The organism is Acinetobacter sp. 1207_04 (genome assembly GCF_052850415.1).
Map to the genome: position 1 here is coordinate 1 of NZ_VXCQ01000009.1, position 57,671 is coordinate 57,671.

At 36.3% G+C, this 57,671-nt stretch carries 49 protein-coding genes, 1 pseudogene and 1 riboswitch (1 of these 51 running past the window's edge); of the genes and pseudogenes, 27 read left to right on the forward strand and 23 right to left on the reverse strand.

Annotated features, from left to right (window positions below; genetic code table 11):
* The first annotated feature begins 87 nt into the window (after window positions 1–87).
* Entirely contained in the window at window positions 88–465 is a 378-nt protein-coding gene (locus tag FW754_RS09455) for a hypothetical protein (RefSeq protein ID WP_446324495.1), read from the forward strand.
* Between the two features lie 59 nt (window positions 466–524).
* On the opposite strand, the gene FW754_RS09460 is transcribed toward FW754_RS09455, so the two are convergent.
* The 3 genes from FW754_RS09460 to FW754_RS09470 form a co-directional block, all read right to left on the reverse strand.
* On the reverse strand, window positions 525–1,070 hold the full coding sequence (locus tag FW754_RS09460) for a lytic transglycosylase domain-containing protein (protein ID WP_446324496.1): 546 nt from the start codon (window positions 1,068–1,070) through the stop codon (window positions 525–527).
* 233 nt (window positions 1,071–1,303) lie between these two features.
* The gene (locus FW754_RS09465) at window positions 1,304–2,248 is read right to left on the reverse strand and encodes a phosphatidate cytidylyltransferase (RefSeq protein ID WP_409512955.1); all 945 of its coding nucleotides are present in this window, start codon (window positions 2,246–2,248) and stop codon (window positions 1,304–1,306) included.
* Window positions 2,245–2,943 carry a lysophospholipid acyltransferase family protein gene (locus FW754_RS09470; RefSeq protein WP_446324497.1) on the reverse strand — a complete coding sequence of 233 codons (699 nt, stop codon included), beginning with the start codon at window positions 2,941–2,943 and terminating at the stop codon, window positions 2,245–2,247. Before FW754_RS09470 ends, FW754_RS09465 begins: the two co-directional genes overlap by 4 nt.
* Window positions 2,944–3,173: 230 nt before the next feature.
* On the opposite strand from FW754_RS09470, the gene ybaK reads away from it, so the two are divergent.
* Window positions 3,174–3,641, forward strand: coding sequence for a Cys-tRNA(Pro) deacylase (gene ybaK, locus FW754_RS09475; protein WP_446324498.1), 468 nt, complete (start codon window positions 3,174–3,176; stop codon window positions 3,639–3,641).
* Between the two features lie 98 nt (window positions 3,642–3,739).
* Here ybaK and FW754_RS09480 read toward each other — a convergent pair whose 3' ends face one another.
* Window positions 3,740–3,931: a hypothetical protein gene (locus FW754_RS09480; protein ID WP_446324596.1), complete on the reverse strand. Its 192-nt coding sequence runs from the start codon at window positions 3,929–3,931 to the stop codon at window positions 3,740–3,742.
* Between the two features lie 157 nt (window positions 3,932–4,088).
* Here FW754_RS09480 and FW754_RS09485 point away from each other — a divergent pair, with 157 nt between their 5' ends.
* The 5 genes and pseudogenes from FW754_RS09485 to FW754_RS09505 all read left to right on the forward strand — a co-directional run bounded on the left by FW754_RS09485 (window position 4,089) and on the right by FW754_RS09505 (window position 7,910).
* On the forward strand, window positions 4,089–4,292 hold the full coding sequence (locus FW754_RS09485) for a hypothetical protein (protein ID WP_446324499.1): 204 nt from the start codon (window positions 4,089–4,091) through the stop codon (window positions 4,290–4,292).
* A 12-nt stretch (window positions 4,293–4,304) separates the two neighbouring features.
* Entirely contained in the window at window positions 4,305–4,562 is a 258-nt protein-coding gene (locus FW754_RS09490) for a hypothetical protein (RefSeq protein WP_446324500.1), read from the forward strand.
* A 105-nt stretch (window positions 4,563–4,667) separates the two neighbouring features.
* A pseudogene (locus FW754_RS09495) lies at window positions 4,668–5,549 on the forward strand (IS982 family transposase).
* A 640-nt stretch (window positions 5,550–6,189) separates the two neighbouring features.
* The gene (locus FW754_RS09500; RefSeq protein ID WP_446324501.1) at window positions 6,190–7,203 is read left to right on the forward strand and encodes a 3-oxoacyl-[acyl-carrier-protein] synthase III C-terminal domain-containing protein; all 1,014 of its coding nucleotides are present in this window, start codon (window positions 6,190–6,192) and stop codon (window positions 7,201–7,203) included.
* A gap of 326 nt (window positions 7,204–7,529) precedes the next feature.
* Window positions 7,530–7,910: a hypothetical protein gene (locus tag FW754_RS09505; RefSeq protein WP_446324502.1), complete on the forward strand. Its 381-nt coding sequence runs from the start codon at window positions 7,530–7,532 to the stop codon at window positions 7,908–7,910.
* 757 nt (window positions 7,911–8,667) lie between these two features.
* Here FW754_RS09505 and FW754_RS09510 read toward each other — a convergent pair.
* On the reverse strand, window positions 8,668–9,066 hold the full coding sequence (locus FW754_RS09510) for a hypothetical protein (protein ID WP_446324503.1): 399 nt from the start codon (window positions 9,064–9,066) through the stop codon (window positions 8,668–8,670).
* 175 nt (window positions 9,067–9,241) lie between these two features.
* Between FW754_RS09510 and blaMCA the strand changes: the two genes are divergently transcribed.
* Window positions 9,242–10,414 carry an MCA family class C beta-lactamase gene (blaMCA, locus tag FW754_RS09515; RefSeq protein ID WP_446324504.1) on the forward strand — a complete coding sequence of 391 codons (1,173 nt, stop codon included), beginning with the start codon at window positions 9,242–9,244 and terminating at the stop codon, window positions 10,412–10,414.
* Window positions 10,415–10,701: 287 nt separating this feature from the next.
* Here the strand turns inward: blaMCA and arsC are convergent, their stop codons facing one another.
* Both arsC and exaC read right to left on the reverse strand, forming a co-directional pair.
* A complete protein-coding gene (arsC, locus tag FW754_RS09520) occupies window positions 10,702–11,130 on the reverse strand; it encodes an arsenate reductase (glutaredoxin) (protein WP_446324505.1) in 429 nt (142 codons plus the stop codon).
* Window positions 11,131–11,350: 220 nt separating this feature from the next.
* Window positions 11,351–12,862, reverse strand: coding sequence for an acetaldehyde dehydrogenase ExaC (gene exaC, locus FW754_RS09525; protein WP_409510201.1), 1,512 nt, complete (start codon window positions 12,860–12,862; stop codon window positions 11,351–11,353).
* 401 nt (window positions 12,863–13,263) lie between these two features.
* Here exaC and FW754_RS09530 point away from each other — a divergent pair, with 401 nt between their 5' ends.
* A complete protein-coding gene (locus FW754_RS09530) occupies window positions 13,264–14,445 on the forward strand; it encodes a transcriptional regulator (protein WP_409510200.1) in 1,182 nt (393 codons plus the stop codon).
* Window positions 14,446–14,575: 130 nt separating this feature from the next.
* Here FW754_RS09530 and FW754_RS09535 read toward each other — a convergent pair whose 3' ends face one another.
* A complete protein-coding gene (locus FW754_RS09535; protein WP_409510199.1) occupies window positions 14,576–15,529 on the reverse strand; it encodes an alpha/beta hydrolase in 954 nt (317 codons plus the stop codon).
* A gap of 261 nt (window positions 15,530–15,790) precedes the next feature.
* The gene (locus FW754_RS09540) at window positions 15,791–16,621 is read right to left on the reverse strand and encodes an SDR family NAD(P)-dependent oxidoreductase (protein WP_446324506.1); all 831 of its coding nucleotides are present in this window, start codon (window positions 16,619–16,621) and stop codon (window positions 15,791–15,793) included.
* A 541-nt stretch (window positions 16,622–17,162) separates the two neighbouring features.
* Here FW754_RS09540 and FW754_RS09545 point away from each other — a divergent pair.
* Window positions 17,163–17,612 (forward strand): M48 family metalloprotease, encoded by a 450-nt coding sequence (locus tag FW754_RS09545; protein ID WP_446324507.1) that lies wholly within the window; start codon window positions 17,163–17,165, stop codon window positions 17,610–17,612.
* A gap of 128 nt (window positions 17,613–17,740) precedes the next feature.
* Here the strand turns inward: FW754_RS09545 and mdh are convergent, their stop codons facing one another.
* Window positions 17,741–18,913 carry an iron-dependent methanol dehydrogenase gene (gene mdh / locus FW754_RS09550; RefSeq protein ID WP_409510196.1) on the reverse strand — a complete coding sequence of 391 codons (1,173 nt, stop codon included), beginning with the start codon at window positions 18,911–18,913 and terminating at the stop codon, window positions 17,741–17,743.
* Window positions 18,914–19,223: 310 nt separating this feature from the next.
* Here mdh and FW754_RS09555 point away from each other — a divergent pair, with 310 nt between their 5' ends.
* The 3 genes from FW754_RS09555 to FW754_RS09565 all read left to right on the forward strand — a co-directional run bounded on the left by FW754_RS09555 (window position 19,224) and on the right by FW754_RS09565 (window position 23,594).
* Window positions 19,224–21,290: a hypothetical protein gene (locus FW754_RS09555; protein WP_446324508.1), complete on the forward strand. Its 2,067-nt coding sequence runs from the start codon at window positions 19,224–19,226 to the stop codon at window positions 21,288–21,290.
* A 129-nt stretch (window positions 21,291–21,419) separates the two neighbouring features.
* A complete protein-coding gene (locus tag FW754_RS09560) occupies window positions 21,420–23,138 on the forward strand; it encodes an AAA family ATPase (protein WP_409510194.1) in 1,719 nt (572 codons plus the stop codon).
* A 75-nt stretch (window positions 23,139–23,213) separates the two neighbouring features.
* Entirely contained in the window at window positions 23,214–23,594 is a 381-nt protein-coding gene (locus FW754_RS09565) for a 5-carboxymethyl-2-hydroxymuconate Delta-isomerase (protein ID WP_446324509.1), read from the forward strand.
* 48 nt (window positions 23,595–23,642) lie between these two features.
* On the opposite strand, the gene thiM is transcribed toward FW754_RS09565, so the two are convergent.
* The 3 genes from thiM to pepN all read right to left on the reverse strand — a co-directional run bounded on the left by thiM (window position 23,643) and on the right by pepN (window position 28,948).
* On the reverse strand, window positions 23,643–24,494 hold the full coding sequence (gene thiM, locus FW754_RS09570; protein ID WP_446324510.1) for a hydroxyethylthiazole kinase: 852 nt from the start codon (window positions 24,492–24,494) through the stop codon (window positions 23,643–23,645).
* A gap of 82 nt (window positions 24,495–24,576) precedes the next feature.
* Window positions 24,577–25,737 (reverse strand): hypothetical protein, encoded by a 1,161-nt coding sequence (locus FW754_RS09575; RefSeq protein WP_409510191.1) that lies wholly within the window; start codon window positions 25,735–25,737, stop codon window positions 24,577–24,579.
* Between the two features lie 601 nt (window positions 25,738–26,338).
* Window positions 26,339–28,948 carry an aminopeptidase N gene (gene pepN / locus FW754_RS09580; protein WP_446324511.1) on the reverse strand — a complete coding sequence of 870 codons (2,610 nt, stop codon included), beginning with the start codon at window positions 28,946–28,948 and terminating at the stop codon, window positions 26,339–26,341.
* 285 nt (window positions 28,949–29,233) lie between these two features.
* Between pepN and FW754_RS09585 the strand changes: the two genes are divergently transcribed.
* Window positions 29,234–29,578, forward strand: a complete 345-nt coding sequence (locus FW754_RS09585) for an SMR family transporter (protein ID WP_419349015.1) — start codon at window positions 29,234–29,236, stop codon at window positions 29,576–29,578.
* 49 nt (window positions 29,579–29,627) lie between these two features.
* On the forward strand, window positions 29,628–30,203 hold the full coding sequence (locus FW754_RS09590; RefSeq protein ID WP_409510188.1) for a TetR/AcrR family transcriptional regulator: 576 nt from the start codon (window positions 29,628–29,630) through the stop codon (window positions 30,201–30,203).
* A gap of 113 nt (window positions 30,204–30,316) precedes the next feature.
* On the opposite strand, the gene putA is transcribed toward FW754_RS09590, so the two are convergent.
* A complete protein-coding gene (putA, locus tag FW754_RS09595; protein ID WP_446324512.1) occupies window positions 30,317–34,075 on the reverse strand; it encodes a trifunctional transcriptional regulator/proline dehydrogenase/L-glutamate gamma-semialdehyde dehydrogenase in 3,759 nt (1,252 codons plus the stop codon).
* A gap of 123 nt (window positions 34,076–34,198) precedes the next feature.
* Here putA and FW754_RS09600 point away from each other — a divergent pair, with 123 nt between their 5' ends.
* On the forward strand, window positions 34,199–34,702 hold the full coding sequence (locus FW754_RS09600; RefSeq protein WP_446324513.1) for an Lrp/AsnC ligand binding domain-containing protein: 504 nt from the start codon (window positions 34,199–34,201) through the stop codon (window positions 34,700–34,702).
* Between the two features lie 58 nt (window positions 34,703–34,760).
* Here FW754_RS09600 and putP read toward each other — a convergent pair whose 3' ends face one another.
* From putP to FW754_RS09620, 4 genes are all read right to left on the reverse strand, one after another.
* The gene (gene putP / locus FW754_RS09605) at window positions 34,761–36,266 is read right to left on the reverse strand and encodes a sodium/proline symporter PutP (RefSeq protein WP_419349003.1); all 1,506 of its coding nucleotides are present in this window, start codon (window positions 36,264–36,266) and stop codon (window positions 34,761–34,763) included.
* A 505-nt stretch (window positions 36,267–36,771) separates the two neighbouring features.
* The gene (locus FW754_RS09610; RefSeq protein ID WP_446324514.1) at window positions 36,772–38,079 is read right to left on the reverse strand and encodes an MFS transporter; all 1,308 of its coding nucleotides are present in this window, start codon (window positions 38,077–38,079) and stop codon (window positions 36,772–36,774) included.
* A gap of 305 nt (window positions 38,080–38,384) precedes the next feature.
* Window positions 38,385–39,296, reverse strand: a complete 912-nt coding sequence (locus tag FW754_RS09615; RefSeq protein WP_446324515.1) for an alpha/beta fold hydrolase — start codon at window positions 39,294–39,296, stop codon at window positions 38,385–38,387.
* Between the two features lie 140 nt (window positions 39,297–39,436).
* The gene (locus FW754_RS09620; RefSeq protein WP_409510182.1) at window positions 39,437–39,985 is read right to left on the reverse strand and encodes a PadR family transcriptional regulator; all 549 of its coding nucleotides are present in this window, start codon (window positions 39,983–39,985) and stop codon (window positions 39,437–39,439) included.
* A gap of 172 nt (window positions 39,986–40,157) precedes the next feature.
* On the opposite strand from FW754_RS09620, the gene FW754_RS09625 reads away from it, so the two are divergent.
* From FW754_RS09625 to FW754_RS09635, 3 genes are all read left to right on the forward strand, one after another.
* The gene (locus FW754_RS09625; protein WP_419348997.1) at window positions 40,158–42,182 is read left to right on the forward strand and encodes an FAD-dependent oxidoreductase; all 2,025 of its coding nucleotides are present in this window, start codon (window positions 40,158–40,160) and stop codon (window positions 42,180–42,182) included.
* 189 nt (window positions 42,183–42,371) lie between these two features.
* Entirely contained in the window at window positions 42,372–42,779 is a 408-nt protein-coding gene (locus tag FW754_RS09630) for a nuclear transport factor 2 family protein (RefSeq protein WP_409510180.1), read from the forward strand.
* A 106-nt stretch (window positions 42,780–42,885) separates the two neighbouring features.
* Entirely contained in the window at window positions 42,886–43,998 is a 1,113-nt protein-coding gene (locus FW754_RS09635) for a YheT family hydrolase (RefSeq protein ID WP_446324516.1), read from the forward strand.
* A 27-nt stretch (window positions 43,999–44,025) separates the two neighbouring features.
* Here FW754_RS09635 and FW754_RS09640 read toward each other — a convergent pair whose 3' ends face one another.
* Window positions 44,026–44,385, reverse strand: coding sequence for a hypothetical protein (locus FW754_RS09640; protein WP_409510178.1), 360 nt, complete (start codon window positions 44,383–44,385; stop codon window positions 44,026–44,028).
* Window positions 44,386–44,459: 74 nt separating this feature from the next.
* Entirely contained in the window at window positions 44,460–44,939 is a 480-nt protein-coding gene (locus tag FW754_RS09645) for an internalin (RefSeq protein WP_446324517.1), read from the reverse strand.
* A gap of 227 nt (window positions 44,940–45,166) precedes the next feature.
* On the opposite strand from FW754_RS09645, the gene FW754_RS09650 reads away from it, so the two are divergent.
* The 8 genes from FW754_RS09650 to FW754_RS09685 all read left to right on the forward strand — a co-directional run bounded on the left by FW754_RS09650 (window position 45,167) and on the right by FW754_RS09685 (window position 55,016).
* Window positions 45,167–46,807: a CTP synthase gene (locus FW754_RS09650; RefSeq protein ID WP_419348985.1), complete on the forward strand. Its 1,641-nt coding sequence runs from the start codon at window positions 45,167–45,169 to the stop codon at window positions 46,805–46,807.
* Between the two features lie 29 nt (window positions 46,808–46,836).
* The gene (kdsA, locus tag FW754_RS09655; RefSeq protein ID WP_409510175.1) at window positions 46,837–47,694 is read left to right on the forward strand and encodes a 3-deoxy-8-phosphooctulonate synthase; all 858 of its coding nucleotides are present in this window, start codon (window positions 46,837–46,839) and stop codon (window positions 47,692–47,694) included.
* A gap of 67 nt (window positions 47,695–47,761) precedes the next feature.
* Entirely contained in the window at window positions 47,762–49,051 is a 1,290-nt protein-coding gene (gene eno, locus FW754_RS09660) for a phosphopyruvate hydratase (RefSeq protein WP_409510174.1), read from the forward strand.
* A gap of 517 nt (window positions 49,052–49,568) precedes the next feature.
* Entirely contained in the window at window positions 49,569–49,952 is a 384-nt protein-coding gene (locus FW754_RS09665) for a septum formation initiator family protein (RefSeq protein ID WP_409510173.1), read from the forward strand.
* Window positions 49,921–50,646: a 2-C-methyl-D-erythritol 4-phosphate cytidylyltransferase gene (ispD, locus tag FW754_RS09670; RefSeq protein ID WP_446324518.1), complete on the forward strand. Its 726-nt coding sequence runs from the start codon at window positions 49,921–49,923 to the stop codon at window positions 50,644–50,646. Before FW754_RS09665 ends, ispD begins: the two co-directional genes overlap by 32 nt.
* Window positions 50,647–50,724: 78 nt before the next feature.
* Entirely contained in the window at window positions 50,725–51,861 is a 1,137-nt protein-coding gene (rodA, locus tag FW754_RS09675) for a rod shape-determining protein RodA (RefSeq protein ID WP_409510171.1), read from the forward strand.
* Window positions 51,862–52,138: 277 nt separating this feature from the next.
* Window positions 52,139–53,407 (forward strand): D-amino acid dehydrogenase, encoded by a 1,269-nt coding sequence (locus FW754_RS09680; RefSeq protein ID WP_409510170.1) that lies wholly within the window; start codon window positions 52,139–52,141, stop codon window positions 53,405–53,407.
* A gap of 104 nt (window positions 53,408–53,511) precedes the next feature.
* Window positions 53,512–53,598, forward strand: a riboswitch (glycine riboswitch).
* 164 nt (window positions 53,599–53,762) lie between these two features.
* Complete coding sequence (locus FW754_RS09685; RefSeq protein ID WP_419348974.1) at window positions 53,763–55,016, forward strand: D-amino acid dehydrogenase; 1,254 nt, start codon at window positions 53,763–53,765, stop codon at window positions 55,014–55,016.
* 175 nt (window positions 55,017–55,191) lie between these two features.
* On the opposite strand, the gene FW754_RS09690 is transcribed toward FW754_RS09685, so the two are convergent.
* The 3 genes from FW754_RS09690 to FW754_RS09700 form a co-directional block, all read right to left on the reverse strand.
* Window positions 55,192–56,250, reverse strand: a complete 1,059-nt coding sequence (locus FW754_RS09690) for a hypothetical protein (protein ID WP_446324519.1) — start codon at window positions 56,248–56,250, stop codon at window positions 55,192–55,194.
* Window positions 56,251–56,440: 190 nt separating this feature from the next.
* On the reverse strand, window positions 56,441–57,094 hold the full coding sequence (gene nfsB / locus FW754_RS09695; RefSeq protein ID WP_409510167.1) for an oxygen-insensitive NAD(P)H nitroreductase: 654 nt from the start codon (window positions 57,092–57,094) through the stop codon (window positions 56,441–56,443).
* Window positions 57,095–57,627: 533 nt separating this feature from the next.
* Window positions 57,628–57,671, reverse strand: the final stretch of a protein-coding gene (locus FW754_RS09700) for a hypothetical protein (protein WP_446324520.1). Its footprint extends 394 nt past the window's final position; only the last 44 of its 438 coding nucleotides appear in the window; the start codon falls outside the window, past its right edge; it ends in the stop codon at window positions 57,628–57,630.

A 57,671-nucleotide genomic window follows, 5' to 3' on the forward strand; every position in this document is an offset into this window, starting at 1 on the left:
GTTATATATGGATTGAAAAATTACGTATTGTTAAAAAAGCAATTATCAATTAAAATTTTTATGAAAAAATAAAGATCAAATACTGATATGAAAAAATATGCACTAAGGCGCTTATATAGTTATTTTGAAACGACAACCGAAGACATAGATGAAAATAAGTTTGATGAGAGATTAGAACAATTAGATGAAGAGTTAAAAGTTCTATTGGAAAAATATGGATTAAATTATATTTCTCAAGATATGAGATATATCAATTTGCAAAAAATGTCAGTAGGTCAATGTAATCAATGTAAAAATCTTATGCTTAATAGAGATAAAAATCCTGCTCGGTTTAATAAAGAAGATTTATGGATAGATTTAGATTGTGATTATAATTGTGTAATTTGGGAAGGTGGAACACATAATGGAAAAGATCTTTGTATGGAATGCTTACCCAAAGAGCATAGATGGGGGTATTTTTCATAATTATAAGAAGATTGAATTGATAGTCCATAACATAAAGATCCTTTTAAATCTGCATTTATTTATAATGCGCGCTTTAGCATCTTTTCATGTTGCTTAACTTGTTTAGCATATCGTTTACCTTGCCGTTTCATTTTTCGATTATTTTCATAATTTGTCGGTCCGACATTATAGTAAGCTAATGCTTTTTTCCAACTACCTGCTGATTGTTCATATTTGGCTAGTATATGTGTACCACATTGAATATTAATGGATTCATCATATAGATTTCCAGGACAGGATTGTTGCCAATAGCGAGGAATAACTTGTGTCAGTCCTACTGCACCTGCTGATGAAGTTACATTGCTACGATATGAGGATTCTTGTCTAATTGTTGCTGCAATGAGTAAGGGATCGACATTATAACGATCTGCATTTTGCACAATAATGGGAGCGATTCGGTCTGCTGTACTTGGAGTAACGCGATACGCTTGTTGAATACCCGCAGATAATTTAGTTGCTCGTTTTTGTACAGAGCCACCACCTAATGATGAACATGCAGTAATGAATAAGACTGAACTGATGAGGGATATTTTGAAAAAATGATTAAATAAAAACGGGGTATTCATAAAAATTTATTTTTCACTTCACAAGGTTGAATGTAAAAGTTGAGATCAAAATAGAGTCTAGCATTTATTATTTTTATAAAAGTATCTATCCTGTTAATTTATTGTGAGTTAAAGCAAAAACTTAGCTTTGCTTTAACTTGATCAAAAATAAATTGCTAACCGTTGTATAAAGGATAAATTGAATGGCTGACTAAAGGGCCAAAGGTGAGTTTATTCATGATGTATTGAAAAATTTAGCTCCACCAATATCTTAAAATATGAAAAAAAATAGGCGCCGAAAAGCAAATAGAATCAATACGATCAAGCATTCCACCATGTCCTTGAATGAGTTGCCCCCAATCTTTTACACCACGGTCACGTTTAATGGCTGACATCACTAAGCCACCAAAGAAGCCAAAAATACAAACAATAAAACCAATCACAGTCGCTTGTAGATAACTAAAGGGTGTTAACCATGCCATTGAAACTCCTAAAGCTGTTGCAAGAATAACACCACCAATCAGACCTTCAAGTGTTTTTGATGGTGATAATATAGGTGCAACTTTATGTTTTCCAAATAATTTTCCACAAACATACTGTAAAACATCCGAGGCTTGAACCACCATAATGAGCCAAATAGCGAGCCAAATTTTTTCGCCTTCAAATCCTGGTAATTTTAAATTCATGAGTGCAGGAACGTGAGATATGCAAAAAACACTCACCATCAATCCCCATTGAATTTTAGAACTGCGCTCTAGGAAATGAGTAGTATCTTCTTGTTTTAAGCTTGCAATTGGAATCAGTAAAAAGACGTATAATGGAATAAAAATAGAGTACAGCCCATACCAATCGATATAAACGAGATAATATTGGTAGGGAATTACGAAGTAAAATGCAATGAGTAATGGAAAATAATCACCTCGTCTTGTCGGTAAAAGGCTGATAAATTCACGTAATGCAAAAAGAGAAATGAATCCAAATAGAATAATAAAAGCAGTATTGCCGAGTGCAATGGCAGACCCAATGACGATGAGCATGACCCACCACGCATTAATACGTGCATTTAAGTTTTCAATAACAGCAGAAGGTTGTTCACCCGATCTTTTTTTTAGAATAAGTCCAACAGATGAGGCAAAAATAAGAATAGTTGTAAATATTGCGAATAGTAAATAGGTTTTATCTAGATTATTTAAGATCATTGATATTCAACCTCTTTTAATTTTAATAATTCTTGTTGTGCATAGTCTAAAAAATCTTTTTTATCCATTTCCATGTGCTGTTCTAATGGCGACCCAAAAATGATGGTTGAAAGTAAAGGCAGGGGAACAAGTGCACCTTTAGGCATGACACGTTTTAAATTTGAAATCCAAACAGGAATAATATCAATGTCAGGGAACTCACGATGTAAATTGTATAAACCACTTTTAAAAGGGAGAAGTTCGACATCATCTTCTAAATTTCGTGTACCTTCAGGGAAAAAGATAATCGAATAACCTTGTTTTAATACATCTTTAATGGGTTGTAAGGGATCTTCATCATTTTCACGATTACGTTTTATTGTAACTCCATTGAATGTATCTTGAATTAAAAATCGACGGAATCCATCTTTTGTCCAATAATCAGAAGCTGCAACAGGACGTGTACGTCTGCGCATATCTTTGGGGAGTGATGACCAAAGTAGAATAAAATCGATATGACTATTGTGATTGGCAAAATAAATACGTTGTTTTAATTCGGGTTCACAACCGACCCATAAACTGCGAGCACCTGTAAGTAAACGTGCACCACGTCGAGTTAAGAAAGCAATAAAACGTGCAACAGAATGGCTCGCAATGTTGGATTGTGGTAGGTCTGAATCTTTAATTTGTTGCTGATTTAACGTGTTTTTAGTCATGATCAGAACCGAAATTTATATATAAAAATTATTTGAAATTTACTTATTAAAGCAAAAAATCGCATGGTAGGTAAAGTGAATTGTAGTTTAAATCATGGATTTAAAATTAAAAACTAAATAAATTGAGTTAAGATGTTTTTGAGTCACAATCATTTGAAAAAGTAATTTAGGCTTAACAGAGCGAGTTTTGCGACTTATAATAGTCATCTATTTTTACTGCGGTAATATTGATGACACCTGCATGCAAAACATTGAAATCAAAAAAGATTGATTTTTCTATTCATGAATATGAGCATGATGTAAATGCAAAGAGTTTTGGCTTAGAAGCAGCTGAAAAATTAGGCTTAGAGGTTGAAGAAGTCTTTAAAACTTTAATGGTCACGGACGATAAAAATTATTTTGTGGCTATTTTACCGGTGAATCATCAGTTGAGTTTAAAGAAAGTCGCAGGGGCTTTTGGCTGTAAAAAACTGCATATGGCAGATCCAAAAGTTGCTGAGCGTTTAACAGGGTATTTGGTCGGTGGAATTAGTCCAATTGGTCAGAAAAAACGTTTAACAACAGTGATTGATGCCTCTGCAAAAGCATTAAATAAAATGTATGTGAGTGGAGGGAAACGGGGTTTAGATGTTGGGTTAAAACCACAAGATTTATCTGAAGTATTATCTGCTGAGTTCGTTGATATTTTGGATGAATAACCTGTATTTTTACTCGTTAAATTTAGTTGAAAAAATAATGTTACTCAAAAAAGCGTTTATCATAAAAAAACCACCTAGATGGTGGTTTTGTCGCTAAATTAAATATCTATAACTACAGATTGAACATAAGAATTGAGCCAATAACTCTTTTTACCATCCTGATGTTGTTTTGTATAATGACAATCTCTAATTCTAGCATCCAAGGTTTCTAGTTCAATATTTAATAATTTTGCAAACTCAGCACGACCTATACGTCTTTTTATTTTGCTGTATGAAAGTTTTTTTAAAATTTACATTTCATTAAATATAGCCTGAAGTAAGTCGCGATCTTTTTATGTAAGCATATCCATCATGCTACTCCCTCAAACAGTTCATAAGTCATAGTAGTGTTGCATAGCTAAGTCACCATAATTAAGTGATGAGGCACATGGTACAGGAGAGAAACCTTTGGACTATCAAGATCGCTTGGGTGCTATTGCAAGCATGGAAGCTCAGTTAGCAAAGTCGATTACATCTTTAATTATCTATGGTGAACATGCCAAGAGTGACTATGAATTTTTACGAAATCATTTGGCTATAATTATGATGAATGAGGCATATCAAGATAAGAGGCGTGAGCCTAAGTATATCTCTATTTATCACTTGTTCTGATTGGTGGCAGGAATGGTAATTGATTTTGCAGTTAATCCAGATCTCGAAGGTAATTTTACTCCACAAAGGCGTTTCTATTATACAGGTATAAAATTATATCAAATGTCAGTAAATGCTTATCTTCAAATATGGAAGCAATATGAAAATTTGATGGTTATTGTTTTAGAGACATCCATTAAATGTGCTTCAGAAGCTGTAGAAAAATATCGTAAAGAAACCCACAAAGAAGTAAAAATTAAAGTTAGCAATATTCTGCTGATAGATAAATAGGTATATATATATTTGTATTGTTGACGCGAATCTCAACTTTTTAAATCATTGAAATATAAAGGACATAACCCAATTTAATTTTCGCCCAAGAAAACAAACTAAGTTATGTCCATTCACGAATTTATCATTTCTATTTACTTAATCATAGAGGAAATATATCTCCTCATTGTCACAAAACCCTTAAGAACTAGAGGTTTTCCACCCGCTTTAAGTGATATTGAAATTATCACCATGCAAATTGTGGGGGAGTTTCTTAGCCTAGATTCAGATAAAAATATTTGGATGTATTTCAAACATCATTGGATTGAGTGGTTTCCTCAGTTAGGTTTTTACCCTAATTTCTGCAAGCACTGTGCAAATTTATGGAATATTAATCAATAAATTACAGCAAAACTAAGTGCTCGTTTTGGTGCTGATAATATTCATTTTATTGACGGTTTTCCTATTCCTGTCTGTCGCTATGCTAGAGCAAAAAAGCATAGAAACTTTAAAGTATCAGCAGGCTTTAGTTATTGTGCGGCAAAACAAGAAAAATATTATGGGTTTAGAGGGCATGTCGTGATTAATTTATCAGGAATGATTACGGGCTATACTTTTGCTCTAGCAAATTGTGATGAAAGAGATGTTGCACCTGAAATTACACAAAACATTGATGGTTTATTGGGAGCGGATAAAGGGTATATAAGACCTGAATTAAAACAATATTTTAGGTGTCAGTATTTAGACTTACAAACACCTTATAGACGAAATATGGTTGATCTCAGACCGAAAGTATCAATGAAAATATTGATGAATGCTCGCAGGAAAATTGAAACTGTTATCGGCCAGTTGACCGATCGCTTCAATATTCAAAAAGTAAGAGCAAGAGATCTGTGGCATTTAACACATCGAATTGTTCGTAAGATTCTGTCACATACTATTTCAGTTATTCTGAATATGAAATTAGGGAACCCTCCTTTACAGCTTGAAACCCTAATTAAAAGTTGAGATTGACGTATTGTTGATGATCTGAATGTCAGATTGTTGAGAAGGATGGTTTCCAATTCAAAGTAGATCCAGAGAATGTTAAAAGCCCAGTTTACTGTAGACAGTCTGTAGTCTTAGATAGCTAAGTTTACAGATTTGGGTTTTTAAGTACAGTGACGTTTCATGATGCTACAAGCAATGCTGGGAATATTGTAAGGTAAAAAGCTAAAAGTTAGAGTTGTATATTGAAAGGCACTTAGACGTTTTTTATGACGGGGCTTTATTTAACGTACTTGTTACATACTTAAGAAGGTTGTAAAGGCAAACAACATGAATAAATGATGATTAAAGTGCTTCAGTAGCAGTTAGAAGACACTTACAAATTTATAAAATTCTATGTGTTTAGTTTTATCAGGAAATAAGCTACATTTTTATATGTTTGTCGTATTTCATTTTTGACCAAATGTTAAATTATTCCTGAAAATTGGGCTGTTAAATGACTCAACCAAATGTATTTATGACATGCGTAAGCAATATCTCAACTATTATTCTACATCCGAAGAAGACATTAAAAAGGCAATAAAAGTAATTTCAACTAATTATTGAAATTACCTTTTTTATTTTAAATCTAAACTTATTTATAGAAGTAGTAAAATCCATAATGAATAATACATATAAAACTAACGAGCAAAGAAAAGACGCCTTAAAAATTGCTGCTGTTGATATATATCATCCTAAAACAGTTCGTGATAATGACTATTTTCTAAGACGATTTCAAAGCAATGATAAAGTTAAGGGAATCTTGGAAAAAGTAGGGCGTGACAAGAGATATGTTATTGTTGAAAATGAAGAAAATGCTTTAACTATGGCAATTAACGCTTCAAAAAAAGTATTAGAAAATCATAATATTATTGATGGCGATATTGATATTATTATTTTTGCATCAACGACATTAGAATACCTATCTCCCACTAATGCACTGTGGCTACATTCAGCTCTAAAATTAAAAAAAGAATGTGTTTGTTTTGATATAAATGCAAATTGTCTAGGTATGTTTTTAGCATTAGAACAAGCATCAGTTTTGTTGAAATCTAAAGAGTCGTACAAGCGAGCTTTAGTTATAGGTGCTGATCACCTAAGTAAGATAGGTAGTGAAGATGAGCCAATACCATCAATTATTGTTGGAGATGCGGCGGCTGCAATTATAATTGAAAAGGTTTGGGATGATTCAGAGTCTGGAATGATTGATCGTGCTTACCAGACAGATAGTAGCTTTGCACATACAATTGTTTTACCTCCAAAAGGTTTTTCTTATTCTGAGAGTGTAAATGAAAAAATTCATTGGGCTGCATTTAGTGGTATTGAAAGCGTTGATTTTGCAGCAGTTGCACTTGATGAATTGTTAGAAAAAAATAACTTAAAATTAGAAGATATCTCATGTTTTTTACTTTCACAATTTACGAAAATGAATATTGATATTCTTCAAGAAAAAAAGAATATTCCTTGGGAAAAAATTGAATATATTGGGGATGTATATGGATATACAGGAGCAAATAGCTTATTCATTGCGTATGCAAGTAGGCTTAAAAAAGGGTTGATAAAATCAGGTGATATTATTGTATTGTGGACTTTGGGAGCAGGATATCAGACTGGGTTGATGCTTTGGAGGTTATAGAATATTAGATAATAGTATTTTACTATAGCTATTTAAAAACAGAAATCCACCTTCGGGTGGTATTTTTTATGCTAAATAAATTACTGCACATAAAATACGCTCTCCTCTTAGGTGTTTAGCTTTTCCTTTTTTAATATAATACGAGTTATTATTAGTTAGCATAGCACTATTGATATTTAAGTAATTACTTATAATATATGGTTATCTGAATTATCTTCAAAAATAAATATAAATACCTATAATAAATATACAATTAAACAAGGAAGAATAAATCATGAAATCTATATTACTTCTAATAACTTTAATGGGTGTTGTGACATTATAGGTTGCAGTGCAAATCAATCCAGTCAGGGCACTGTATCCCTGTTCCACCCACTGTAGGGACTGTTCCATCCATTAATAGTACTGACATTATATCTCGTAAATTTACATTTAGTGAAGCTGATTTAAGACCCGTGATGAATATTCCTACTACTCACCCAACCATTGAATATCGTTTACAATCCAAACAATCCAAACAATCCAAACAATCCAAACAATCCAAACAATCCAAACAATCCAAACAATCCAAACAATCCAAACAATCCAAACAATCCAAACAATCCAAAATGGATGTTCATCTTAAAGTCGATTCTGTATCGAATGACAAATATGATGGGATTAAATATACCCTTAAATATCTGATTAAAAATATTGAAAAACCATAGTGGTGGCAAGGCTCGTTCGCTCGAGAGTGGCTTATGCACTGTTCGGGAATTAAAGGAGAGAACGTTGTTACTATGTCTCGAGTTCTGACCCTGCAAACGAATCTAGCTATGTTTAGTGTGAATGGGATGGTATTAAAGAGAATTTAGATAACTAAAGTATAGTGTTTGAGATGAAATATTATGTGGGTACATCATCAACCGATCAGAAAGTCGCTTTGCAAATATGGGAAAAGTTGATGGGTAGTCTAAAACGTCACGGGCAAAGTTAAAATAAAGATAGACTTTTATGAAAAATAGAAATCCCCAATGATTAAAACTCCTGACATTATCGGAACTAATGTGTGTTGAGATTATAGGGAATTTTCATTTGGTAAATTTTTAGAGTTTTATTTCATTTTTATTAGAAATTCTAAAATTAATATAATACAACGTATACATAATACTTAAAATGTTATTTATAAATAACGTATATAAAACCATGATGAGGTTCAATGAACCATCATGGTTCCTTTGTAATGCATGTCAGCTTATCAAGCCACTTTGAATACGCCTCAGTTTGCTGTGGAACGATGATAGGGTGATGCAGGAGCTTGTGAATCGTCGTGTTGTAGAGCGAAAGCTATTTGAGAAAGCCCTCTAGAGGGCTTTTTCGCATAACCGCCATTATGTAAAATAGGCGCTTGAATTTACTACTTTTAAATTTAGTCAATTTGAGGGAGTATTGCCGTGAGTATTGTAATAAAGCCCTTAAATAATATCAATTCTCAACTTTACATTTTAAAACGTGGTTCTCATTCACTGCTTCTAAGAGTTGCTTCCTTTTTTTAAATATATATTGAACACTACTCACCCCTAATTCTGTATCTGATATTGGAAAAATAGTATATTCAACAGCATCAGAGTTAAGATATTGTTTTTTATATTTTATATAAATATTTACTTTTTGGGCATTTCCATATTTTCTTGAATTGAGAACAGGACCCTCAAATTTTTCACCAAAACCTGTAATTACTTCAGCTTTATTCTTTTGATCATCCCATGAGATTAGTTGAGCATTAAATGGATTTTGATCAGCAGTAGTACACTTAGTGATCGCTGCATAACTTACGACAGGTAGAGTACTAACAATTAAGAAAACTTTTTTTAAAAGATGCATCATATAGCTTTAATGTGACATTAAATCATGATTATAAACAAGTTAACGATTATTATGTAGATGGCTGTTGGATTATATGGTTTTTATACAATGAAGTTATTTAAAAAATTCATACATATATCATATTTAGGATATGAGATTATATTTACCATCCTTTTTTAAGAAATTTAACTTAATGGTTTTTAATCAAAAATATTTTTTTCAAGTAAGCTTCATTACCATGGTTATGGGTTTTGGTATGAATTTATATGCAAGTGACGTCAGTCAAAATGAGGAGAAAATTGAAAAAATTGTTACCCAATCATTTAAGCCACTTATGGATGAGTACGGTGTAGCTGGTATGGCTGTAGGTGTAATTTATAATGGTAAAAATTATGAAAAATATTATGGTGTCCGATCTAAAGATACAAATGAAAGCGTAAATAGTCAGACAATTTTTGAGTTAGGTTCTTTAAGCAAGACTTTTACAGCTATTTCAGGTACATATGCTAAGAACCAAGGTAAAATATCGTTCGATGACCAGCCTGGTAAATACGTACCTGCTCTAAAAAATTCAGAAATTAATAAGGTGAATTTATTAGAATTATTAACCTTTACAAGTGGTAATTTACCATTACAATTTCCCGATAATATCAAAACTGATAAGCAAATATTAGAGTATTTCAAAAAATGGAAAGTTAAGAATCCTCCTGGCACTTATCGTGAATACTCAAACCCAAGTATAGGTCTATTTGGGTACTTAACTGCAAAATCGATGGATGTACCTTTCTCTTCATTATTAGAGGAAATTATTTTTCCTCAACTTAATTTGAAACATACATACGTTAATGTTCCAGAAGCGCAAAAAACGAACTATGCTTTGGGCTATGATGAAAATAATAAGCCAGTTCGAGTTAATCCTGGCCCATTGTCGGACGAGGCATATGGCGTTAAATCAACACTGCCAGATATGCTTAAGTTTGTAAATTCAAATCTTAATATAGATAAAAATAGTCCTGCTATGAAAAAATCTATACTAGATACACATAAAGGATATTTTAAAGTTGCTGATAGCGGAATGACACAAGCACTAGGATGGGAAATGTTTTCTTATCCTACTACTTCCGAAATTCTGCAGGCTAGTAATTCCAAACAAATCTTAATGGGCTCAAATCCTGTTGTAAAAGTGTTATCGCAACCAAAATCTAAAGTTTTTCATAAAACAGGATCTACTAATGGCTTTGGTGCGTATGTTTTATTTATTCCAGAAGAAGGCTTTGGATTGGTTATGTTAATGAATAAAAAGATACCAAATGTAGATCGTATTAAAGCAGCATATAATGTTTTTGAAACATTGAAAAATAATTAACTTTTCTAAAATTAACATAATACGTCTTATGCGAAATGCTTGAGGTTTACCCTTAAGCATCAATATCTTATATAAAACCATGATAGGGTTCAGCGTACTATCATGGTTTCTTTAATTTAAAACTTATATCTGTGAGCAGATGTATATATTGGTTCCCTATGAAAATAGATGTTTACCGTCAGTGGCTATGAATTATAAGATCAGGATCGTGATTGGCTTTGCACAAATATTGGCATGGAGTCTATATTCTATTTACCAGTAGTACTTACTTCATTCGTTTTAAGCCATTATTTTATTCGTTTTAAATTCTCATCAATAATAACTTCACCATTTTCTTTTACAAAAGGTTTTAACCCTAGTGTAGAAAGTAGGTCTAAAACTATTTCCGATGGACGACAAAGTTTTACTCCCAGTTCGGTTACAACAAATGGACGATTAATTAAGATTGGATATTCAAGCATGAAATTTACTAACTGATCATCACTCCAATCGGATTGCCCCAATTTTAAATTTTCATACGGCTCTACATTTTTACGTATAGCATCCCTGACTGATAAATTTGATTTTTCAATTAAATCAATTAATTCAGCCTTGCTTGGTGGATCTGTAAGGTATTCGATGACTTCAGGTTCTTGCCCTGTATTACGAATTAAAGCCAAGGTATTTCTAGAGGTTTCACAAGCAGGGTTGTGGTAAATTTTAATTTTTTGTGACATGAGAGTGATTCAATAGAAAGGAATATTGCGTGCTATTTTAAAACCATACTCATTATATTTCACTCAAATTTTAAATATCAAAAGTATTGAAAATATACTGAATTTAACTACGACTTTTTATTGGCAGATTCAACGAGTACACAATTTAAACCACCATTTATTGATTAGCCAAAAGCGGACAGGAGTCCGCTTTTGGCTTTTTACACTTGGGAAAGTTAGATTAGAAGAAGCCCATAGCCTTTGTTGAATAGCTGACCAATAAATTTTTAGTTTGTTGATAGTGATCAAGCATCATTTTGTGATTTTCACGACCAATTCCTGATTTTTTATAACCACCAAATGCTGCATGTGCAGGATATATATGATAACAGTTTGTCCATACACGACCAGCTTCAATCGCACGACCTGCACGGTATGAAGTATGTGCTGAACGTGACCATACACCTGCACCTAAGCCATACATGGTGTCATTGGCAATTTTGATTGCATCGTCATAATCTTTAAATGTAGTGACTGCCAATACAGGGCCGAAAATCTCCTCTTGGAAAATTTTCATGCTGTTATTTCCTTGGAAAATGGTTGGTTCAATATAAAAACCATTGCCAACTTCTTGACGATCATGACCACCTGTTAAGATTTGAGCACCTTCTTCACGACCTGTAGCAATACAACCTAAAATTTTATTTTGCTGTTCTAATGAAGCTTGAGCACCAATCATGGTATCGGTATCTAGTGGATGACCAGTCTTGATGCGTTTTACACGAGCTACAGCCATTTCAAGGAATTTATCAGCAATACTTTCTTGTACTAAAGCACGAGATGGGCACGTGCAGACTTCACCTTGATTGAGTGCAAACATAGCAAAACCTTCAAGGGCTTTATCTAAATAGTCATCATCTTGATCCATAACATCTTCAAAGAAAATATTAGGAGATTTGCCACCTAACTCAAGTGTCACAGGAATGATGTTTTCAGTTGCATATTGCATGATCTTTTGACCAACAGCGGTAGAACCCGTAAATGCAATTTTGGCAATACGTGGATTGGTCGCAAGAGGACGACCGACTTCAACACCGTAGCCATTGACAATATTGAGTACGCCGGGCGGTAAAATATCTTGAATGAGTTCAGCTAAGACTAAAATGCTTGAAGGCGTTTGTTCAGCAGGTTTTAAAACAATACAGTTACCTGCAGCAAGTGCAGGAGCAAGTTTCCATGCCGCCATTAAAATAGGGAAGTTCCATGGAATGATTTGTCCCACAACACCTAAAGGCTCATGGAAATGATAGGCAATAGTATCTTCATCAATTTCAGAAATACTTCCTTCTTGTGCACGTAAACAGCCAGCAAAATAACGGAAGTGATCAATACATAGCGGAATATCTGCTGCTAAGGTTTCACGAATAGGTTTGCCATTTTCCCAAGTTTCAGCAACGGCAAGAAGCTCTAAATTTGCTTCTAAACGATCTGCAATTTTAAGCAATATATTTGATCGAGTCGTTGGAGATGATTTACCCCAAGCCGCTTTGGCTTTGTGTGCTGCATCAAGAGCAAGTTCAATATCTTCAGCAGAAGAGCGTGGAACTTTCGTAAAAGCTTTACCATCTACAGGAGAAATATTATCAAAATATTCACCTTTAATTGGTGCAACCCATTTTCCATCAATAAAGTTTTCATATTGAGCTTTAAACTGAACTTTTGATTCGGGCTGGTTAGGATCGATGTAGCGCATAAGAATTTCCCTTTACTTATTTTAACTGTTTGGTGGTGCGACACAGTGGTGAACTATTGTCGTTGTGCATTGAGCATATAAAGCCGAAGGTAGGAGAAAGGTTGGCTGAAAAAGCAGACTGAAATGGTCTATATTCTAATTTTTGCTAGTGTTTTTTTATTGAGGTATATAATAGGCATTTTTCTATATTGAATAGGCTGTAAATAATCACTATATACAAATAGATTTGAAGCAGATACAAATACTAACGCTTTGGTCTTAGGTCTGTTGACTGAGTATAAGGAGAATGTGTTAGTGTTAAACTGAAAGCGATGAATCATGCCATATAGAACAGTGCCACATGTGACAAAAAGAAAAAAGACGGTGGATAAACATCAGCAGAATACATAGGAATGTAGCAAATGTTGAGTCAACAATCGTTATTACAGAAACGGGATCAGATTGAATTACTACGTCAACGTAGTAGTTTATCATTAAAGCATGCCGATCAACTTGGGCAAAGTATTGCCAGTTCTTGGCAACGTTCGCATTCAGCAGCGATCCCTAAAGATCGTGATGCTGCACCACTGATTCATTTGAAACAAGACAGGAAAAGCTTACTGGAAAGAGCACTTGAATTGTGTGGTGATGAACTTCAACACATTGCAGAGCAATCATCAATGGTCGCTGCGGTGGGTGATGTGGGCAGTACGATTGTATGGACAGCAGCGAGTGGACAAATGCGTCGTGCTGCAGAAAAAGTTCATTTTGTTGAAGGTGGACAATGGCGTGAAGAGTTGGTGGGAACTAATGCACTTGCATTATCGCTAAAAACGCAACAATCAAGTTGTGTATTTTCAAATGAACATTATATGAGTTCAATCCATGATTGGGTCTGTTATGCTGCACCCATTATCGACCCATTCTCCAAGCAAGTTTTGGGCGTGATTGATTTATCCACCACGTGGGATCATCACAATAGTTTAGGTGTGCTTGCCGCAGAGCGTTGTGCTGCGATTATTCAATCGGCATTGCAGGGTGATCAGCAACAACAATTGTTTATACGTGCTTTTTCAGTGCCGCAAGTGATGTTTAATGGCAAAATTATTGTTATGACACCACGACAAATTGAAATTTTGACCATTTTGGCACTTTGCCCGCAAGGAATGAATTTAGAAAGTTTGCATCAGGCTTTATATGGTGAGCGTAAAGTCAGTATGGGGACACTCAAAGCTGAAATGTCACAATTGCGTGAAATTTTAGGTGGCTTATTGGGTTCACGACCTTATCGCTTATTGGCTCATGTAGAAGCAGACTTTTTACAAATGGAAAATGCACTCGATTCAGGCTATACCGAATCTGCAATGAAGTTATGTCAGGGCGTATTTTTGTCGAAAACAGAAAGCCCATTTTTAACGGCTTGGCGAGATTGCTTAGAATCTAGACTCAGTGACGCAATTTTTAAAGCCAGTGAGCCTGATCACTTACTGAAACATTTAGCGCATTCGCCGGAAGCGATTGATGCTGTTGAGCGTTTAATTGAGCTTACACCTGTCGGACATCCTGCACATAAGCTTTTATTAAAATATAAAGATGAGCGTTAAGATGTCATCCTTACTTTTTCTAAACTACTTTGAGTGCAAGTCAGTTTAGAAAAAAGGGTACTTATTAAGATTGAGCATGAATGACTATTTAGAAGAATGCGTAGATTTCATCAAAAGCGTATAAGTAAAATCACGTATTGGTTTCTAACCAATGAAATAATTTCTCGTACACTTCTGCACGTACAGGTGGGGAAGAAAGTACTAAGTCATGTAAACCATTTTGTATTGTAATAACGGTAACGGGACCTTGTATCTTATTTGCATATTTCAAAATATCTTTGACGTCTAAAATTACATCTGAAGTTTGTGCATCAATATTGAACTTTTTCGGGTTCTTGGTTTGGTGTGAGCGCATCACTAATGTTGGTACAGATACTTTTACGCCTTGATGAATTTCTTTTTGCGCTTCAAAAATGGCATGTACAAAACTGATATAGACCAATGGATAGTTGGGCTTTTTCCATTCTAAATTGAAATCCCATTCACCTTCGAAATCTTTATGTATGCTGATGCCATAATATTTACTGAGTTCACTAGGAAAGCGTAAGTTTGGAAATCTTTTACCTAAAGCACTTAAACGAGGTAATGCCAATTTTTTCTTCCATAATGGCATATTGAAGTCATAAAAAGGGCTGTTACACCATAAAGCTTTAATTAAAGGATGATTTGGATGATGTGCTACATAAAGTGTTGAGGTTAAGCCACCTGTAGAATGTCCTGCAAGTAAGACATGATCGTGACCTTCATTACCAATAATCTCTAATGCCTCGGTCATTTCGGCATAATATTCTTGAATATTGCGAAGATTATAAAATTTTTGATGAGGTAAGTGTGAGCGTCCATATTTACGTAAATCGAGTGCGTAAAAGTCGTAACCCTGTTGATTGAATTTTTCAGCCATTTCGGTTTGAAAAAAATAATCGAGAAAACCATGAATATAAAGTACAGCTTTCTGCGTACTTTTTTCTGCTTTTTTACGGACTAAGGTTGCAACAACTTTACCTTCAAAATCGTCAGGGTAATGTAGGGTAAGTTGCTCATAGCCTGCGCCAAGAATATCGCTTTGATAGGTTTTGTTGTGCATCTTTTATACTCATCATTATTACAATGGTTGTGTGGATGATTCATTTGAGAATAAGGCATCCATGCGCTTATAACAGCTTATCGTGTGAGAGAGATGCTGTCTTTGTAATCTATCTCTTTGACTTTAACCTGATTATTATAAAGTTCAAGGACTATTTTCTGGAGTGATAGCATTTATTCGATATCGATTGTTGATAGATCATAAATAAAAAAAGCCTGCATCGAAGAGTAAATGCAGGCTTTTAATGTTTTAGAGTGCTTTTTATAAATATTGATGCACCAATTGTAGTGTTTGATCAAATAGGTATTGACCAAGTTCACGATCTTTGGCTTTACGAGATTTCAAAGCAGGTGTTTGTAGACTTGCATAATCGCCATTGCGCTGAGACCATTCTGTAGAAAATGCCATTTTTTTAATCAGCTCGGCAGGTTTCGATGTCGGAATTAAAAATAATTTCAAAGCATTGTATTGGTATTTTGGTAATTCTCGATAAATTTCTGAATCCACACCGCCTGGGTGTAGTGCATTGCTGGTCACTGAACTACCTTGTAATTGTTGTGCGAGGGTATTGCTAAATAGTAAGTTGGCAAGTTTACTATTGGCATAGCTTCGTACGCCATTGTATTTTTTGACCTGATCAGCCTTGAAATGATCGACATCAATCTGCCCAAGTAAATGCATCATAGACGCAAGATGAATAATTCGCCCTTGTTCTGCTTTTTTAATTAAAGGCAGAAGCTTCATGGTTAATAGAAAGGGACCGATATAGTTCACACCAATCTGTTTTTCAAAACCATCTGCTGTGCTTTCAAGCTGTGGGGTCATCATACCTGCATTGTTGACAAGGACATCAATTTTTTCGAATTGACTGATTAATGTATCTGCTGTTTGTGCAATTTGAGCTAAGTCATTTAAGTCGAGTGTAACAGTGTCAACTTTTCCCGTACCAATTGCATCCAATTGTTTTTTTGCTTGACTCGCTTTGTCTAGATTTCGACAAGCCAAGATAACGTGATGCCCATCTTTTACAAAAGTCTCGGCTGTTGCGAGTCCAATGCCTGTATTTGCACCTGTAATCAGAATTGTTTTCATAAGCTGTTCTTAAAATTGTGGGTGAGTGGATAGATCATAATTATACTTAAAATTTAAAACAATCGTTTTCACGTGAACTGAATTTTTAGGGTGTTGAAAACAAATAATTTAAAAAATAAGTGACTAGGAACGTGATAAGCGTCATAAAAATTTAAGCATTGATATATTAGACTTAATAATAAATTAGTTTAATTTAAATATTATTTGATTGATTTAATTTGGTCATGTTTATTGATTTTATATGTGATTTTTTTTATTAATTTTATATGAGATACTTTCTATAATATTGTACGGTCGGATTAACCAGTCCTATTTAAAATAATCATTTAGAATTTAAATAATGTTGGTTTGGTATTATAAAATATTAATGTTAACTAGTAAGTGCGTTTCTTATTTTTTGTACCTTGATTTAATATCCTTTGTTTTTTGGTTATGTAAATCTTAATGTTGATTGAGTTTTAATCTTTGTCAAAGCTGAATAATTTTTAATACTGGTGTGGATTTTGAACATAAATAAGTATCTGTTTCACGATACTCAATTTTGGATCGTTTGGTTGTTGCAACTAAAACCTATCAGTTACCTGATCGTAAATATGGTGGACAACTTGCATCTAGCGTACCGACAAGTCGTATTATGGAAACTGAAGCCAATTTAATCGGTCTAGATTTGATGGCACGTGCAGGTTATAAACCTCAAGCAACGATTAGCTTTTGGGATAAAACAGAAGCACGTATGAAAAAGCGTAATATCGAAACGTCAAAACGTTCTGATTTTTTATTGAGCCACCCCGATATTGCAGGTCGTAAAGAAACTTTACAAGCCAATATGACATCTGCTCAACAACAGTATTTACTTGCGACTCAACATCAAAAAACTGCTCATCAACATGTAGATGAAAATGTAACGACTACCGTTATGACATTTAATGAAAATGACATGACGGATGCTACTGGATATAGTGATGAAAGCTTTGTGGCATTAGTAAAATAAGTACGATCTGAAACCGTCTTGTTTGATGAGGTTTAAGCTTGAGTGATTAAAAAAGGAATAGTTAGAAACTATTCCTTTTTTTTATTATTTAAATATTATTTAAATTTTTTTAGCAGAGTGTCATTGAATTACATTGCTGCTTCAAAAATGGCAATCACTTGAGCATCAGTGGCTTTACGTGGGTTAGTCAACATACACGCATCTTTTTGTGCATTAGAAGTCATCACTGCATGATCTTCTGCTTTTACACCAAGTTCAGCTAACCCTGCTGGAATACCAATTGATGCTGATAATTCACGAATAGCATCAATTGCAGCAAAAGCAGCTTCAGTAACAGTTAAACCATGCGTATTTACACCCATGAGCTGTGCAATTTTGGCATAGCGGTCAGGGCAAGCAATAAGGTTAAATTCGCAAACATGCGGGAGCAAAATGGCATTACAAACACCGTGAGGTAGGTTATAAAAACCGCCTAACTGGTGTGCCATCGCATGAACATAACCCAATGATGCATTATTAAATGCCATACCTGCCAAATACTGTGCATAAGCCATCGCATCACGTGCTTCTAAGTTTTCACCATTAGCAACAGCAGGGCTGAGCCATTCGCTGATCATGGTAATAGCTTTCTCAGCACACGCATCGGTAATTGGATTTGCAGCAGTCGATACATACGCTTCAACTGCATGAGTTAATGCATCCATACCTGTCGCAGCCGTAAGTGCAGCAGGTTTTGCAATCATGAGTTTAGGGTCATCAATTGCAACAAGTGGTGTACAGCGCCAGTCGACAATCGCCATTTTGACATGCGTATCTGTATTGGTAATGATACAAAAACGAGTCATTTCCGAAGCTGTACCTGCGGTGGTATTGATTGCCACAAGTGGAGTCATAGGAACTTTACTTTGATCAATCCCTTCATAGTCACGAATATGACCGCCACCCGCAGTAACAAGTCCAATGCCTTTTGCACAGTCGTGTGATGAACCACCACCAAGTGAAACGATGAAATCACAACCATTATCGTTATATGCGGTCACGCCATTATGCACGTTAATGTCTGTTGGGTTTGGTTCTGCACCTGCGAAAATATGACTCGCCACACCTGCTTCTGTGAGATAACCCGCGATTAAATCGGCTACGCCAAATTTATATAAACCTGCATCGGTAACAATCAGTGCTTTTTTCGCACCTAAATTTTGTGCTTTAGCACCAACTTCTTTGGCACAACCTGGACCAAAAAGTGAAACACATGGGATGTAAAAGCCGTTTGTTTGATCTGCAATATTTTTAAAAGCCATGGTGCGATTCCTTCTACCATTGTTATTTCGTCCAACGGGTGATTTTCACCCTTAAACCGAGTATCAGGATTTAGACGGTAAATATGCACCTACTTAATACCTACCAATATTTTTATATTGATTTTGAGCTTTTTCACGATTTGAAATATAAATGATCAGCAGTTTTCGAGTCAGCACCGTATACTGTGCTGACTGTAAGTATGTTGGTTGGATTTATAAACTTTAAATTTATAATTTAATTGAATTTTTTATACGTACTATCTTACAGCAGATTATTTGAGAACGATTGATACTTTGAGCAGGAACATGCATGCAACCCAGCATTTATGAAAACATCTATCATCCACATCAGAAAACAGCACGTGCATTGTTGCAAGTGTCTGATGTGCTGAATCAGATTTATCTTGATCAATGGCGTTATCTCGAACATGTCACTGCACAAAATATGCTGGAAAAAGACACCAATTTACATACTTTATCGTTTGCAAATGGCTTGTTGAAATTGCATTTTTCGACTGAAGATGTCTTATTACGCATTGAATATGCTTATCCTGAATATAATTACGATAAATTGACACAATTTTTATTGATTGAAATGCCTTTTTTTACAGGTAATCAAGCGACACAACATCCAACAACGGTGCGTTCTCGAGTACAAGTTTTACGTCAAACTTTAATCGAGCAAGTTTTTGAGTGGATACATGGTGAAGATCGAATTGAGCAGTTTATTTACAATATTTCTGAGCAAGATGCGACTGCTATTGATGAACTGCTGATGGGTGAAAACTACTATCATGAGCCGCATTTGACTCGTTTTGCTCGTTCAGGGCTTCAGATTCCGCTTGAAGTTGAGTTGAATCTAAAACACCTTTGTTTAGTTAATTCAATACAGGGCGAATTTTTCATTCAGGTCAATGCTTTAGTACAACACTATGATCGAATGTGCTATGCCGCAAACCGTTTTATGCCTCATGCATTGTATCGGATTATGGAAACGACATTTAGCGAACAGTTCCATTTGACGAGCTTACTTGAACAGCAAAATGAATTGAAAATTTTAATTCCGCATGCGATTGAGCATCCAAATTTACTTGGTTTTGCCCGATTAATGCATCGTGGCTATTGGCAACAGCAAGATTTATTTGCAAGGAAATCTTTTTTACTTGATCAATCTCAATATTGGGATGATTTATTGATGCGACATTTCCCTGTGTTTAATTATTCACGAACAGTCAATTTATTGTTCAAACAAGATGCATTGGTGAATGATTGGCTAAGTCAACAGATTAATCATCCAAGCGTACGTATTGGTATGACTGCGCTTAGTTTGGTGGACTGTTCATCTATTCATCCTCAAGTCATGTTGTTAACTTTACGCTATTTTAAAGGGATTGCAGCACGTTTATTTTTACGTGAATGCCATGATTATGCGATCCGTCATGATTGGTTTAATCCTGCCAATAATTCAGTGAGTGTTATGGTTAAGCATGAAGATGGAGAAACAACCTATATTGCTCCGCCAGTAAAAGTGCCCATTACTCACTCAATGCTCTACATTGAAGAGTATTTGAAACTCTTATCTTATAAATCAATAGATAAACCGCAGGTGCTGAAGCAGGTTTATGTGCGCTTGAGTCGGGTCATGCAAGCCTATATGCGTTTTTTACAGCAGATTACCACACAAATTCCGCATGATTTAATTGCATATATTGATCCTGAAAGTCAGCAAAGACCTGAATTTTTTTATTTATTAAAAGAACACAAATTAAAAGTAGAAGATTTTAGAGCATTATTTCGACATCCAACTGTTCCTTTAGTCGGTAGCATCAGTGTATTTTCGAGTGATGTATCGGACTATTTACTAGAACATTTTCAGCAACGCCGTGAAATGAGTAAGAATGTCACATGGCAAGGCTTATTTACTCAGGCATGTCGATGGCATATGCATTTAAGACGACAGAAAACCTATGATCAACTACGTATGCGTATACAAGTTGAATCATGGGAGCCGATTAGCCCAATGACCACTATGTATTTTAATGGTTGGCGTTATAGTGAGTTAAATAGCATTGATGATTTAGTTGAAGAGTCGATCTATTTTAAGCATTGTTTAGCGATTAGTTATACTGAACGTATTGTCGATCATGAATATGTGGCTTTTCATATGCAACATTTACAAGAAACGCATTTGAACTTGACGCTCGGTTGTCATTATCAATATGGCCGATTGGTCTATGATCAAGTGCGTTTGCAAAACAATCTTATCCCTGATGCGACTATTATTGTTTCAGCACAATCCTTTGTCGATGAGTTTAATGACTATTTACGCCTAGAAAGCTATAATCCTGAAGCATTGAGCCTTGATCGGTTTAAATAAGCGATTCCTGTCTATATAGAACTATATAGAGATAGGTAAATCATCAGCTATTGAATATTCACCTTAACATTTCACTTAAAAGTCGTTAGGCTATAGGCGTTCAATTCCGTATAGGCACCATAGGTTGTTATGAAACAAGAAACTGCACTGAAACTCATGAAAGCAGGCGAGAGTGTCTTTTTGACAGGTTCCGCAGGTGCAGGAAAAACCTATACGCTAAATCAGTACATTAACTATTTGAAAGCACGCAAAGTTCCTGTTGCTATTACGGCATCGACAGGAATTGCTGCCACGCATATGAATGGCATGACCATTCATACATGGGCAGGCATTGGCATTAAAGATGTATTGTCTGAAGAAGATTTAAAGCGCATGAAAGAGCGCAAATATTTAAAAGAGCATTTAGAAAATGCCCAAGTGTTAATTATTGACGAAATTTCAATGTTGCATGCCAAACAATTGAATTTGGTGAATCAAGTTTTAAAATATTTTAAAGAAAGTGATGAGGCATTTGGCGGTATTCAAGTCATTGCCGCAGGTGATTTTTTTCAGTTACCGCCTGTGGGACGTAATGATGAAAAAAACCGTGATAAATTCTGTTTTATGTCCAATGCTTGGGTCGAAGCCAAATTTCGTGTGTGCTATTTGACTGAGCAACATCGTCAGGATGATTCAGCGTTAAATGATATTTTAAATGCCATTCGTGCCCAAGAAATTCGTCCTGAACATATTCGTGCATTACAACAAACCAAACAGCAAGATATTGGTGAGACCTTTACCCGTTTATATACTCATAATATGGATGTCGATAATATTAATTATCAACATTTAAATGAAATTAAAGGGGATGGTCACCAATTTGTTGCAGTGACGGGTGGCAATGACAAACTAATTGAAACCTTAAAATCTTCTGTACGTGCGCCTGAAGAATTGACTTTGAAACTGCATGCTAAAGTGATGTTTGTTAAGAATAACTTCGACATGGGCTATATCAATGGCAGCATGGGTGAAGTGATTGGTTTTGAAGAAGATGGCAATATTGGTGGCATGTTGCCTAAAGTTAAACTGACTGATGGCACAGTACTTGTCGTTGAGCCTGAAACATGGTCTGTCGACAACGAGGCTGGTAAAACCATTGCAAGTTTAGAGCAAGTGCCACTGCGTTTGGCTTGGGCAATTACCATTCATAAATCTCAAGGTATGACACTAGAGGCTGCGGAAATTAATCTCAGCCATACCTTTGAAAAAGGGCAAGGCTATGTTGCACTTTCCCGATTAAAATCGATTAATGGCTTACGTTTATTGGGTTTTAATGATCAGGCATTAGAGTTGGATAGTTTGGCAATTAAAGCGGATCGCCGTTTTCAAGAATTATCGACAGAGGCCGAAGTTCATTATGCCGATATTGATTTAACACAACAACATCATGCCTTTATTCGTCACTGTGGTGGGACACTCAATACCACTGAAATTGAGCGCAATGAGAAAAAAATAGCTAAATCGGGTGCTAAAGCCAATTATGCCAATGCCACACTTGATGAAACACGTGAACTTTTTGTTAATGGTTATGAAATTCAGGATATTGCGGTAGAGCGTAGCTTAACACCTGCAACGATTATTAATCATTTGGCAAAATTGCAACGAGAACAAGGTTTAGATATTTCCGTTGCCAATCCAGGTGAAGAAGTTGTTGAGCAAGTGCGTAAGATTTATAAAAAATTACTCAAACGTCAAGATGCTCAAAATTTCAGTGAAGATGGTAATATTAAATTGCGTCCCATTGTTGAAATGACGAGCCCGAAGATGGGATATGATCAAGTACGTTTAGCGCTTTTATTTATTGAATAAGCGTTATTGAATAGTTTTTACGTTGTATCGCGCAACTTTTTTGATTTTTCTGAAGTGTAAAATGTAGGTAAAGCTATGCCACAAATGTTCATTGATTATTCTGATAATATCAAGAATTTAGACAAAAAAAAGCTGATGCTTGGTTTAAATCATGCTTTATTTGATACAGGTTTGGTTGCTGAATCCAAAGATATTAAAACCCGCATTCATGCTGTTACTGACTATATGGTCGGTTTTGGTGAAGAAAATGATGATGATCAACAAGCCTTTATTTTTATACGATTACAAGGTTTAAGCGGTCGTACAGAAACGCAGAAAAACTTAATGACGGATAGCTTATCTAAATATTTACAGTCATTTCAAGATTATACTGCTTTAGGTTTGGAGATGCAGTTATGCGTTGAATTTGCTGAAATGCCAAGAGATATTTATCGTAAAGTTTTAATTCAAAAATAATTGTTGTGTAAGGTCGTTCAATGAACGACCTTTTTGAAGTTGGTTACATTAAAATTTTAAAACTTCAATATTGGCATAATTTGAAATTTTATCTACATTTAGACTATAAATTTCGTCCAGAAATGCCACATTAAAACGACCAACCGTTTGGTTCTTTTCAAAAGCCAATTTCCCTGCAATCGCAAAATGAATATGTGCTGAAATCGTGGCAATTGTTGGTGTTGTAACAGCGCAATATGCTGCAATGAGAGCACCTAGAGCACAACCTGTTGCCGTAATTTTAGGTTGAAGAAAACTGCCACCATTGACTTGAATCACGGCATTGAGTTCTTTTGATAAAATAAAATCTGACTCACCTGAAATTGCGACACATTCACAATTTTGAAGTAAGGGGAGAGCTTGCTTATAAACTTCATGACTTGCAACAGTACTATCTACGCCTTTAGATTGAACCTGATTACCCGCCAAAGCTGAAATTTCAGAAGCATTTCCACGTATAACCGTTGGTTTTAAGCTGACTAAAGTGTCTGCCATATCGCTACGCCATTTTAAAATTGCACCGTAGCCGACAGGATCAAGCACCCACGGAATAGATTTTTTAGAGACGGTTTCTGCTGAAATTTTCATGGCTTGCATTTGATCGGGTGTTGGTGTACCTAAATTAACACTGAGAGCCGAAGTAATATTAGCAAAGCTTTCAGCTTCAAAAGGATTATCAATCATTGCAGGTGATGCACCTGCTGCAAGTAAAACATTCGCTGCATAATTCGCCGCAACACTATTGGTAATACACTGAACAAGCGGTTGTTGTTTTTGTAAATTTTGCCAAGCTTCAATGACCATTTGAATGATCAATGTCGTACTTGGATGTTGTAAAGTTTGTTCAGTGATGGCAGTCATGTGTTGTTCAGAATCCTAAGTCAAAGATAAAACTGAAAAAAAGAGTAAGTATTTTATCGTGGTATTATTCAATTTTTTAAGGTTATTGCGTAAAATAATGATCTTGATGTTTGCAATGACGACAGGTCATGGTGATATAACTTTCAGCGTCATATTCAATATTTAATTCATTAGAACCACAATACATACAGCGTTTAACAGAATAAAAATTTAGTCGTGGTTCAATCCGTTTCCACATTTTCCAAACGGGTTGATAAAAAATATGTTCATCAAACTTTAGAAAACGAGTCAATAGAATATGACTCATTTTGCTGAGTGGAATGGTCATTGGGCGGGGTAAAGTTGGTGTTTCCCATTTTTCATTGACAGAGCGGTCACGGTATTGTTCCAATGTTTTTCTTAGAATATTGGTATTAATAAATTTATCATTACGTGCTTGCAGTGCTTTTTGTTTATATAAATACTCAAGTGCCGTTTGAATCATATAGAAAATTTGACCAGGTGCAAGCGTATCCATTAAGCGGTAGCAAAAAGTTTGAAACCGAGTATTCCCTGCAATTAAAATGCCCCATGTTTTGCAGTAATATTGCATGAATTGTACAATTTCTTGATATAAAACAGCATATAAAGTATTTTTGACTTCTTCCGCCGATTTAAACGGAACACCTAATGATAAATTTTCGTAGAACCAATATCTTAACTGTTGTGTAATACTAAATAGACTCGGTTCGGAATAACCATCTAAACGAATATTGATGTAATACTGTTGACAATCATCACTCAATTCTTTTGCAACAAGGACATTGTCTTTAATAAGTTGATTGAGCAATTGAGTTTGAAAATAAGCATTGGGCGTAATTGTTTGATATTTGAATTGATTGAGATCAATAAACTCAGCATAGCTCGATCCTTCACGAACATGTTCATCAAGTAAACTGAGTAAAAATAGCTTATGCATAAAATTCAGTTGATCTAAACTTTTTTCAATTACATCGGTTTTTTTTTGAAGTTTACGTTGTTCTTGTAATTTGGTTTGTGCCATTAATTTTTTACGTTGCGTCATACAGCGTTGACAATGACAATTTCGAGCATTATTTTGATAGTTTTGATGCTCACAATGACTACATTGGTGATAATAAAGCTCTTGATCAAACTCTTCAGCTTCAATAAAAAACATTGATGCCTGACATAATGGACAGAATGTACTTTCATCAAGTTTTTTTTGTAAAATTTGAAGCGCCATGCAGAGTGTAAGTCCAAGATGATTGTGAAAACATTATACACTTTGAAGGATAAATAGGGATGTTCAATCTTTTATGTTTGTATTTGAATTATTTTTAGAAAATATTATGCAATTAAAATTGAATGTCTTTTTACAATATTTTAAATATGTTTATATGATTTAAGAATAATGTTTGATAGGTAATGTACAGACACAACGTTTAAGGTTGTGTTAGGTTTAATAAAGTATACTGTTAACCCTAAGAATCGGCAGTGGGAAATGATTAAAAAGGAATACTGTGCTGTCCATAATATTCCTAATGTATTTCTTTCTGAGTTTTTAAAAGCCGATCATCAAGTGGGGTTTAAAACAAATAAATACACAACGAGTGTGATTAAGGCTAAAAATGAAACTATAAGGTAGCTATTAACTGTATTGAAACTTTTGATAAATTTAAGAATGTCCATGAACTTAATTTTATAGATTGTAAGTAAACGTTAATTTTACCTGAAAACTTTTATTCTGAGTAGGGATTTGGTCTAGGTTGTTTAAAAAACCCAGAGATAGTCTCTGGGTTTTTAGTTTTAGTTGGTCTTTAATCTGACTGAGTTGGCGATATTGATTATATAGTCAACATGCTATTGAGTGTTTCAGAAACATTTTTAGATTTTACCAATGGTTTTAATGCCTCAAGTTGTGCTTGTACTTCACTACGCTGTGGTTCTGCTAGCGTATACCAACGTGATAAAACCTGTAATAGCCGAGAACCAATAATTGGGTTTTTCTCATCTAAATACTTCGCTAAATCAATAAAGTGCTGGACACCAAAACTCCATGTGTTGACAGGATTAGCATTTAAACCGCCTGAAACTGAACGAATACGGTTGGGTACAGCTAAATCATAATCAGGATGTGAGGTTAGGTATGCAATTGTATCGGCATCTGCTTTAGGATGTGCTGCTTGAATCATAAACCACTGATCCATTGACAATGCTTCATCTTTAAAACGTAAATAAAAGTCAATAAGTGCTGACTCTGCTTGTGGTGCATCATTCCACACTAAAACTTTGAGTGCACCCAAACGTAAAGACATATTCTTTGTTGTTCGATATTGTGCTTCTGCTAAAGTAAAGACTTCATCATCCCCCTGACGTGCCATCATACTTAATGCAATATTTTTAACTGCACGCACACCCATTGCTTGACTGAAATCTTCAGGTTCATCTAAAACTTGGTATACATTTTTCCAAAAACCTTTAAATATTGTTGCAACAGCATTTAAAAGTGCTTCACGTTTTTCTTTAATTACCAATGGATTGTAATTTTGATCAATACGGCTTGCCAAATAACCTTCTGTTGGCACATCAAATAAGCGTGACACCAATAATGGGTCTGTGCTGATTAATTTGCCAAGGAAGTCGGGCGCACTGATCGCATCAAGATAAACTTGTGCATTGTGATCTTTAAGTAGAATGTTTTCCAATAAGGTCTGTGATGCTTGCCATTGGTTAAAACCATTAGTTTCGTAACGTAATAAGAATGCAAGCTGTTCATCTGAATAATTAAATTCTAAATTTACAGGTGCTGAGAAGTTACGTAACAATGACACCACAGGTTGAGTAGCTACATTTGTGAACGTAATACTTGCTGTATCCGTATCAAATAGATACATACCATCTTTGATGTTATTTTCAAACAAGGCATCAGAGCTAAGTACAAGTTGTTCGCCTGTTGCTGCATCAAAAAGTGCTAAAGCCACAGGAATTGGTACGGCTTTTAAATTTGGATATTTCGGATGTGCTTTTAGGCTTTGTTTAAAGCTTAATGTATAGGTTTGTGCGGTTGCATCATATTGATCTTGCACTTCTAACTTTGGTGTACCAGGTTGATTGTACCATGTTAAAAATGCAGATAAATCAACACCTGAACCTGCAGTCAATGCTGCAATCCAATCTTCAACTGTTACAGCTTGACCATCATGGCGTTTGAAGTATTCATCTGTTCCTGCACGGAATTTTTCTTTACCGAGTAATGTTGCCATCATACGGTTAATTTCAGCACCTTTTTCATAAACCGTTGCAGTATAGAAATTATTGATTTCAACAAAATGATCAGGACGTGGCGGATGTGAAAGTGGACCTGAATCTTCAGGGAATTGATGGGCTTTAAGTACAGCAACATCATCGATACGTTGAACCGCAGCCGATTGTAAATCTTCCGAGAAGGATTGATCACGGAAAACCGTTAAGCCTTCTTTTAAGCAGAGTTGGAACCAATCACGGCAGGTAATACGGTTTCCTGTCCAGTTATGGAAATATTCATGGGCGATGACAGATTGCACACGCATAATTGATGCATCGGTGGTAAATTCTTCATCTGCAAGTACGCATGAGGTATTAAAGATATTTAAACCTTTATTTTCCATTGCACCCATATTGAATGCGCTGGTTGCTACAATCATATAGTTGTCTAAATCGTATGGGCGACCATAATGCTCTTCATCCCAACGCATAGAATGTTTCAGTGCTTCCATCGCAATGTGACATTTTGGAATGTCTTTTTCTTCGGCATAAATTTCAAGTGCAACGTCACGACCTTCTGAAGTCGTATAGCGATCTTTCAGTACTGCCAAATCGCCAATCACACAGGCAAATAAATAGGCTGGTTTTTTAGTTGGATCTTTCCAAATGGTATAATGACGGTTTTCACCAGTTTCACCTGCTTCAATCAAGTTGCCATTGGCAAGTAAAACAGGGAATTTTTTGTCTGCTTCAACACGTGTGGTAAAAACCGATAAAACATCAGGACGATCAGGGTAAAAAGTAATTTTACGGAAACCTTCAGGTTCATTTTGCGTGACAAATAAATCGCCAGCGGCTTGATATAAACCTTCAAGCTGAGTATTTGATTCAGGATGAATAATAACTGTAATTTCAATAAGCGCATCAGCAGGGGCATTTTGAATGATCAATTGCTCAGTATTGAGTTGATATTCATTTTCAGACAGTAATTGACCATTAACAGCAATAGATTTGAGTTCAAGATCACGACCCAATAGCACCAAGTCACCTTCAGCCTGACGCTGCATTACCAATTTACTGTCGACTTGTGTATGGTCTGCATAGACTTGGATATTTAGGTCAATAGAATCAACCATAAAAGCAGGTTTTTGATAATCTTTTAAATAAATGGTTTGATCTGCTTCAACCAATGGGTTTGCTGCAATATTCATATAATGCCTTCATCCTTATCTATATTTGTCGTCATCAATGTGGTGTGTGAAGTATCGTTAAATTTGATGATACTCCAGGATTGGGTGACTGTCTTGAATATTTGAGTTGCCTTATGTATGGGTGTGGTGGACTGATTTTTCAATCTATTTTCAGCTTTTAAAGGCATCTTTATTGCCTTTGAGTGATAAATAGACGTTGAGATGTATTAAATAATTGGTTGAAATTGCAAAATGAGATCAATTTAGATAACATACCTATCGATCGGTATCTTTTATAGGTTTATAATGAACAGTTTTCTTTTTGCTTATTCATTGCTTGGCTTGGCGATTATTTCAGAAGTGACAGGCTCTACGTTTTTGGTGAAATCGGAGGGATTTACCAAATTATGGCCATCCCTTGCCGTTGTCGTATTATTTAGCATCGCATTTTACTTGCTATCACAAGTCATTAAAGTAATTCCGTTGGGTATTGCTTATGCAATTTGGGCAGGTGTGGGGATTGTCCTCACTGCAATGATTGGATTTTTTGTCTTTCAGCAGCGTTTAGATGCAGCAGCTATGATTGGCATCGGTCTAATTGTATCGGGTGTGGTGGTGATTAATTTATTTTCACATTCTGCTGGACATTAAGTTAATAATTTATCAAAAGTGAAACATAGAGATTGGAGCCGAGTATTTAATGGAATCTGTCATACAAAATGCATATCAGCGCAAGAAACAACCAAATTTGGTTCGGCAACGTATTTTGGATGGCGCAATGCAGCTTGCAGCAGAAAAAGGTGTAGCAAGTGTTTCAATTCAAGCCGTTGCGGCATTTGCAGGCGTGACCAAAGGGGGCGTGTTTCATCATTTTGCCAATAAGCAAATTTTAATTGAAACCATGTTACATGAGGTTTTACACAAATTTGATCAGGAAATTGACCGATTTATTGAACAAGATACGGTGCAATATGGCTGTTTTACACGTGCGTATATTGAAGTGACCTTAACCCATCAATCTTTTGGGGTAAGTTCATTATGGGCAACCTTATCAATGACTTTAGTTTCTGATCAGACTTTTAGTCTGCTTTGGAATAGGTGGTTAGCGGATCGTTTAAAGCAACATCAACACACTGATGCTGATTTGAATTTACGTATATTGCGTTATGCCGCAGATGGTGCATGGTTTATTGAACGCTTTGATCCCGGAAATGTGCAAGATTTGATGGTGCTTAAACAAGAATTAATTCAACGCTCTTATCCTACTATTACTTAAGATGAATACTTAGTGATTGTTATTCTCATAAAAACGCCTATTTCAATATTGAAATAGGCGAGGAAAATTTAATTTTTAAGCCTTAAATATCGATAAAATAACTGCTATTGCGGCTAACTTTGTAGCGTCATCAAACTTGCATTACCACCTGCAGCAGCGGTATTGATGCTGACGGCTCTTTCAATCACTAAACGGTCTAGGGGTATAGATTGCCCAATCTGTACATGGGTAATACCAATAATCGCTCCTTGACGTTGTGCAATGCTTTGTTGTAATCGCATCAATTTTTGTTCCGAACCTTGATACAGTACAGCATCAAAATGATCTGTTTCAATATTTTGAATGATTTGAATACTTTTACGTAATGTTTCAGGCATACTCGATAAATATTTTAAAATCACAACATCATCACGTAAGACAGCTGGTGTACTTCCAATTGCATAAACACTCGTAAGTTGCTGAATCAACGATTGTTCTTGCTCAGCCATACACAAAACGGTTTTACGTGGCACAATCGTATAATGATTACTTTCACCTGTTGGTCCAGGCAGGGTATATAGACCAATCAAATTTTCTTCGATACTTAAGTTCAGATCAATTTTAAATTGTTGCATTGCCCATGTTTTAAACGCTACAAATTGTGCTAATTTTGTTTTGGTTGTGAGTGATTTTATTGTACCAAAGAGTTGATTTTGTTTATAAGATTGGTGTTGCATGAGTTTATGCATATAAATTGGCCCACCTGCTTTCGGCCCTGTACCTGATAAACCTTCGCCACCAAAGGGTTGCACGCCAACCACTGCACCAACAATATTACGGTTAATGTAGAGATTACCCACTTCGGCATGTTGTATAACCGTATCAATGGTTTCATCAATACGGGTATGTAAGCCCATGGTCAGACCATAACCTTTATCATTGATATGTTGAAGTAATTTTTCAAGCTCACCATATTTATAGGTGATGACATGCAACACAGGACCAAATACTTCACGTTTAAGCTCATTTAAATTAGGTAGTTCAATGAGCGTTGGCAATACAAATGTACCTTGTGTCTTGTATGAATGATCATACTTATCTTGTGATGTTTTAAATTGTAATTGATGAACGGGATAACCTTTTTGACGCATTTGTTCAATATGATTTTCAATATTTTGCTGTGCATCAAGATCAATAACAGGACCGACATCGATATCTAATTGTTGAGGATTACCACAGTTGAGTTGTTGCATTGCACCTTTGAGCATTTTGATGAGGGTAGGCGCGTTGTCTTGTTGCACACATAAAACACGTAGGGCAGAACAGCGTTGACCTGCACTGTCGAATGCTGAATTGACTGCATCAAGCACCACTTGTTCAGTCAATGCTGATGAGTCAACAATCATCGCGTTTTGTCCACCTGTTTCAGCAACTAACGGAATAGGGCAACCTTGTGGACTTAAACGTTTAGCTAAAGTTCGTTGTAAAATTTTGGCAACTTCGGTTGAGCCTGTAAACATTACCGCATGAATACGATCATCTTGGCTTAGTTGTGAGCCGACAATTTCACCACGTCCTGGTAAAAGTTGTACGACAGATTTTGGAATGCCAGCTTGCCATAAAATTTTCACGGCTTCGGCTGCAATAAGAGGTGTTTGTTCGGCAGGTTTAGCAATCACACAATTTCCGGCTGCAAGTGCCGCAGCAATTTGCCCACTAAAAATTGCAAGTGGAAAATTCCATGGACTAATACACAATACCGTTCCTAAGGCATCTATTTTGCCTTGTATATTTTGTGATTGCGTTGCATAGTAACGTAGGAAGTCAACCGCTTCACGTACTTCAGCAATACCATTTGACCATGTTTTCCCACTTTCACGGCACAGTAATACCATCAGTTCTTGCATCCGACCTTCCATCAGATCGGCTGCTTTGAATAGACATTCCGCCCGTTGTTGTGAAGGGGTATTTTGCCAAAGTGCATTGCTTTGCGTGGCATTATTCAGTGCAAGATCGACCTGATCGCTTTCAGCTTCATAGACAAAACCGACAATATCTAGATGATGTGCAGGATTGATAACGGGCTGAGGCTGTAAATTGGATTGTTGAAGATCAAAATTTTCTAATAATGGGGAGCTTGACCATTGTTGATTCGAAAATTGCTCAGCATATTGATTTAACTGCTGTAATTCAGCATCGTTGTTTAAATCTAAACCAATTGAATTTTGACGAATGGGTTGTAATACATCATGAGGTAAAGGAATGGCAGGGTGCTTCGTTCCAACAATACCGATTTGTTGCGCCGTGTGCTGAATTTCATGAATTGGGTCTTCAATTAGTGCTTCAATTTGCACAGTTTGATCGGCAATACGGTTGACGAAAGAGGTATTTGCACCATTTTCGAGTAAACGACGAACCAAATAAGCGAGTAAGGTTTCATGATTACCAACAGGTGCATAAATACGACAAGGAACTCCTAATTTTTGATCAGTAATTGAACCAACCACTTGATCATATAAAGGTTCTCCCATGCCATGTAAGCATTGGAACTCATATTGTCCTGCATAATATTTTTCAGGTTGTGCAAGTTGATAAATGGTCGCTAAGGTCTGGGCATTGTGCGTAGCAAATTGTGGATAAATCAAGTCAGGCGCAGCTAACAGTTTTTTGGCACAAGCAATATAAGACAAATCTGTATGCACTTTTCGGGTAAAAACAGGATAGTCTGACATGCCATCAATTTGAGCTTTCTTAATTTCGCTGTCCCAATAGGCACCTTTGACAAGACGAATCATCAAGCGTTTTTGGCTACGTTTTGCAAGGTCAATAATATAATCAACCACATAGAAACAACGTTTTTGGTATGCTTGTATGACAAAACCAATGCCTTTCCAGTTTTTCAAAGCGGGCTCAAAACATAAACGCTCAAGAAGCTCTAAAGAAAGTTCAAGGCGTTCCGATTCTTCTGCATCAATATTCAGCCCAATATCATAACTTTTTGCTAATAAAGCTAAATTGAGAATTTTAGGATAAAGCTCATCATGCACACGGGCGATTTGGCTACGCTGATAACGTGGATGCAATGCGGATAATTTGATAGAAATTCCTGGGCCACTATAAACATCTTTATCGGCAGAGGCTTTACCAATAGCATGAATGGCTTGGGTATAATCAGCCAAATAACGATCTGCATCATATTCGGTCAGTGCGGCTTCACCGAGCATATCGTATGAATAGCGGAAGCCTTTTTCTTCAAGCGGTTTCGCGTGATCAAGTGCTTCTTCAATGGTTTCACCAGTGACAAATTGCTCGCCCATCATCCGCATTGCTGCATCAACCGCTTTACGAATAATGCCACGCCCACTGCGTGCTAAAAGGGAAGTGAGCATGCCTGATAAACTTTGATGTTTTGGTGTTTCCATCAGTTTACCAGTGAGCATTAAGCCCCATGCAGCAGCATTGACAAACATCAAGTTACTTTGCCCCAAATGATCTTTCCAATTGCCTTGATTAATCTTGTCTTTGATCAGTAGGTCACGTGTGGCATTGTCTGGAATACGCAGTAAGGCTTCGGCCAAACACATCAAAGCAATGCCTTCTTGTGATGACAGGGAAAATTCTTGTAATAAGCCTTGTACGATGCCTGCTTTGCCCGATGAGCTTTTACGCTCGCGTAAGCTATGTGCCAAATTGAATGCAAGATCATGAATATGTTGATTAAGGTCATCATCAATTTGAGTATGCTCAAGTAGATTTTCGATGCATTCAGGTTCAGCACGGCGCCATGCCGTATTGATAGCATGTTGAAACTCAGTATGAGGATGAAATGGGGTAATACTTTCAAAAGCAGGTGTATTAAGTGCTTCTGTGCTTGCAGATGAAATCGTATTCATGGTCAACATCCTGTGACTGAACAATATATTTTTGTTGAGTTGGCTACCTTATTTAATTTATCATCACAGAAATAAAGCCGAATAACTCACTATAATTTGATTAATATTTAGAGAATAATTCAAATGACAGCCTCAATTTATACTCTAGACCGCATAGATCTCAAAATCCTCGATATTCTGCAAGATGATGGAAAAATATCTAATATTAAATTGGCAGAAGCAGTTAATTTATCCGCCACCGCCGTACTTGCTCGGGTACAAAAGTTAATGGCAGATGGCTTTATTTTGGGTTATGAAGCCAAGCTTAATCCTGATTTACTTGGTGCGAGTTTTGTCGTATTTGTCGAAATTTTACTGGATAAAACTACACCCAACGCACTCGATGAATTTTCCGAAGCGGTGGTATTGCATCCTGAAATTATTGCTTGTCATATGATTAGTGGTGGTTTTGATTTTTTAGTGAAAATTCGCTGTAAAGATATGAGCGAGTTTCGACACATTTCAGGACAAGTGCTGTGGCAGTTACCAAGCGTTAAGGAGACACGGAGTTATCCAGTGATGGAAGTCATCAAAGATAGTCAGCATATTCATTTAAAAAGTACGCTGAAAATTGCATCAAAAAAGTAGATTTAAAAACAACAAAAAAGGGCATGAAGCCCTTTTTTTAAAACATGTTTAAACGATTTTAGTTTTTCATGTCTTGCATTTCACGATTGTAGATATTTTCAGCACTTTCAAAACGTTCAATCACATCTTGAGTCGGTTCTTTATCCATTAAACTCACCACAATGATGCTGATGAAAGATAAAATGAAGCCAGGTACAATCTCATATAGACCCAAATCGCCCATATAATTTTTCCATGCAATTACGGTAACTGCACCCACAATCATACCAACTAAAGCACCATTGAGCGTCATGCGTTTCCACATGAGAGACAAAATGACCAACGGACCAAATGCAGCACCAAAACCTGCCCATGCATAAGCGACAAGACCGAGTACTTTACTTGCAGGATTCATGGCAATTACAATGGCAAGAACTGAAATGGCTAAAACCATTAAACGACCAACCCAGACCAATTCATTTTGTGAAGCATTTTTACGTAAAAATGCTTTATATAGATCTTCAGTTAATGTGGTTGAACACACCAATAATTGTGCGCTGAGGGTACTCATTACAGCGGCTAAAATAGCTGCCAAAATAACGCCTGCAATCCAAGGATTAAATAGAAGTTTGGTTACTTCCATAAACACAGTTTCAGGGTTGGCTTTGACAACAGCAGCAAGTTCAGGGTGTACGTGGAAATAAGCAATACCAACATAACCTACAGCAACTGCACCCCCTAAACATAAAATCATCCAAGCCATACCAATTCTACGGGCAGCTGGAATAGAGCGTACTGAGTCAGCCGCCATGAAACGAATGAGAATATGTGGTTGACCAAAATAGCCTAAGCCCCATGCCATTGAGGAAATGATGGCGATGCCACTAATGCCAGTAAATAAATTACTTGCATGTGGTCGAGCAGTTTCAATTAATTGTGTCGCAGATGTTGTATCACCTAAGGCTAAATAGGTCATGATTGGTGCAAGGAGTAATGCAAAAATCATCAGGCCTGCTTGGAAAGTATCCGTCCAACTAATTGCTAAGAAACCACCAATACATACATAACTTATGGTCGCAAGTGCACTGAGCCAAAGTGCTGTGGTGTAACTGAGCCCAAAAATACTTTCAAATAAACGTGCACCTGCAACCATGCCTGAAGCACAGTAAATGGCAAAAAAGACTAAAATCACCATTGCAGAAATGATGCGTAAAATCTTTTTCTTGTCACCAAAACGGCTTGTGAAATAATCGGGTAGAGTCAATGCATTACCCTGAATTTCGGTATGTACACGTAAGCGTCCTGCTACCAAAAACCAGTTGATCCATGCGCCAATAATCAAACCAATGGCAATCCATGATTCAGACAAGCCTGAAAGATAAATTGCACCAGGTAGCCCCATGAGTAACCAACCACTCATGTCGGAAGCACCTGCCGATAATGCCGTGACAAAACTTCCGAGGCTACGTCCTCCCAAAATATAATCGGAGAAATCTGTCGTCTTTTTATATGCATACAGCCCAATGCATACCATGACGATAATATAAAAAACAAATGTTACGACTGTGGGGTTGAGATAATCCATAAAGTTTCCTTTTATCACAGAGGATAAATCCGTCCAGTATTGTTGTTATGTCCGGTCCTTGAATGAGCAGATTCAACCACGGATTTAAATTTACGCTCTGTTACAATAAGGTGTAATTTACTAGAATTTTGTGCAAACAAGTGTAATTTTGCTTACAAATATAAAAAATACTTTAAAATCAGTCGTATATTGTTAAATTTTGCTTTGTGATGATCTGTTTTGATTTGCTTGGAGGCTTTAAGTGTTGGTGTCTCGCAAAAAAAGTAAGTTATTCTGTAGAAAAAATAATCAGTTCTTTTATTAGGATGCTTCTGAAACATACCAATTTTTTACTCAAAGTATGAACTTTGTTTACTTTAGTTCGAATGATGGGCTTTAAATCAAAAGAGCTTTTAGGGAGATAATCTTCATAGAATTAAGGAAGAACCGAATTTTGAGATAAAAGTTGTAGTTAAAAGAAAGCCAACATGCATGTTGGCTTTCTTGTTTGTCAAGAACAAAGGTCTTAATGGTCATGATGTAAGTATTTAGGCTCTTTCGGTAGGCGCATACTACAAAATAAACAAATAATCAGCATGATTACGACATAAACGAAAAATGTATTTTCATGTCCAACATCTTTAAGTTTAAGTGCAACAGCAGGTGCAGACCCACCAAAAATTGCATTTCCAACAGCATAGGCAAAACCGACACCTAATGCACGAATATGAGAGGGGAACATTTCAGCTTTAACCAAACCACTAATTGATGTGTAAAAACTTAGGCATAGCATAAGAAAAATTAGTAGCAGTGTTACCATTATTGCTGAGTTGTGGAAGTAAGGCATTGCCAAAACCATTACAGGATAAATAAAGACAGCACAACAAATACTAAACAGCATCATTGATGTACGGCGCCCAATGCGATCTGCAAGCATGCCGAATAAGGGCTGTACACACATAAAGATAAAGAGAGCAAAGGTCATCATATAACCGACGGTTTTGTCAGTGAAACCAAGGCTAGTAATATATGTTTTTGAGTACACCGTAATAAGGTAAAAGCACAGTGAGCCTGCAGATGTGTAACCAACAACCAATAGAAAAGTACGCCAATTATTTTTGAATAACTCTCTTAAACTGCCTGAACCTTCTTTGCTAGCCTCATCTTTAGATAAGGTTTCTTTAAGATGACGACGTGCAAATAAAGATAAAATGGCGACAATACCACCAATCACAAAAGGAATGCGCCAACCGCCATCCATGAGTTGTTCTTTACTCATCAGTGCAAGCAATAGAACACCAAGCGCACTTGCTAAAAGTTGACCACCTGCAAGTGTGACATATTGAAAAGATGAATAAAAACCACGCTGACCTTTTAGTGCGATTTCACTCATATAAGTTGCAACGGTACCGTATTCGCCACCGACTGAAAGACCTTGTAAGAGTCGAACTGCCAAAAGGCAAAATGGAGCTGCCATGCCAACTTGATCATAAGTGGGTAAGGCTGCAAATAAAAATGAGCTGAATGCCATAAGAGAAATTGAGATCACCATGGAGTTTTTGCGCCCATAAGTATCACCAATCCATCCAAAGAGCCAACTTCCAATAGGACGCATAAAAAAGCTTGCGGCAAATACACCCCATACGTAAATGGCTTTGGTTGAGTCTGACATATCAGGGGCGGTAAGTGCATGGGTAAAATAGATAGCAAAGGCGGCATAAATATAAAAATCAAACCATTCGACTAAATTTCCCGAAGCAGCACCGACAATAGACATAATACGGTTGCGCTTTTCATGTGGATGATATTGAGGGGTTTCAATTTGTTGGCTCATAGATAGTCCTGATCTACTGTTTTTATAATCAATAGATTCAGTCTATGTGTAGAATATTTTTGAAGTTTAAAATGTATAAAAAAACTACAAAACAACGGTCTAAAATTATGAAAATCTGCTCATAATCAAATTGTATTTTGAAAATAAGTATGAGAAATTAAGAGAGATATAGGTCAATATTTATTTAAAAATTACAAATTTTCTCATAACTAGGATATTTTTTTAAATGCGTAGAGAGTGAAAAATCAGCTATTGCTAGGTATATAAACAATAGATAACTCGATAAATTTTTAGTTTCAATAAGTTCAAGTATTCTCTTTTAGAAACTGATGAATTTGCTGTGTAAATTTGACAGGCTCGGTGATGAGGGGCGTATGCCCTGAGCGTTTAAAAATGATATTTTTCGCGTTCATAAGAGTATTTGAGACATGCAGTTGCCCTTCAATCGGATAGAGTGAAGATTTTTCACCGATGAAGAAAGTAGTTGGAGATTGAAGCTCTGAAATTGCATCACGATAATTTTCAGTATGATTTAAATAGTTGTCGATATACCACGTCATGTAATCTAAACGACGGATCGGTAAGAGATGTTTTTGTAATTGTGGGTGTTGTAGAGCCAATTTAAATAAAAAAGGACTGATTTTATTACTGTTTTGTAGTTGAATGAAATTAAGCCAAATTTGTACAAGCTCAGCTCTTGGTTTATTAGGTAAATCATCGATATAACGATATTGTTCATATTGATGTAAAAACTGTGATAGTTCTGCAAGTAAGCGTTTAAATTGATCATGTTTTTGCCCAAACAAGCCATAAGACCAATGTTCATCAGTGGTAATTTGCGGGGTTTGATCAATATGTAAATAGCCTTTTAACTGGTCTTTTAAATTGCCATATTGCATACCATGCATGGTCGTTGTCGCACCCATTGAGTAGGCAATCAGTAGGAAATCATTCAAGTTTAATTGCGTAATCAGTGATTCAATATCTCGCCAATGGTTTTGAATGGCATCTAAATTTTGTGGAATAGCACAATTTTTCGAACCGCCAAAACCACGCCAGTCTGGGATATAAAATTTGTATTTTTTAATGTTTGGCAATAAAAAAGGAAGCCATTGCCAACTGTGCATGCCTAAACCTGATAGCACAAGGACAGGTTCACCTTGGCCAATTTCACGGACAAAGAGATTTTCACCATCAGGCATTGTGTACATTGGCATGTATATTTCCTTTCTTTTTTGTTCTAGATGAGTTTTATAGCGTTTTTACAGGTCAATGTCAGTGACTGAATCTATATTTTGATTGAGATTATGACAGGGAACTTTGACATTTCGATGTTAGTTTTTCTTGAGCATAGTATTTAGTTTTGAGACTCGTTAAAATTTTTAAGTTGAGGAATAAGTTTTTCAAACCATTGGATCCAACCTATTTCAGAATCTATACCGAGTTGTAAAATCATTTTATGAATAAATAGCGTTCGATCTTGATCAGTATCTTTGGCAAAATCTCGGGCAAAAATCACTTGATACAGTGCGAGCTTTTCTTTGTGAATTTGTAAATGGCGTTCTAGTTCGGGCAGGATGGCATTACCCCCAAATTGTGCTTCAATACGTAGGCGAACCATAATTTCTTCACGTAACTGAGCAGGTTCAGCTTGTTTAAGCATCCAATCGGTAAGTTCCACACGACCGAGTTGTTCAACTTGATAGGTTTTTTTACGACCTGTATCCGATTCATCTTCGAGCGTGGAAATCCAACCTTTCTGCAACATGCCATTGAGTTCACGATAAATTTGCTGATGTGTTGCATTCCAAAAAAAGCCCATAGAGCGATCAAAACGACGAGCAAGCTCAATGCCTGTGCTTGGTTTTTCGACTAGACTTGTGAGTAAAACATGAGCTAAAGACATTTTTGTTACAAATCTCGAAAAAATAATTGCAAAGTTATTATGCAACATGTTGCATAAAAATCAATTCTCGCTTATAAATAAATCATAAATTAATGCAACAAGTTGCACTAAATATTCATCAGGATAATTTCGCCAGCCAAATTTATTAAAATCGGCAAGCCAAGGAGCATACATGTCTAACTATCCACATTTACTCGCACCCTTAGATTTGGGTTTTACCACATTAAAAAATCGTGTATTGATGGGATCGATGCATGTTGGTCTTGAAGAAGTAGATGGTGGTTACGAACGCATGGCTGCCTTTTATGCAGAGCGTGCTGCGGGAGGTGTAGGTTTAATCGTGACAGGTGGCATTTCACCGAATGATCATGGTGTAACATTCTTTGGCGGTTCTAAATTGGATCATTTAGAAGAAGCTGAGAAACATAAAGTGATTACTCAAGCCGTGCATGAAGCAGGCGGAAAAATTGCTTTACAGATTTTGCATACAGGGCGCTATTCTTATCAGTCTGAAAATGTTGCACCATCGGCGATACAAGCACCGATCAATCCAACAAAACCGCATGCTTTAACATCAGCAGAAGTAGAACAGACGATTGTAGACTTTGCTCACTGTGCAAAATTGTCGCAAATTGCTGGTTATGATGGCGTGGAAATTATGGGGTCGGAAGGCTACTTAATTAACGAATTTATTGCTGCACGTACCAACCATCGTGATGATGAATGGGGCGGTAGCTACGAAAACCGTATCCGTTTTCCAATTGAAATCGTAAAACGTACCCGCCAAGAAGTGGGCGAAAACTTCATTATTATCTATCGTTTATCAATGTTGGATTTGGTTGAAGGTGGTTCTACACTTGAAGAAGTAATTCAACTTGCGAAGGAAATTGAAAAAGCAGGCGCAACCATTATTAACACGGGTATTGGCTGGCATGAAGCACGTATTCCGACCATTGCAACAAAAGTACCACGTGCAGCATTTACATGGGTGACTAAGAAATTAAAAGGTATTGTGAATGTGCCTTTGATCACTTCAAACCGTATCAATACACCTGAAATGGCTGAACATGTATTGGCACAAGGTGATGCAGATATGATTTCAATGGCTCGTCCAATGCTGGCAGACTCACATTTTGTCATGAAAGCTGAACAAGGTCGTGCAGATGAAATTAATACCTGTATTGGTTGTAACCAAGCCTGCTTAGATCATATTTTCTCAATGAAAATAGCAACATGCTTAGTCAATCCACGAGCATGTTATGAAACTGAACTGATTTTCAAAGATTCGGCAAAAGTTAAAAATATTGCGGTGATTGGAGCAGGTCCTGCGGGATTAAGTTTTGCGACTTATGCTGCGGATCGTGGTCATAAAGTTACACTGTTTGAAGCATCCAATCAGATTGGCGGTCAATTTAATATTGCTAAAACCATTCCGGGCAAAGAAGAATTCTATGAAACTTTACGTTATTTCAAACGTAAAATTGAATTGCAGCCGAACATTAAGCTCGTACTGAATCATACCGCAACTTATGAAGAACTCAGCTCTGAAAACTTCGATGACATCGTAGTGGCAACAGGTGTAACACCACGCCATTTAGATATAGAAGGTATTGATCATCCTAAGGTATTGTCTTATATCGAGGTTTTACGTGATCGTAAGCCTGTTGGTAAAAAAGTGGCAATTATTGGTGCAGGCGGTATTGGTTTTGATACAGCGGAATACTTATCGCATGAAGGCGAAAGTGGCAGTCTAAACCCACAGAAGTTTTATGATGAATGGGGTATTGATACATCTTATGCGAATGTAGGTGGTTTGAAACAACCTGAAGTTGAACAATCGCCACGTGAAATTTATTTATTACAACGTAAAGCCAACTCAGTTGGTGCTGGTTTGGGTAAAACCACAGGCTGGATTCACCGTACAGGTTTGAAACATCGTCATGTCAATATGATTCCAGGCGCAAGTTACAACAAAATTGATGATCAAGGCTTACATATTACGGTTGGCGATAAAACCATGCTTTTAGAGGTCGATAATGTTGTGATTTGTGCAGGACAAGAACCTTTCACTGCAATGTTCAATCAGTTACAGGCTGATGGGAAGTCTGTACATTTGATTGGTGGTGCGAAAGAAGCAGGTGAGTTGGATGCCAAGCGTGCAATTCGTCAGGGCGCTGAATTGGCAATGGTGATTTAGTCGTTACTTTTTATATAGATGAAAGTTTTAATTTATTGAAATACATCTAACTTAATTCAAAGAAATCCCCCCAATCTCCCTTTTAAAGCGAGGAGTATTACGAATCTAATGATTTGTAACAACGTAGATTTTGCCCTCTTTAAAAAAAGGGGGGGAGATTATTTTTAAAAATTTTAAAAGGACATTAAGATGAGCTATATAAATACGAAACCTGCCATTCAAAAATGGCACGATATGATTGCAACACGAGATATGAGTATTCTGAGTGAATTACTTGCAGATGATGTGGTGTTCCGTTCACCTGTTGCATTTAAGCCTTATGAAGGTAAGCAAGTCGTTTTCTTTATTTTAAATAATGTTATTCAGGTCTTTGAAAACTTTACATATCACCGAGAGTTTTTCACCGAAGATGAACAAAGTGTAGTACTTGAATTCTCGGCTGTGGTTTCGGAAAAACAACTGAAAGGTATTGATATGATTCGCTTTAATGAGCAAGGTCAAATTGTTGAATTTGAAGTGATGATTCGTTCACTCAGTGGTTTACAAGCCCTTGCAGCTCAAATGGGTGAGCGTATTAAGTTGTTTCAACCAGCTTAGTATATAAATCGAATTAAAAATTGAAAATTATGCAGTTTCAGGATTCAGTGATGTTCGCATCACTGAATCTATTTTATTTTAAATATGTTAATGCTTAGGAAATTTGATGTCTATTTTGAAGAAAATCCGTTTGAAAAAACCCAATTTAAACAATGTTCGTCAGCTGACACAAAATGTACTTGATCAACTGACGGGTGCAGAACAGCCTAAAATGTATTTTAATCCAGAAGGTGAATTGACAGAAGTTTTACAAAAGTTGCCACAATTACAGCAAAAGTACCGTCCGACACCGTGGTTGAGTAATGCCCATGCACATTTATTATATTTTGATTTAATTCAGAAAAAAACGATTCAACTTCAATATGATCGAATGGATCAATTGACCATGCACGATGGTGGTGTAACTGCTATTTCATGGTATGGCTATGATTTACCTAAAGATACACCAACTATTGTAATCATGCATACCATCACAGGCTCACCGACCAGTATGCGTGAATTGGTTAAAGATTTAAATGAATATACGGGATGGCGTATTGCACTGTGCTTGCGCCGTGGCCATGCAAATTTACCCATGCCTGTACCAAAAATGTCGATTTTTGGCTCAACGGAAGATTTAAAAGAACAACTTGAATATATTCAAAAAAAATTCCCACAGTCTGATCTCTATGCTGTCGGTTCTTCTGCAGGGACAGGTTTATTGGTGCGTTATTTAGGTGAGCAGGGAGCAGATACTCCTTTTAAAGCTGCATTTGCGATGTGTCCAGGTTATGACACAGATATTGGCTTTGAAAATGTTCATCCTTTTTATAGCAAAGTTATGACTAAAAAATTATTCAAGGCTTTTATTCAGCCTTATACGCAAACTTGGCAACAAGTTAAATCTGTAAAAAATGTTTTAAAAACCAAAACACTGCAAGAGTTCCAGTATAAATATTATGAAATGGCGGGTTATGCCAATTATCAAAGCTATAATCAGGCCGTCAATCCTATTTATGTATTTGAAAATGTGACCATTCCATTGATGGTTCTCAATGCTGAAGATGATCCAGTCTGTTCAATTAAGAACTTTGAACCTTTTAAATCCGTGGTACAACAAATGCCAAATGTGGTTGTGGTCACCACGAAAAAGGGCAGTCATTGTGGTTTTTATGAAGGCTTACAGAGTAAATCGTGGGCATCTCGTTTAATTGCCGATTTTTTAAAACAATATTGCTAATTATAGATGTAAGTGCTTGTGAAATTATTAGCGTTTGGTTTCACAAGTTATTTTATATTTTTCAATCAATTGTTTTAAAATTTTTAAATCATCTTCGAAAATTACAGTATTGCCATACGCATAAATTTGATGGTCAATATTTTGAGTTTGATAGTGCTGAAAGCGTTGTAATTCGTTTAAATAGTCACAAGCTGTATAGTTGAGGCTCACTAGATTTTCAGAAGTAATAAAATTAAGTAATGATGATTTATATTTGCTAGATATGCTCATTTGAGCTTTAGATTTTGCTTCAAACACATCCTCATTTTTTTCGAAAGAATTTGCAAATGTAGGGTATGAAGTAAGTAAAAGCGTAAAATAAAATAAGATTTTATAAAAGTACTTCATTTAAATTATTGTTCTTAGTTGTAAAAGATAAAAATGTGAACTCAGTAAAATATCTGAGTTCACATTTTTCAGCATTAATTTTTCAAAGCAGGTGTTGCTGCTGCAATTGCTGCTGCAACTGCATCATCTTCAGACTGTGCAGTTGCAGTATTTGTTTTTACAGGTGCTTTTGGTTCATTCTGAACTTTTTGCTCGTTTGGCTGAGATTCAGCTTTTACAGATTCGGCTTTTGCAGGTTTTGTAGCAGGAGGTGGGGTCGTTGATTCTGTTGTGCGACGAATTTCTGTTGTTGTATGTGCAGTTTCAGTACGCTCAATTTCAACATGCGGTGCAGCAGGTACATCTGTTGTATTTGTTGTTTGAGTATTTACTTGCTCAGGATTTTGAGTTTCAGAACTTTCGAGGTTCTCAAACTGAGCAGGTTGTTCTGCGGCTGTTGCTGTTGAAGCGGTTGTTTGCTCAGTAGATTCGTTCTTCGGCTCTTCTTTTTTTACACAAGCCGTAATTAAAATTGCAGTGGCAATTGCCCCGCAAACTAAAAATTTCTTATTCATAATTGCTCGAAACAAAACATCATATTGGGTGAAGTAAGTATAACAGCAAAATCAAAGATAAAAATCATCTGTTGAAGTGTTAATTTTTTATTGGAAATGCTGATAGAATAGCCGATTGTGTATTGTTCTATGAATTGGTGTGAATTGACTTTGCTTTCTTGGTGCAAGGTAAAGTAAAATCGCACAACATTGTAGGCCAATTTAGGCTCCATTGTATGAGAAACTTAATGACCCATTTTATTTTCGTTACCGGTGGTGTTGTATCCTCACTGGGTAAAGGTATTTCAGCTGCTTCAGTTGCTGCACTTTTAGAAGCCCGTGGTTTAAAAGTCACCATGGTCAAAATGGATCCATACATTAATGTCGATCCTGGGACGATGAGCCCATTCCAGCACGGTGAAGTCTTTGTAACAGAAGATGGTGCTGAAACTGACCTTGACTTGGGTTATTACGAGCGTTTCTTACGCCGTGCTAAAATGACCAAGTTAAATAATTTTACTTCTGGTCGAGTATACCAAGACGTTCTAAATAACGAACGCCGTGGGGATTACTTAGGCGGAACAGTACAAGTTATTCCACATATTACGGATAATATTAAAGAACGTGTTCTTCGCGCAGGTGAAGGCTATGACGTTGCCATCGTAGAAATCGGTGGTACTGTCGGTGACATCGAATCTCTCCCATTCATGGAATCGGTACGTCAACTTATGGTTGAACTGGGTCATAAGCGTACAATGCTCATGCACTTGACGCTTTTACCATACATCAAATCTGCTGCAGAATTGAAAACAAAACCGACTCAGCATTCTGTAAAAGAATTACTGTCTATTGGTATTCAGCCAGATATTCTGATTTGTCGTACAGAATATGATGTTGATGCAGATACCATTCGTAAAATTGCATTGTTTACTAACGTAGAAGCACGTGCAGTTGTCGTATGTAAAGATGCACGTTCAATCTATCAAATTCCACGTACATTCTATGAACAGAATGTTGATGATTTGATTTGTGAGCGTTTTGGCTATAACGATCTTCCTGAAGCTGATTTAACAGATTGGGATAACGTTGTAGAAGCATTGCTTAACCCTGAATATACCGTTCGTGTTGCAATGGTCGGTAAATATGTTGAACTTCCAGATGCGTATAAGTCTGTAAATGAAGCGCTTTTACATGCAGGTATTCAAAACCGCGTTAAAGTTGAAATTGATTATGTCAATGCAGAAGAACTTGAAAGCTTAAATGAAGCTGAAGTGTTGAAAAATGCTGATGCAATTTTAGTTCCAGGTGGTTTCGGTGAACGTGGTACTGAAGGTAAAATGAAAGCCATTCAGTTCGCTCGTGAAAATGGTGTGCCATTTTTAGGTATTTGTTTGGGTATGCAATTGGCTGTGATTGAATATGCACGCCATGTTGTCGGTATTGCAGATGCGACATCTACAGAATTTAATCGTTCAACTAAATCGCCATTAATTGGTTTGATCACTGAATGGTTAGATGAACGTGGTGAAGTACAACAACGTAATGCTGATTCTAACCTTGGCGGTACAATGCGCCTAGGTGCTCAAAAATCTGAATTGGTTGCTGGAACAAAAACAGCTCAAGTGTACGGTTCTGAAGATATCATTGAACGTCACCGTCATCGTTATGAGATGAACAACCGTTATATTCCAGTGCTTGAAGAAAAAGGCATGAAAATTTCAGGTTATTCACCAATTCAACGCTTAGTGGAAACTGTTGAAATTCCTGCACATCCATGGTTTGTTGCTGTACAATTCCACCCAGAATTTACAAGTTCACCACGTGATGGTCATCCATTATTTGCTAGCTTTATTGATGCTGCTAAAAAACAGCACCAAAACAGTAAATAAGTGTGCAAGAACATAACTAGGAAGTTTAAATGTCACAATTAAAACCACAGGAAATTGTACGTTTAGGCGATATACAAATGGCAAATCATTTGCCATTTGTACTATTCGGCGGCATGAATGTACTTGAGTCAAAAGACTTAGCATTTGAAATTGCAGAATCGTATGTCGATATCTGTACGCGATTAGGTATCCCTTACGTTTTTAAAGCAAGTTTTGATAAGGCAAACCGTTCAAGCCTACATTCTTACCGTGGTCCAGGTTTAGAGAAAGGTTTGGAATGGCTTGCGGACATTAAAAAGCATTTTAATGTGCCGATTATTACAGATGTGCATGAACCTTATCAGGCGGCACCTGTGGCGGAAGTGGCAGACATTATTCAGCTTCCTGCTTTTTTAAGTCGTCAGACCGATTTGGTTGAAGCGATGGCGAAAACAGATGCCATTATTAACATCAAAAAAGCACAATTTCTTGCACCGCATGAAATGCGTCATATTTTGAATAAGTGTCTTGAAGCGGGTAATGATAAGTTGATTTTGTGTGAGCGTGGCTCAGCATTTGGCTACAACAATCTTGTAGTTGATATGCTTGGTTTTGATACCATGAAAGAAATGAATGTGCCAGTATTCTTTGATGTGACACATGCTTTGCAAACACCGGGTGGTCGTGAAGATTCTGCTGGTGGTCGTCGTGCGCAAATTACTACACTTGCTCGTGCAGGTATGGCTACAGGTATTGCAGGTTTATTTTTGGAAGGGCATCCTGATCCTGAAAAGGCGAAGTGTGATGGTCCATGCGCATTGCGTATGTCGCAGTTGGAACCATTCCTTGCACAATTGAAAGAATTAGATACCTTGGTAAAAGGCTTTAAAAAGCTCGATACCCACTAAATTATGTTTACTTTGATGCGTCATTTTTAGTGGCGCATCGTTTTATTAATCAACTGAGGAATTGTTCATGAGTCAAATCGTTGACATTCGTGCACGTGAAATTTTAGACTCTCGTGGTAACCCAACCATCGAAGCAGACGTAATCTTAGAATCTGGCGTTGTTGGCCGTGCATGTGCACCATCTGGTGCTTCAACTGGTTCTCGTGAAGCTTTGGAACTTCGTGACGGTGATAAATCACGTTACTTAGGTAAAGGCGTTAAAACAGCTGTAAACAATGTAAACACACTTATTCGTGATGCTTTAATTGGTAAATCAGTATTTGAGCAAAAAGACATCGACAATACGATGATCGCTCTTGATGGTACTGAAAATAAAGAAAAATTAGGTGCGAACGCAACTTTAGCGGTGTCTTTAGCTGCGGCACGTGCTGCTGCTGAGGAAAAGAAAACTCCACTTTTCCAATACATTGCAGACTTACGTGGTCAATCAATCTTGACTATGCCTGTACCAATGATGAACATCATCAACGGTGGTTCACATGCAGACAATAACGTAGATATTCAAGAGTTTATGATTGAGCCAGTAGGCTTTACATCATTCTCTGAAGCTTTGCGTGCAGGCGCAGAAATTTTCCATTCTTTAAAATCAGTATTAAACAAAAAAGGTTTAAATACTGCTGTTGGTGATGAAGGTGGTTTTGCACCAAACCTTCGTTCTAACGAAGAAGCAATTACGGTTATTCTTGAAGCTATTGGTCAAACAGGCTACAAAGCAGGTTCTGATATTATGCTTGCGCTTGACTGTGCATCTTCAGAATTCTACAAAAATGGTCAATATATTCTTGCAGGTGAAGGTAATAAAGCATTCACAAGCAATCAATTCTCTGACTATTTAGCAGGTCTTGTAAATCAATATCCAATTATTTCTATCGAAGATGGTTTGGATGAGTCGGATTGGGAAGGTTGGTCATACTTAACTTCAATTCTTGGCGACAAAATTCAGTTGGTTGGTGATGATTTATTTGTTACTAATCCTAAAATTCTACAACGTGGTATTAATGAGAAAGTAGGTAACTCTATTCTTATTAAATATAACCAAATTGGTACGTTGACTGAAACTTTAGATGCAATCTATCTTGCGAAGGCAAATGGTTACTCTACTGTTATTTCACACCGTTCAGGTGAAACAGAAGATTCTACGATTGCAGATCTTGCTGTTGGTACTGCTGCTGGTCAAATCAAGACAGGTTCATTGTGCCGTTCTGATCGTGTTGCAAAATATAACCAATTACTTCGTATTGAAGAATTAACAAATGCTGCTTACCGTGGCAAAGCGGAATTTAAAGGTTTAAATTAATTTTTATAAATTGATTTAGCTTTAAAAAACCACTCCCTTGTTTGAGGTGAGTGGTTTTTTATACTCACTATTACAGCGTGAGAGGATTGTTTAATGAAAATGTGTAATGTAATACTCACATTTTGTGAGTAATCTCATATGAACTTGGTTGTAGTGATGTGTATCGGAATTACATGAGACTTCCACAAAAGATTTAAGCCGATTAATTTTAAGTGAATTTCTATCGGTTTTCGGTCACTTGAGGAGTAATGATATTATTTATTCGTAAGACTTTAGAGGGCATTGAATAATACTGAATTTGAATTTTTGTGACTATTTTTTTGGAATATTTTATAGGATTGAAAATATTCAAATATCTATGCTTTAATATATTTACAGACAAACAAAGCATCGTATATAAATATCAAAAAAGTTTTGTTCAACTTTTGCAGTTTTACCACAGTAAAACGTTCTCCACACAAAATATTTAAGGTATATTAGTACCTTAATTTAATGCTGTTACATAAGACAAAAATTCATGTTAGAAGTCTTTAAAACTACTTCAAGTAAAGTCATTCTGATAGTTGCAGTTCTGATCACTATTGTACTTCAGTATCACTTTTGGTTAGGTGAGGGCGGTTATTTTCCTCATCAAGCTTTACTTCAGCAAGTGAAACAACAATCTGAGGTCAATGACGAACTCAAAGAGAGAAACAGAATTCTCGCTGCAGAAGTGTATGATTTAAAAAATGGTGCAGAAGCGATTGAAGAGCATGCTCGTTTGGATTTAGGTCTGATTAAGCCCCATGAAACATTTGTACAAATGAGTACCATTAGTACCCATTACAAACCTATTTATTCTGATAATACTGACGTAGATCTAAGAACCAATGAAGATGAGCTTCCACCTGAACAACCGTAAATTATGGGCGGTGATTCCTGCTGCGGGTTCAGGTAGCCGCTTTTCAAAAACAGAATTAAAACAATATCAAGTGATTGGGGGGAAGACAATCCTTGAGCATACGATTTCTCGTTTGGCACAATTGCCTTTAGCTGGTTATGTTTTGGCGATTGGTGCTGATGATCACTTTGCTGCAACACTTTCTTTTAATCAGCCTGAAAAGGCACATTTTTGTCAGGGTGGAAAAGAACGTGTTCATTCAGTCTTGAATGCTTTGCACTATTTAAAAGCTTTTGCTGCGCCGGATGATTTGATTTTTGTTCATGATGCTGCACGTCCTTGCGTCACATTGGAGTGTCTGGAAAATTTGGTTGAAACAGCATTAGTTGAAAACTGTAGCGCTATTTTAGCTATTCCTGTCCGAGATACATTAAAACGTGTACATTCATCATCACAACAAATTGAGCACACAGTCAATCGTGAACAGTTATGGCAAGCACAAACACCACAAATATCGACCTTTGCTACATTGACACAAGCCATTGAGCAAGCCATGTATGCTGACATTGTCATTACAGATGAAGCGAGTGCACTTGAATTTATGAGTGAAAAAGTGATAGTAGTTGCAGGTCGTTCCGACAATTTGAAAATAACCTATCCAGATGATTTAGAGTTAGCAAAACTCATTTTAGCGGTGCAACAAAAAGTTAAATAATTCACCATTAAACTATGTTTTCACTTCTGATTTAACTCTATAATTTCGCATTCGAATGACAAAGTAAAAGATGTATAAATGATACCTACTCAGCAGTATCGTTTTTTAAGACGATCTTTGCGTGATGGACGCAGTCTTAATGAACAAACCTCCCGATGGGATAAATTGCATCTCGATCCATGGTTGCTGTTGTTTTTGATTGTTAATGCGGCGCTTGGTTTGCTAATGGTTTATAGCGCATCCAATGAAGATATGTCGATGGTGATGCGCCAAGGCATTAGCTTTGCTGTGGGTTTTGCCCTGATGTTTGCTTGTGCACAAGTTCCGCCTAAGGTCTATCAGGCAGTGAGCCCTTGGTTTTATTTTATTGCTATTTTATTGCTCATTTTGGTTCTATTGGTCGGTGACGTCCGCTTGGGTGCAAAACGTTGGTTGACCATTCCAGGTATTGGCAGTATGCAACCGAGTGAGTTTATGAAGTTTGCCATGCCTTTGATGATGGCTTGGTATTTCTCTCGTCAACCGCTGCCGCCTAAATTTAAGCATATTGTTGTTGCATTGATTATCATGGTCGTACCATTTGTTTTGGCATTACTGCAACCTGACCTTGCGATTGGGATTATCATTGGCGGTATTTTTGCACTATTCCTCAGTGGAATGTCATGGAAACTGATTGGTGGAGCAATGGCTGCTTTAGCAGTATCATTTCCGATTATCTGGACATTTGTACTCCAAGCTTATCAAAAGAAACGTATTTTGACTTTATTCGATCCTGAATCAGATGCATTGGGTGCAGGTTGGAATATTATTCAGTCTAAAATTGCTATTGGCTCAGGTGGTATTTTTGGTAAAGGCTTTTTAGGGGGGACGCAGTCACAATTGGGCTATCTACCTGAACATCATACAGACTTTATTATGTCGACCTTTGCTGAAGAGTTTGGATTTATTGGGGTATTTTTCCTCTTTAGTTTATATGCAGCCATTATTTTTCGTTGCATGATGATTAGCTTGAACTGCTTTCATAATTATGGTCGACTTCTAGCAGGAACCATTGGTCTATCATTATTCTTCTTTGTTTTTGTCAATTCGGGAATGGTTGCAGGGATTCTACCTGTCACGGGTGACCCATTGCCACTGATGAGTTATGGTGGTACCGCTGTAATTGCATTGCTTGCAAGTTTCGGCATTGTAATGTCCATTCATACCCATAAATAAAATGAAATTTAAAATATTAAAAAGGGTAATTCTAAAAATGAATTACCCTTTTTTTATGCCGTTTAGATACATTATTTTTATAGAAAATCACAGCAGACTTTGAGTGTAGTTCAGATGTATCTCAGTTGTGATGCTTTGTACTTTGATGATTTAAGCTCTTGAAAAGTCATTTTTTTCATCATACATTAAATTAACTATAAATAAATTTATTAAAATTCATGCTATATATTTATATATTAAAAGCTCATTATCACGATAACAATTAGGTTGAATTATTATGCATATTGTCATTCTCGGAGCTGGTGTTATTGGTACAACCTCAGCTTATTATCTTAGACAAGCTGGACATGAGGTAACCGTCATTGACCGACAGCCTAATGTTGCACTCGAAACAAGTTTTGCTAATGCAGGGCAAATATCACCGGGTTATGCATCACCATGGGCAGCACCAGGTATTCCACTAAAAGCTTTTAAATGGATGTTTCAACCACATTCACCTTTAGCAATTAAACTCACGGGTGATATGTATCAATATCAGTGGATGATTCGTATGTTGGCGGAATGTAATAGCAATCGTTATCACATCAATAAAGAACGAATGGTGCGTTTGTCTGAATATAGCCGTGATTGTTTAGATGAGTTACGTGCAGAAACGGGTATTCATTTCGATGAACGTCAGTTGGGAACGCTGCAATTATTTCGTAAACAAGAGCAACTTGATGTTGCAGGTAAAGACACAGAAGTCTTAAAAGAAGAAGGTGTACCTTATGAGTTGTTGGATAAGCAAGGTGTGATTGGTGTGGAACCTGCACTTGCAGATGCGACAGTCGATTTTGTTGGGGGGCTTAGATTGCCTAATGATCAAACGGGAGATTGTCAAAAATTCACCACGGAACTTGCTGAATTGGCGATTAATCAAGGTGTAGACTTTTTATTTAACACGGTGATTGAAAGCATTGAAAAAGATGCCGATCAAATTTCTGCAATTGTGCTCCGTGATGGTTCGAAAATTAAAGGTGATGCTTATGTAATGGCATTGGGTAGTTATAGTCATGATATGTTGCAATATTTAGATATTGAAGCGCCAGTATATCCACTAAAAGGCTATTCAATTACCACCAAAATTATTGATCCTGCAATGTCGCCTGTATCTACGATTTTGGATGAGTCCTATAAAATTGCAGTGACCCGTTTTGATGATCGTATTCGTGTTGGAGGAATGGCAGAGTTAAATGGTTTTGATCGGTCTTTGAAATCGAGTCGTGAAAATACCTTGTTGATGGTGTTACAGCAATTATTTCCGAAAGCAAGCGATGTATCCGATGCACATTTTTGGACAGGCTTAAGACCTGCTACACCTGATGGTACGCCTATTGTTGGTAAGACCAAGTATAAAAACTTATATACCAATACAGGACATGGCACTTTAGGTTGGACGATGTCATGTGGTTCTGCAAAATTACTCTCTGATATTATTTCGGGTAAAACACCTCAAATTGAATACGATGATTTGAACGTATTCCGTTATGATTCGGTGAAGCATTGATGCTTATGCGACTTTAGTCGAGTCAGTTGTATTTACCATGGGATAGTATTTGATCTATGGATGAAAATGGCATATACATTGCTTATAAGGATATGTAATAAAAATAGATGATTGCAGGAGAGAAGTCTTTTAGACTCGCCGAAGGAGCAACGACCCCGGAAACTCTCAGGCAAAAGGACTGTAATCATTGAAAAACTCTGGAGAGAAGTTGCTGTCAATTAAAAAAACAAGTAACTCACCGAAGGGGATGGTAAATTTCTGAATAATTTGGTTATTTATCGAAGCTCTCAGGTACAAATGACAGATGGGGCATACATTGAAAATGCAAAATCATGCATTTCAAAGGAGTGTGCGTATGTGTCATATCGTAATTATTGGTTCAGGGATCACTGGCGTAACTTCTGCCTACGAACTTTCTCAACTGGGTTATAAAGTAACTGTTATAGATAAGCATTTATTCCCTGCAATGGAAACCTCATTTGCCAATGGTGGGCAACTTTCAGCTTGTAATGCCGAAGTATGGAATCAAAAATCCACAGTACTGAAAGGTATAAAGTGGATGGCAAATAAAAATGCACCACTTTTGCTCAATCCTTCTTTCGACTTGCACAAATATGCATGGTTAGTCGAATTTCTCGGTAATATTAAGCATTATGAATCGAATACCCAAGATACTGTAAAAATGGCATTGTTGGCACGACAACGATTATTCAATATTGCAGAACAAGAAGGTATTGATTTTGATCTCGAAAAACGTGGGATTTTACATTTTTACCATTCTGAATATGATTATAAAATTGCGACTGATGTGAATAATCTTTTATGTAAAGGTGGATTAGAGCGTCATGCAGTAACATCCGAAGAAATTAAAAAAATCGAGCCATCATTAACAGGTGAATATTACGGTGGTTTTTACTGTCCTGGTGATGCGACAGGTGATATTCATAAATTTACCACAGGACTTGCCAAAGCCACTGAGAAATACGGTGTGAAGTATCTTTTTGGTATGGAAGTGGTCAATGTCGAACACACAGCAAATGGAGTGAATATTCAATATCATCCAAGCATTGAAAATGTCGTAGGTGCTGATGGGCAATCTGTCACACTCGAAAGCTTACAAGCCGATGCGGTAGTGGTATGCGGTGGTGTCGGAAGCTATCACTTGGCGAATCAATTGGGTGATCGAGTCAATGTCTATCCTGTAAAAGGTTATTCAATTACGGTACAACTTGATGATGAAAAAAGTGTTAATGGTGCACCGTGGGTCAGTCTGCTCGATGAGAGTGCAAAAATTGTCACTTCACGTTTGGGAGCCGACCGCTTACGTATTGCAGGAACAGCGGAGTTTAATGGCTATAACCGTGACATTCGTTCCGATCGCATTCAGCCTTTAACCGATTGGGTCAATAAAAACTTCGATATTTCAACTGAACATTGTGTGCCTTGGGCAGGACTTCGTCCAATGATGCCGAATATGATGCCTGTGGTCAGACGAGGAAAACGTGAGCGTGTTTATTATAATACTGGACATGGTCATTTGGGTTGGACATTGTCTGCTGCTACTGCGGTAATGATTAGTCAAGAAATTGCCACAGCGCACCCTGTGTAAATTTCAAATTCACTTTCAGTACATCAGCATGAATTAATTTTATGCTGATGATTTTAACCTTTGTAAAGATTATAACCTTCAAATTTTTATTGATTTACATATCTTTCTATATTTCAATCCTTTTTTGAATTGTGGTCTGAGTGGGTGCAATATTTACAATTTGCGGTTCTAAATGCTACTGTATACTTTTGCATTGTTTAGGGTGTTGTTTTTGATCGTTTAAATAATCTTGCGTATATTGATTCAGCCATTGTTTAAATGTTGTATTTTCTCGAATACGATCAAAAATCTTATTTTTTTTAAACTCTTCAGGTTTAATGGTTTCAGCGGTATCAAAATTTAATTGTCGTAGATATTGAAGCGCTTTTTCAGGTTGATTGTAAAGTGCATAAATTTTGGCATGAAAATTTAGATCACGTTGCGGTGTTGTTGATAAATTGTCAAAATAGAGTTTAAAAATAGTTTCTTTATTTTGATCTAAAAAATCTTGTGCCTTTTGAGGATCTTGTTGATATAAATACTGATAGTGGAGTTGTACTAAAACAATAAAATTACCACCTTCATAAACTTCTTCTGAATATTCTAAGTATTCATTCAAGGGTTCTTGCAGTATTTGGGCAATCTTTAACTGCTGGGAGGGTTCAATATTTTCTTGGCTAAAGGTAATTTGTAATTCACTCAAAATATCGTAATACGCCCGACGATTTTTAGGTGTGGATGAATCTTGTTCATATAATAGCGTTGCATAGTGACGTGCTTTTTTCAGATCATTTATGCTTAATTTAGAATGTGGGTCATCACGTTCAAAGGTTGATTGTCGAGCGTAAAAAATGGCTAAATTATATAGTAGATTATTGTAATCACTAGAGTTTGCTTCTAATAACTTGAGATAAGACTGTTCTGCTTGATTGCTTTGTATTTGTGATAATGCAGGGCAACCTTGCTGTGATAAATATTCGGCATAGGCTGCATGTAAATTGGCAGAATTGGTATAAAAAGCAGCTTCTTTTTGATTGAAACTTTTTTTATGTGATAGTTGAATCATTTGTGAATGTACAGATTGAAAACCATCTAAAACCTTTTGCTCATTATTGAGAGTAATTGTTTGAGGGTTGATAAATTGCTGACTTAACTGTGCAAATTTTTGGTATTTATGCTGATTGATCCAAGAGGTACAGCCTGAAAGTGAAAGTGTTAAAATCAAAATAGAGCCGATAATATTATTATTTTTCATTCTGTATTTCACTTTAGATTAGCACTTAAAAATACGATGAGAATGTTCAATCCGTTTGTGATTGATACATAATTATCATAAAAACAACAGAGGTTTTAAGCAAGAGGTGAATTGTACAATCAGAATATTTTAAAATGAGAACAAAAAATAAGAAATCTTTCGTTCCCAGTATTTTTATATTTTCAAAATTTTAAAGACGTGTGAAGATTTCTTCTTTATTCAAACGAGATTTAGGCAGTTTAGCATTGAAATCTGCATCACTACGATAACCCAAAGTCATAATTACAGATGGAATTAAACCTTTTGCAATCAGGTCTAATTCTTCAGTAATGATGTCTTCATCAAAACCACCAATCGGTGTGGCATCAATACCTTCAATTCCTGCTGCTAGCAGCATTTGTCCTAAAGCAATAAAGGTTTGATTCTCTGCCCAACGCTGAATATCACCTTTTTCATTACGATAATAATCGACATAACCTGTACGACCATCTTTTTGCCCCTGCTTGGCTGTGGCATCTTTAAAACGGCCACTTTTATCATCTTGATTCAATAAGTTATCTAAATGATCTTCGGTAATATCAGCTTTAGTGCAAAACAAAATAGTATGTGAAGAATCCAATACTTTGGGAGCATTATAGGCATATTTACCCACCAATGATTTTGCAATACGTTGCTTAGCCGCATCATTTTCAATAATAAAAAAATGCCAAGGTTGAATATTGATGGATGATGGTGCTAAGCGAAGGATTTCAAGTAGGCGTTCAAATTGTTCTTGCGGGATTCTTTTTGAAGCATCATAGGCTTTTGTGGTATAGCGATTTTTTGATACGGTTAATACGTCCATGCGACACTCTTATATCGAAAGTTTTCGATATTATAAACTGAATTTGAATAAATTAGATCAATCGAATCGTAAATAAACGTGAAAATGATCGTTCTTAGAAAGCTCTGTATAAAAAGCAGAACCTGAAGGATGACGAACAATATAATTTCCTAATGTGTCCTTAGCAAATATGTTTATGGTTTAACTTTGATACCAATCTAATGAAATTTGTTTCCAATACAAGTTCTTTGAAGCTTGATGAGGATATATCTTTGAACGACTATTTCAAAACCGTTCGCCAAATTTTTATAAATATTTTTATGATCAAGTTTGTTTATGGTTCTCTGAACAGCCTCATTTAAATAATCTACTGACATTTTAACCTTTTAAATGATGACATAATATCCAAAAGTTGTAATGAGTATTACAGTAGATTAAATGTGCAAACATTTGTTTATTTTAAATTGCAAAACTACTTATTTTACTTCGATTATGAAAAGACTCCTAAACTTTGTTCAAGAGCCAAATTTCTGAAACGCAATAATGATTATAAATTAATAAGCATAATTTAAATCGGTATATTTATCTAAAGACATTG

Bases quoted from the DNA above. Each gene is read 5' to 3' on its own strand.
- blaMCA (WP_446324504.1), top strand. From the start codon at position 9,242: ATGGTTTTTAATCAAAAATATTTTTTTCAAGTAAGCTTCATTACCATG.
- FW754_RS09645 (WP_446324517.1), bottom strand. From the start codon at position 44,939: ATGAATAAGAAATTTTTAGTTTGCGGGGCAATTGCCACTGCAATTTTA.
- thiM (WP_446324510.1), bottom strand. From the start codon at position 24,494: ATGACTGCCATCACTGAACAAACTTTACAACATCCAAGTACGACATTG.
- FW754_RS09630 (WP_409510180.1), top strand. From the start codon at position 42,372: ATGAGCTATATAAATACGAAACCTGCCATTCAAAAATGGCACGATATG.
- FW754_RS09635 (WP_446324516.1), top strand. From the start codon at position 42,886: ATGTCTATTTTGAAGAAAATCCGTTTGAAAAAACCCAATTTAAACAAT.
- FW754_RS09600 (WP_446324513.1), top strand. From the start codon at position 34,199: ATGACAGCCTCAATTTATACTCTAGACCGCATAGATCTCAAAATCCTC.
- rodA (WP_409510171.1), top strand. From the start codon at position 50,725: ATGATACCTACTCAGCAGTATCGTTTTTTAAGACGATCTTTGCGTGAT.
- FW754_RS09625 (WP_419348997.1), top strand. From the start codon at position 40,158: ATGTCTAACTATCCACATTTACTCGCACCCTTAGATTTGGGTTTTACC.
- FW754_RS09470 (WP_446324497.1), bottom strand. From the start codon at position 2,943: ATGACTAAAAACACGTTAAATCAGCAACAAATTAAAGATTCAGACCTA.
- ybaK (WP_446324498.1), top strand. From the start codon at position 3,174: ATGACACCTGCATGCAAAACATTGAAATCAAAAAAGATTGATTTTTCT.
- FW754_RS09685 (WP_419348974.1), top strand. From the start codon at position 53,763: ATGTGTCATATCGTAATTATTGGTTCAGGGATCACTGGCGTAACTTCT.
- FW754_RS09560 (WP_409510194.1), top strand. From the start codon at position 21,420: ATGAAACAAGAAACTGCACTGAAACTCATGAAAGCAGGCGAGAGTGTC.
- FW754_RS09490 (WP_446324500.1), top strand. From the start codon at position 4,305: ATGGTAATTGATTTTGCAGTTAATCCAGATCTCGAAGGTAATTTTACT.
- nfsB (WP_409510167.1), bottom strand. From the start codon at position 57,094: ATGGACGTATTAACCGTATCAAAAAATCGCTATACCACAAAAGCCTAT.
- FW754_RS09690 (WP_446324519.1), bottom strand. From the start codon at position 56,250: ATGAAAAATAATAATATTATCGGCTCTATTTTGATTTTAACACTTTCA.
- FW754_RS09510 (WP_446324503.1), bottom strand. From the start codon at position 9,066: ATGCATCTTTTAAAAAAAGTTTTCTTAATTGTTAGTACTCTACCTGTC.
- exaC (WP_409510201.1), bottom strand. From the start codon at position 12,862: ATGCGCTACATCGATCCTAACCAGCCCGAATCAAAAGTTCAGTTTAAA.
- putP (WP_419349003.1), bottom strand. From the start codon at position 36,266: ATGGATTATCTCAACCCCACAGTCGTAACATTTGTTTTTTATATTATC.
- FW754_RS09540 (WP_446324506.1), bottom strand. From the start codon at position 16,621: ATGAAAACAATTCTGATTACAGGTGCAAATACAGGCATTGGACTCGCA.
- eno (WP_409510174.1), top strand. From the start codon at position 47,762: ATGAGTCAAATCGTTGACATTCGTGCACGTGAAATTTTAGACTCTCGT.
- FW754_RS09590 (WP_409510188.1), top strand. From the start codon at position 29,628: ATGGAATCTGTCATACAAAATGCATATCAGCGCAAGAAACAACCAAAT.
- FW754_RS09610 (WP_446324514.1), bottom strand. From the start codon at position 38,079: ATGAGCCAACAAATTGAAACCCCTCAATATCATCCACATGAAAAGCGC.
- FW754_RS09650 (WP_419348985.1), top strand. From the start codon at position 45,167: ATGACCCATTTTATTTTCGTTACCGGTGGTGTTGTATCCTCACTGGGT.
- putA (WP_446324512.1), bottom strand. From the start codon at position 34,075: ATGAATACGATTTCATCTGCAAGCACAGAAGCACTTAATACACCTGCT.
- mdh (WP_409510196.1), bottom strand. From the start codon at position 18,913: ATGGCTTTTAAAAATATTGCAGATCAAACAAACGGCTTTTACATCCCA.
- FW754_RS09565 (WP_446324509.1), top strand. From the start codon at position 23,214: ATGCCACAAATGTTCATTGATTATTCTGATAATATCAAGAATTTAGAC.
- arsC (WP_446324505.1), bottom strand. From the start codon at position 11,130: ATGTCACAAAAAATTAAAATTTACCACAACCCTGCTTGTGAAACCTCT.
- kdsA (WP_409510175.1), top strand. From the start codon at position 46,837: ATGTCACAATTAAAACCACAGGAAATTGTACGTTTAGGCGATATACAA.
- FW754_RS09460 (WP_446324496.1), bottom strand. From the start codon at position 1,070: ATGAATACCCCGTTTTTATTTAATCATTTTTTCAAAATATCCCTCATC.
- FW754_RS09535 (WP_409510199.1), bottom strand. From the start codon at position 15,529: ATGCACAACAAAACCTATCAAAGCGATATTCTTGGCGCAGGCTATGAG.
- FW754_RS09455 (WP_446324495.1), top strand. From the start codon at position 88: ATGAAAAAATATGCACTAAGGCGCTTATATAGTTATTTTGAAACGACA.
- FW754_RS09555 (WP_446324508.1), top strand. From the start codon at position 19,224: ATGCAACCCAGCATTTATGAAAACATCTATCATCCACATCAGAAAACA.
- FW754_RS09680 (WP_409510170.1), top strand. From the start codon at position 52,139: ATGCATATTGTCATTCTCGGAGCTGGTGTTATTGGTACAACCTCAGCT.
- FW754_RS09585 (WP_419349015.1), top strand. From the start codon at position 29,234: ATGAACAGTTTTCTTTTTGCTTATTCATTGCTTGGCTTGGCGATTATT.
- FW754_RS09640 (WP_409510178.1), bottom strand. From the start codon at position 44,385: ATGAAGTACTTTTATAAAATCTTATTTTATTTTACGCTTTTACTTACT.
- pepN (WP_446324511.1), bottom strand. From the start codon at position 28,948: ATGAATATTGCAGCAAACCCATTGGTTGAAGCAGATCAAACCATTTAT.
- FW754_RS09615 (WP_446324515.1), bottom strand. From the start codon at position 39,296: ATGCCAATGTACACAATGCCTGATGGTGAAAATCTCTTTGTCCGTGAA.
- FW754_RS09575 (WP_409510191.1), bottom strand. From the start codon at position 25,737: ATGGCGCTTCAAATTTTACAAAAAAAACTTGATGAAAGTACATTCTGT.
- FW754_RS09620 (WP_409510182.1), bottom strand. From the start codon at position 39,985: ATGTCTTTAGCTCATGTTTTACTCACAAGTCTAGTCGAAAAACCAAGC.
- FW754_RS09530 (WP_409510200.1), top strand. From the start codon at position 13,264: ATGTTGAGTCAACAATCGTTATTACAGAAACGGGATCAGATTGAATTA.
- ispD (WP_446324518.1), top strand. From the start codon at position 49,921: ATGAAGATGAGCTTCCACCTGAACAACCGTAAATTATGGGCGGTGATT.
- FW754_RS09465 (WP_409512955.1), bottom strand. From the start codon at position 2,248: ATGATCTTAAATAATCTAGATAAAACCTATTTACTATTCGCAATATTT.
- FW754_RS09665 (WP_409510173.1), top strand. From the start codon at position 49,569: ATGTTAGAAGTCTTTAAAACTACTTCAAGTAAAGTCATTCTGATAGTT.
- FW754_RS09500 (WP_446324501.1), top strand. From the start codon at position 6,190: ATGAATAATACATATAAAACTAACGAGCAAAGAAAAGACGCCTTAAAA.